This is a genomic window from Hymenobacter sp. (assembly GCF_036387835.1).
Taxonomy (GTDB): domain Bacteria; phylum Bacteroidota; class Bacteroidia; order Cytophagales; family Hymenobacteraceae; genus Hymenobacter.
In genome coordinates this window covers 1-57,671 of sequence record NZ_DASVSY010000111.1, presented here as the reverse complement: position 1 = coordinate 57,671, position 57,671 = coordinate 1, and the positions used below count along the sequence as shown (strand labels likewise).

The window sequence follows — 57,671 nt, the reverse complement described above, 5'->3', positions numbered from 1 at the left end:
TGTTTATCATACTTAAAACACTTAAATGAGTAAGCAGTAGAAAGTAGTAATCTTCATCCAGCAACCGGGTTATAAGCTTTGGCATTTGATAGAAGATTCGTATTGTTAATAATGTAGTATCTGCTTGTAAACACCATTGCAAGAAAGGCCCAACAAAGCGCTAATAAATTTATTTAGCTTATTCGGCCTCTCCTGCGCACTTGCTCTTCTCTCGGATTGCTTCTGCTGGTAATTGTTAACTGCAACCTACTTCACTTGATTGGGTAGAAGAATCGCTTGAAGTAAACTTGGTGAGTTGGTCTTCGTTTTAGTGGCTGGCCCTACCTTTGGCTCTCCAGTTGCTCGCTTCCTATCCATGCCCACTGCTTCTGCCGCTCCGCACCACGACCCCTACGCAGCTCTACGCATACCCGAGTTTCGGCGCTTTATTTCGGCCCGTGCGTGTATGACGCTAGCCACTCAAGTGCAAGGAGTGGCCGTGAGCTGGCAAATGTTCAAGCTTACTGGTGACCCCTTAGCACTAGGTTTGATTGGTTTGGCCGAAGCTATTCCTAGCATTGTAGTGTCGCTTTACGCAGGCCACTTAGCCGATTCGGTGCGTCGCAAGAACATTATTGTCTCAATGGTAGCCGTGTTGTTGCTCTGCTCGGTGGCTTTATGGCTGTTGGCGAGCCCGACGGGGCTGCCGCTATTAACGGCTGGAGTTGGCTTTCGGCTGCCGTTGGCCGGGCTGGTGGTGCTGAAAGCGCTACCGCTTTATGCTGTTATATTCGTTAGCGGCGTGGCCAGAGGCTTTTTGGGGCCAGCTACGTTCTCGTTTATGCCACAGCTCATGCCCGCCCGCGAACACTTGGCCAACGCCATCACCTGGAGCAGCACCACCTGGCAAACTGCGGCAGTAATAGGGCCAGCTATTGGGGGCTTGTTGTTTGCCCACCTAGGAATGGCAGTTGCTTACGGTGTTGATATTATTTTGATGGCTTTCGCGCTGCTGCTCTTTATCAGTATCGCTAGCCGGCCCCTACCCGCCACCGAGGGCGATAAGCTTGGTTTGAAAGAAAGCGTGCTAAGCGGAATGCAGTTCATTTTTCACAACCAGTTAGTGTTGGCTGCTCTTTCGCTTGACCTTTTTGCGGTGTTGTTTGGTGGCGCAGTTGCCCTGCTTCCTGTTTTTGCCGACAAAGTCTTGATGGTAGGCGCCGACGGGCTAGGCTACTTGCGGGCCGCTCCGGCGGTGGGCTCGGTACTGATGGCCGTATCGTTGACTTACTTCCCGCTGCGTCGGCACGCGGGGCTGAAGTTGCTGTGGGCGGTGGGCGGCTTTGGCTTGGCTACTATCTTGTTTGCCTTGTCAAGCAGTTTCTGGCTTTCACTGTTCCTGCTGTTTATGACCGGAGTCTTCGATTCGGTTTCGGTTATCGTACGCTCGACCCTCATTCACACGTACACGCCGGAGTATATGAAAGGCCGGGTGTCAGCGGTTAACAACATATTCATCGGTTCTTCCAATGAAATTGGCGCATTCGAGTCGGGCGTGGCCGCGCGGGTATTGGGAGTGGTGCAGTCGGTTGTATTTGGAGGCGCCATGACATTGCTGGTGGTAGGCATCACCGCTTGGCGGGCCGATAAGCTACGGCGTCTTGATTTGACACCAGAACCAGTGAAAGCGTAGGAGTACAGTTACTGATTGGGAAAATTTAGCGTCTACCACAAATAAGAAACCAGACCGCCTTGGTGCTTACTCAAGCATCAAGGCGGTCTGGTTATCTAGGCTTAGAAGGAAATATCTACCGACTTGCTTGAGGCGTCGTGGCGCGCGCCTCGCGGCTTGCCTTGCTGGCTTTGGTCGGCGAGGTCCGTTTGACAGTCACGGGTACTGCGCCGGGTTGCGTGGTGCGTGCTGCTATCCACTCGCGCATCACATCTAATGCTTTGGGCGAAAAAGTAGGTTGTTGCTCGCCGTTTACAATAGCCCATTCTTCCTGCGTGGGTTGTAACCAGTGGTTAACGCCCGTTATTTTTTGGGTTTTCACGTCCTTGCTATTGCGCAGGCCACGGCGCAACATCGACAAATTACCGCTAGCCTCTACCTGCAAGTCGTTGGTGCCATTAAGAGCCAGCACTGGACATTTGACGCTGGTTAGCTTGCGGGCGGGCTCGAAGTCGATGAAATAGCGGGACCAAGGTGAGGTGAGCTGAATGGCGCGGGCACGCGCCATGTGCGGATCGAGGTCGGTGTTGCTGTTGCGCAGGGTAGAGGCCACTTTGCTACGAGCTAGGGCATCGTTAGGGGTTTGCCGGATAATCTCAATCATTTCTACGTGCAGCGCCAGTGCCGCTTTCACTTGCGCGGGGTTGGCGCCAATGAGCCGCATGATTTCCAGTTGCTGCTGCACCAGCACGTGGCGCCCCGGTAGTCCGTAGCCCGCCAACGATACCACGAAAGCAGGTTTGGCTGCGTTGGCATCGGCGGCAGAGAGCAATGCCACGTTGGCTCCTTCGCCGTGCCCAATGAAACCAACCTGCTCTGGATTAATGAGGTTCTGGCTCCGCAAAAAGCTCATGGCGGCTTGAGCGTCGCCTACCATATCAATGGTAGTGGTGTTGAAGTAGCTGCCCTGCGACCTGCCTACGCCCCGGTCGTCGAAGCGTAGCACAGCTATGCCGCGGCGGGTTAGATAATCGGCCAATATGCTGAACATGCGATATTCTTGCTCACCGGCGTCGCGGTCTTGTGGGCCCGAGTCGGAGAGGAGGACAACGGCAGGAAAAGGTCCGGTGCCGGCGGGGACAGTCAGTGTACCGGCGAGGCGTAGCTTGGCTAGCTGGTTGGTGAAGTAGACCTCGTCTTCGCGGTAGGGTGGAGTCAGGCGAACCTTGCCGGAAGCCGCAGTGGCCGAACCAGCTCGTTGCATTTCTAAATTTCCTGAGAGGCCGGGCTGCTTCCAGGCGCCAACTAAAAGAGCACCGTCTTTGAGGACCTTACCTTTAAAGCTGCTACCCGCTTGCTCGATTTGGAGGCTCAGGTCATTGCCTTTCAACGTCACTTCTACTGGCATGCGATAAATGCGCTGCTGAGGCACGTCGAGAGCAGCATAATAGGTTCCGTTAGTGAGCGGAACTATAGTGACAATAAGCTCTAAAGTGCCTCCAGGTACCTTTAACGGTCCACGCCACTGGCCATTCAACACGATAGGAGTGCCTGCTATAGATGGCAGGCTTAACAGGATAAGGCAAAAAAGAAAAAAAGTGCTTAGATTTTTCTTCATAAAGTTTTATAAAATATTGCTTGGAATAGCAATAGAGGCGATATGGAAGCGAAAATTACCAAATTAATGCCACTATTCAGATAGTTGGCTAGCTTTTTATAGTCCAATTGTATGGAATAAGTGCACATACGTGTAGAAACACTGGTTCGGTTTAACCGTAGCGCTTATTTTAATTGGTGTCATTGTACGTTACAGATATACGCATGCTCAACCGACAACTTCAACGGTACAGCTTCCTCTGTTTGCTTTTGGTTTTGACGGTGCTGAAGAGCTTTAGCCAAGCGACTACTCCGCCACTCAACCCCGACCAATGGAAAACCGAAATAGAAGCCTTCAACCGGGAGGACAGTCTTCGGAAGCCACCAAAGACACCGCTGCTATTCTATGGCAGCTCTTCGGTCCGGATGTGGAAAACGCTGGCCACTGATTTCAAAGGACGTCCCGTATTGAACCGGGGATTTGGAGGCTCCCGTTTTCCCGACGCCAGTTATTTCTTCGATAAACTAGTGGTGCGCTATCGGCCCCGCCAAGTGATTTTGTACGAGGGTGACAACGACATTTCGGCTGGCGCTTCTCCGCAGCAGGTATATGAGTCGTTCATAGAGTTCGAGAAGCAGATGCGCCTTAAACTGCCTAAGGCAGAACTGATTTTTCTGTCTATCAAGCCGAGCCTGGCTCGTTGGGCACTGTATCCGAAGATGAAGGAAGCTAATTCCCTCATTAAGCAATATGTGGAGGCGCACCCCAAACGGCTGCGGTTTGTGGACGTGGGTACGCCTATGCTTGGAGCCGACGGCCAGCCACGCCCCGAGCTATACATAGAAGACGGCTTGCACATGACCCCGGCCGGCTATGCCATCTGGACGCGGGTGTTAGAGCCGTATTTGAAGAAGTGAGTGTAGCAGGCCAGGTTTTGACCTGTCAACTGTCGAAGGTTGCGTCGTGAAGAAAGACACAACATTTGTATTGTGGAAGGTTTATGCTTCATTGATCTGTTTCTCAACGGCAGCTAGCTACCATCCCAAGCGGCCCCGCCGTACCTTCGCGCATTCAAACCGCGCCGGCTGGAAACCAAACCCCTGGTTGCGGCTGTTACCCCGTCTATGGCCGAAAATTCTGCTTTGCAAATGGCTGCTCCGGCGGCCGACCCGATTGACCAGCTCGATCCGCGTGAGTTCATCCTGATAAAAAATGCCCGGGTTCATAATCTGAAAAACCTGAGCGTGGCGCTGCCCCGCAATAAATTCATTGTCGTGACGGGCCTCTCGGGCTCGGGCAAGTCGTCGTTGGCGTTCGACACGCTGTATGCCGAGGGGCAGCGGATGTACGTGGAAAGTTTGAGCAGCTACGCCCGCCAGTTTTTGGGCCGCATGGATAAGCCCGATGTCGATTATATCCGGGGCATCTCGCCGGCCATTGCCATCGAGCAGAAGGTGAGCATTAAGAACAACCGCTCGACGGTTGGTACCAGCACCGAAATCTATGATTACCTGAAGCTGCTGTTTGCGCGGGTGGGACGTACTTACTCGCCGGTTAGTGGGGAGCAGGTGCGCAAAGACAACGTAGCCGATGTGGTGGATTACCTTATGCAGCTGCCCGCCGACACGCGTGTGATGCTGCTGGCTCCCCTGCTGCGGGCCGAAGACAACCGGCCCATGAGCAAGGAGCTGGATTTGCTGCTGCAGAAAGGTTATTCTCGGGTAGTAGCCAACGGTACAACCGCCTTCATAGAAGAGCTCATTGCCGAGGGCCAGCCCGAGGTGGAAGGCGACGTATTCATCATGATAGACCGTGCGGTAATTCATCCGGGCGACGAGGACTTGATGTTCCGGTTGTCAGATTCGGTGCAAACGGCGTTTTTTGAGGGCCACGGCACTTGCATCGTGAAACTGGACGAGGAAACCCGCACCTTCTCCGATCGGTTTGAATTGGATGGCGTGGTGTTTGAGGAGCCTAGCGTCAACTTCTTCTCCTTCAATAATCCGTACGGCGCGTGCCAAACCTGCGAAGGGTTTGGTTCGGTGCTTGGTATTGACGAAGACCTCGTAATTCCTGACAAGAGCCTGACCGTGTACGAAGGCGCCATTGCTCCTTGGCGCACCGATAAGCAGAGCGAGTGGCTGAAGCCGCTGCTGAAGAATGGTATTCGCTTCGACTTCCCGATTCACCGGCCATACAACGAGCTAAGTGAGGCCGAGCGGACCTTGCTCTGGAAAGGCAACAAGTACTTCGACGGCCTCGACGACTACTTTAAGTGGGTGGCCACGCAGACGCATAAAATTCAGTATCGGGTGCTGCAAAGCCGCTACCGGGGGCGTACCACCTGCCCGGACTGTCGCGGTACCCGTCTGCGCAAAGACGCACAATACGTTAAGATTTCCAGCCAGAGCATCACCGACCTGGTACTACTGCCGGTGAGCCGGGCGCTGGAGTTTTTCCAGAACATGAATCTGGACGAGCACGACGCCAAAGTAGCCGAGCGCCTAGTCACGGAAATCACAAACCGGCTGGAGTACCTGAACCGCGTTGGGTTGGGCTACCTTACCCTGAACCGGCTCAGCAGCACCCTATCGGGCGGAGAAAGCCAGCGGATTTCGTTGGCTACTTCGCTCGGGTCGGCGTTGGTGGGCTCGATGTATATTCTGGATGAGCCGAGCATTGGTTTGCACCCCAAGGATGCCGAGCAGCTGATCGGCGTATTGCGCTCCTTGCAGAAACTAGGCAACACGGTGATTGTGGTGGAGCACGAGGAGAAGATGATGGAGGTAGCCGACCAGATTTTGGACATCGGTCCGGAGGCGGGTACCGGCGGCGGCAATCTGATGTTCCAGGGCACGTACGACGAGCTACTTAAGAGCACCGATACCTATACCGGCCAGTACTTGAGCGGCCGGCTAGAAGTGGCCGTACCCAAAACGCGGCGCCCTTGGCGTAATACGCTGGAGCTGACGGGGGCCCGCGAAAACAACCTAAAGAACGTATCGGTGAAGTTTCCGCTGAACGTGATGACGGTGGTAACGGGGGTATCGGGCTCGGGCAAATCCACGCTGATTCGGCGGATACTGGCGCCGGCGCTGCTCAAGCAGCTAGGCGGCGGGGCCGGCGAATCGACGGGTAAGTTCGATCGGCTGACCGGGGTGAATGGGCAGGTGACCCACGTGGAGTTCGTGGATCAAAACCCCATCGGCAAAAGCAGCCGCTCCAATCCCGTAACCTACGTGAAAGCCTACGACACGATCAGGGCGCTGTTTGCCGACCAGCCGTTGGCCAAAGCGCGTGGCTTTAAACCTTCGCACTTCAGCTTCAATATTGATGGGGGCCGTTGCGAGGTGTGCCAGGGCGAAGGCCAGGTGAAGATAGAAATGCAGTTTATGGCTGACATCTTCCTGACTTGCGAGAGTTGCGGGGGCCGTAAGTTCAAGCAGGACATCTTGGATATCAAGTACCAAGACAAAGGCATCGACGAGGTGCTGAACATGACCATTGCCGACAGCATCACCTTCTTTAAGGGCCAGCCCAAACTGGTGGAGCGCCTCAAGCCCCTCGATGATGTAGGCCTAGGTTACATCCGGCTAGGGCAGTCGGCCAGCACGCTTAGTGGCGGTGAGGCGCAGCGCGTGAAGTTGGCTTCGTTCCTAACCAAAGGCGCCACGCTGCAGCACGACAAGATCCTGTTCATCTTCGACGAACCAAGCACGGGCCTGCACTTCCACGACATCAACAAGCTGATGACGGCCATGAATGCGCTGGTGGAGCAAGGCAATTCGGTGCTCATTATCGAGCACAACATGGACATTATTAAATGTGCGGATTGGGTGATTGACCTTGGCCCCGAAGGTGGTATCAACGGCGGCCACCTACTGTTCGAGGGCACGCCCGAAGACATGGCGAAGCTCAAAGACACCAACCACACGGCGCGTTTTTTGGCTGATAAGCTGTAACGCGAAGCTTCTGCTTGGCGCCTCGTTGCTGCCGTTGCAAAACCAAAAGGCCCGGAAGAGGAATCTTCCGGGCCTTTTGCGTAGTTTAGAAAAGAAGAAATCAGCCATAACCATGAGTACAGAAGCCAAAAAACGGGAAGTCATTGCAGCCATCGAGCAGTTGGAAGATGAGTTTGCTTTAGATCAAATTCAGTGGCTACTAGCCCGCAATCCGTCGCCCAAGCCTGTAGCGCCGCCGGGCTTCTCGCAGGGTGGAGTTCTCTGGATGTCAGAGGATTTCGACGAGCCTCTTGAGGACTCTAAAGACTATATGTACTAATGCGGCTGCTTCTGGACACTCATACACTACTTTGGTACAGTCGCAATAGCGCGGAGCTACTGCCACGAGTGGCGGAGCTGATTCAAAGTCCTGGTTCAATTTGCTTCGTAATCCGGGCTACTTTCTGGGAGGTAAGCATCAAAGTAAGCCTCAATAAGCTGATCCTACCGGTTCCTTTCGCACAGTGGGTAAGGCAGGTGAGAGAGGCAAGGTTACATCCGCTCGAAATCACCGACGACCACCTCACTACGCTCCTGACCCTTCCGCACCACCACCGCGACCCGTTCGACCGGCTGCTCATTGCGCAGGCCATGACGGATAACCTAATATTGCTCAGTCGCGACGCGCACTTTGCCGCCTATCCGGTGCAGGTGCGCTGGTAACGGGGCGTTGTTTAAGCAGCAGTTGCGGGTATTGCTGCCTGCTTCTGCCGTTTCGTTTTGTTGCGCCGGCCCCACCAGACAACTGTTCCGGTAATGGGTAGGCTGGCGGAAATCAGGCTTCCCAAAAACGCCACTATCTTGCCGCCAAAGCCCAGAATCTGGCCGGTGTGTAGGTCGTAGTTCATGTCGGAGAGTTTGGTGCCGGTACTCTTGTTGGCGTGGAAACGGGACTCTAGTAGCTGGCCGGAAACGGGGTGAAAGGCGTATTCGTCGCGGTGGTAGTAGTGAAGCGCCTTCTGGTAGGTCCAGCAGTACACGGGGTCTTTGCCGGTGCCGTCTGGGGCAATGAGGATCATCTCGTTGGAGGGCGAAAGGCGGCGTACGTTGCGGTACACGATGTCGGAGAGCGGCTGGGTGGCGGCCGAAACGGTTTGCAGGGTGTCAATCTTGGTCGTCATTATCTCCGGGGGAGCCGCCTTGCCACCATCAACCACAAGTCTAACCGACTCCAGCATCCAGGGGAAAATCATGAACAAGCCCGATAAGGCTAGTACCAGCCCGATGCTGGCCGCGTAAAAGCCCAGCACATTGTGCAAGTCGTAGTTGACGCGGCGCCAGCGGGCTCCCCACTTAATAGTGAAGCGCTGTTTGCGCTCCTGCTTGCGCTTTGGCCACCACAGCACCAAGCCCGTGAGCAGCATCACCACGAAAATGGAGATGCTAATGCCCACCACCCATTTCGCCACGGCTTCGGGCAGCAGCAGGTGCATGTGTATCTCCTGAATGATGGTGAAGAAATGCGTGCGCAGGTTTTGCTCGTATAGTACTCGACCCGTGTAGGGATTCAGATAGATCTGAATGGGAAGGTTGGCTTTGTCAAAGAAAAACACGGTAGCCGAACGGTCGGGGGCGAAATAGGTGACCCAGGCATCGCGCATACTAGCGCCCGGATGATGAGCCAGCGCGGCGGCCTTCAGCTGCGAAGGCAGTACCGGCGCCGTTTGCTGCACCTCCACCTTGCGCCACGGCTCCGTCAGGTCTCGGATATCATCCTGGAAGGTGAAGATGGCTCCCGTGATGCTCACAATAAACACCACGAGCCCGGACGCTAGTCCGAGCCAGAGGTGCACTTTACCGACAGCTTGCTTGAAAGTCATAATTTTAAAGCTATTATCTGCTAGCTGTTGGCTGTTAGCTTTTTAGGACTACCAGCTAAAGAGGGAAAGGCTAACAGCCAGCAGCTAGCAGCTAGATTAAAATTTGTAGCTCAGGCTGCCCACAAAGCTGCGCAGCTTCTGCGGGTTCATGGTGGTGTAGCCGATCCAGTAGTGCTCGTTAGTGAGGTTGTCTACCTTGCCTGAGATGCGGAAGCGCTGCCAATCGTAGAACACCGAGGCGTTGAGCACCGTGTAAGCCGGCAACGTAAAAGTGCCCTGGCTGACGCTATTCACGATTTTGTTGTCGCTGGCGTAGTTGCCACCGAACCCGAGTCCTATACCACGTAGCACGCCTACGGGCAGGCGGTAGCTCAGCCACACATTAGCTAAGTAAGGCGAGGACGCCGTAGTCGGGCGGAGGCCATCGGTGTCGGACGAACTGCGGGTCAGCTTGGAATTGTTGTAGGCAAAGCCGCCCACAATGTTGAAGCCTTGCACCGGATTGGCCACCAGGCTTAGCTCTACGCCCTTGCTGAGCTGCGTGCCATCCTGCGTTTGCGTGAACTTCGCGGCCGCTTCCGGGCGCGGGTCGGTGCGCAGCAGATTTTTCACTTCAATGTTGTAGTAGCTCAGGGTGGCGGTGAGTTTGCCTTCCAGCACATCCACTTTTACGCCACCTTCCCACTGGTTGGCTTGCTCCAGCTCGGCAATGCGCTGCTCGGTGCTGTCGGGCAGCGCCAGGGTGTTGTAGGCCCGGTAAGTGCCGGGGCTCCGAAAGCTGTTCTGATAATTGGCAAACAGCGCTACTTTGTCTTTCACCGGCTGAAACACCAACCCAAACTTCGGCGACAGGGCGGTTTGCTTGAATGCCGTGGCTTCAGTGCCCACCAAGCCGCCCTGGTTGTCGTATCGATCCACGCGCAACGCGGCTAGCACACTCAACTTGTCGGTGAGGTCGAGCACGTCGGAAACGAAGGCGCTATACGTGTTGATTTTGGTGGTAAGCGGGTAAGTGAATTGCGGAGGCCCGGCCGCATACTGCGCCTGGAGGGCTGCGCCGTTGAAGTCGGTGTAGGCCTGGTCGCTCAAACCGAGGGCCACCGGGGTGCCAAACGTGCTGCCAAAGAAGTTCTGGTTGTTGCTGATGCGCAGGTAGTCGAAACCTAGCACGAAGCGGTTGCGCCGCGTGCCGAGCAGAAAGTCGCCGTTGAAGAGCTGCTGCACTTCGGTAGCGGTGGCGCGGCTGTCGCCGGTCGATTGGTCGGCCTGGGTTAGGAAGTTGGTGGAGCCCAGCCGCGTGTTATCGCCGGTGGTGATGCTGTCGGCAATGGGCGTCACGTAGAAGTAGGGGCCAAAGCCATCGGAGTAGCTCCGGCTGTGCGTAACGTTGGTCGAGGAGGTAAAGCCGGGCGCCAGCTGGTAGTTTATCTGTGCAAAGTAGTTGGAGCTGTGAGAGTTCTGCGTGAGGCCGCTACCCATATAAGACTGGCGGTAGTCCAGGTTAAGCTGATCGGGGCGGGTAGCACCCAAAGCGCTGGTAGGGAAGTAGAAGAAGATGATTTGCTTGCCCACGTTCTGCGTGCGGTATAGCTCGGCATCTACATTAATGGTAAGCCGGTCGGTGGGCTTGTAAGTGAGAGTAGGCGCAATAGCCAGGTTCTTGTCGAAGCCCTGGTAGCCGCGGTTCTGGAAGTTACGCTCGTAGCTGCCCGCCGTGTTCAAGCGGAACAGCACCTTCTTTTCCTTGTCGAGGGGCGTGTTGAGGTCGAGGCTGAGGCGGTTGAAGTTGAAGCTGCCCCCGGCGTAGGTAGCTTCTCCGCCGAAATGGTCGTACGCTTTTTTTGTTACGCGGTTAATCAGGCCGCCGTAGGAAGTGAGGGAGCTACCAAAGAGCGTGGCCGATGGGCCCTTAATTACTTCCAACTTCTCCAGGTTAACGGCGTCGGTGGTGCCACTAACAATGCCGGCAATGCCGTTGCGCAACTGACTCTGCACAATAAAGCCCCGGCTACTGTAGTAGCTGCCCCCGTCGCCGGAGCGGCCGGTGGCCTCCCACATCCGTTGCAGGCCAGGAGCGTTGCGTACGGCATCATCCACGGTATAAACCAGCTGCTCGGCCAGTAATTCCTTGCCCACGGTGGCATACACCTGCGGGTTTTCCAGGTTCTTAAGCGGCATCTTCGACACGTACTCCGACTCTTTGCGGGCGAACTTGTTGAAGGCACTGCCTTCTACTACCACCTCGTTTAGCTGCTCGGTGTTTTCAGTGAGTTGAAAATCTTGCGTGCTCGCTTGGCCTGCTGCCACTTCTACTTGCCGCTCCTGGGTGCCGTATCCTACCAGGCGTACCCCTAAGGTGTAAGTGCCCGGCTGCAGTCCGGCTATGCGGTAACTGCCATTGTTATCGGTATTAGCACCTTTGCCAGTGCCTTTGATGCCAATGGAAACGCCTATAATAGGTTGCCCGCCAATGGTAGTGATACGGCCCTGTACGCTGCCTCTCTGCGCTTGAACTGACAGAGAGAGAGTAGACAGAAGAAAAACAAGCAAAACAGTAAGTTGCTGGCTTGTCAGATGAGGAAGATAAGATTTCATGCGGTGTTGCAGTGGGATGTACAGCCGCAAAAATCGGTAGGAAAACTGATTATTTAGAAGCTTTATAAATAATATTTAGACATATTTTAAATAAAGGTTTAAAAACAAGCTGCTTTGTAACTTTGGCAGAAGTACTTGCACTATACACAACGGCCATCGTCTAGCGTACTGTTACCACAAACCTTTCTGCTTATGTCTAACTCTTTTACTACTAACTATTCTGCTGCGTACGAGTCCAGTCCGAGCCGCCTTTGGCGCTGGGCAGCTACTCTGGCCGTGTTAGGCAACATAGGGCTCAACTATTATTCCAATGCTTTTCCGTTTAATGGGCAAAGCATGGGCACCGTCTCCGGTAAGTACCCGACCTTGTTGACGCCCGCTGGCTATGCCTTTTCCATTTGGGGAATAATTTTTCTGGCGCTAACCGTCTATGTAATCTGGCAGCACTTGCCTGCGCAGCGAAACAACCTGCTGCCCGATGCCGTGGCGCAACCTCTCACAATGGCCAGCCTGGCCACTGCGTTGTGGGTGGTGCTGTTTGCCTACGAACGAATATTGCCGTGCTGGCTAGCTATGATGGTTATCCTCGGGGCACTTGTAATTGCTTATGGTCGGGCGCGGCGGCTGGTGCTGGCTGATGTTGCTCCTCGTTGGGTTAGTGCGCCGTTTGCTTTGTATCTGGGTTGGATTTCAGTGGCCTTCACCGTCAACAGCGTCATTGGGCTGCGGCAGCTAGGCTGGCAACCTGATCTGAACCTGGCCATGCTGCTGGGCCTGTTACTCCTGGCTATAGTTGTGGGGCTGGGGCTGCTTATAAGTCGTGAATTCAAGGAAAAGACTTTTCCGCTGGTGGTGGCCTGGGCGTTGGTGGCCATTTGGGTAGCACATCGCAATACCTACCCCGAACTAAGCTGGGCGGCCCTGATAGGAGCCGTCATTGTAGGGCTAGGCGGCTTGGTGCTGGCTTCGCGGCGCGGGCGGCGTATGCTAGAGGTGTAGCCTGGCCGGTCAGAAAAGACCGAATAGGTTGAACAGACCCACTAACTTGCGTCCATCTTCTACCTCAATTCGTCCTCCATGCGTAAGAATATTGTTGCCGGCAACTGGAAAATGAACACCACTTATCAGGACGGCCTCGCCCTGGTATCGGAAATCACCAATATGGTGCAGGACGAGGTTACGGGCTCCGACGGCGTAGTAGTGGTCATCTGCCCGCCATTCCCATTCCTGGCGGCTATTGGCAAGCAGCTACCCGCCAACAGCCGATTCCACCTGGGCGCGCAGAACTGCAGCCAAAAGGAAAGCGGCGCCTATACCGGCGAAGTATCCGCCAAAATGCTCCAGTCAGTGGGCTGTGAATATGTGATACTGGGCCACTCCGAGCGGCGGCAGTATTTTCGTGAAGACGACGAACTACTCAGCCAGAAGCTAAAAGCGGTGCTAGCCGTGGGCCTGAAGCCTATTTTCTGCGTAGGCGAATCGTTGGAAACGCGCGAAGCCGATGACACTTTCAACTTCATCAGCAAACAGTTGAAGGATGGTTTGTTTCATCTTTCCAATGAAGAGTTCGACCAGGTAGTTATTGCCTACGAGCCTATTTGGGCCATCGGGACGGGCAAAACGGCCACGAGCGCGCAGGCGCAGGAGGTGCACGCCTTCATCCGGGAGCAAATTGCCCGCGCCTACGACGCCGAAGCGGCCGTGAATACCACTATCCTGTACGGCGGCTCAGCCAACGCGCAAAACGCCCGCGAGCTGTTCAGCCAGCCCGACGTCGATGGCGGCTTAATCGGCGGCGCCTCCCTTAAGTCGCGCGACTTCACTGAAATCATTAAGTCGTTTTAACTTTCAGTGAGGAGGTAACGAGGTGCTATACGTGTTTGTGTTGTCTTGAAGCGAGTTGCTGGCAGGCTCTTTGTTCTAGTAGTTAATCTTACTGTCTTCTCATCACCTGCTCACCTTATCGCCTCCTATGCTCCACTCGCTCCTCCTGTCTGGCTTGCTGGCCCTGAATCCATTTGCGGCACCAGCGCCTCGCGTGCCGTTTGCGGCGCCGGTGTCAGTAGCTTCCTTGGAGCCCTGTCGTATCTACGGCACCATCTACCTGGAGCGTGACCCGCGCCGGCGAGGCATTTGCTTTGGGGTGGTGTACGAGGAGCCAGAAGAGGCCTTTGCTGATGTATTGGTGTATGCGGAAGACAACAAGCTGTTTGCCGACAAAGCCGGCCTCTGGTATTTCACCGAAGCCCGCGACTTCGCCGATTACGTGCTGTTCGTGTCCGACAAGCGCGCCCTCGCCGACTTCAGCATTCATTACACCAAAGTACGTTCCTTCGCGGGCTGCCGTCAGCAGTAGCATCCAGATAAGCATAGTGCATACTGAAAAGCCCTTCTGTTAATAGCGGAAGGGCTTTTTTGTGGATTGCAGTAAGAATTACAACTTCACCAGCTCTACCCGGCGGTTTTTGGCTTTGCCTTCCTCGGTAGCATTATCAGCCAACGGTTTGCTCTGACCAAAGCCGGCTGACTGCAAACGGCTGTCTTCAATCCCCGCCTGCGCAAGTGAGGCCACCACCGATTGCGCCCGACCTTCCGAAGGCTGCTGATTGTGAGCCAGCGTGCCAACATTATCGGTGTGGCCTTGTATGCCCAGGCGCAACTTCGGATTCTGGCGTAGCAGCGTCACCACCTCGGCCACCGTCGGCTCCGATTCGGGCCGGATAATGGTTTTGTCGGTGTCGAAATTGACGTAGAGCGCCACGTGGCCTTCAGCGTCTAGTTTTTTTTAACTGATCGGCTTTGATGATGGTTGCCTGCTCTGGGGCATAGCGGACCGCTCCATTACCGTGAGGTTGTAGTCGCCGTCGCCGCCCAAAGAAGTTACCTGTACCCACACTTCCTTGTCTTTCTGCCGAATGACGTAGGCGTCCGTGTCATGATCAGTGCTGACACTCCATTTGCCATACTTATAAGCATTGGCCTGGCCTACCTTTTCGATGGCTTCCCGTGAAACTGGCCCCGCGAAAACCTTGGTTGCGCCTAACCCCTTCAGCAAGTCTTCGTAGTTGCGATGTATCATCGTTTCGGACGCTTTCTTTTCCCCGTTGATGCTATCAAAAAAGTGTTGTGATACTTTGCCTTCTACTGACAGCAGTTTTTTACCGTCGTACACATACGCGCGCTCGAAGTCGTAGTCCTCGCTATTGCCGGAGCTCACTTCGTAGTTTTTCAGCGCGCTCAAGTAAGGAAACGTACCAAGGTCAGCAGTTGAAACGGGAACCTGACTGATGTCAAACGTGGCGGCTTCTGAGGCTGTCGTTGCTGTTCCGGGAGCAGCAGCGTCCGGCGTGGCGGCAGCTTCTGGGGCTGCGGTGGTTTCCGTTGGGGCTGGCGGGGTAGCAGTTGCTGTTTCTTCGGTTTTGGCTTTGGGGCTACCAGACCAAGTAAAACACAGCTTGCTACGAGGCGCGTCGTTTTGTTCATAAGTGAGAGGCGGTGTGGAAAGTGGAAGCCAAATGAAACGATATATAAATTAATATATAGTGAAAGAAGGGTTAGGCTTTCGCTACCATTATCAGTTTAGCTGGCTTTTTCCCACGAACTTTGCCGCCCGGCCCGGCCGGTTTCACTAAGTTTCCCTCCTGTTTTTGAACTATGGATTTTGTAGAAGTGCGGGTAGTGGCCCCGCGCGAACTGGCCGACATACTGGTCGCAGAATTAGCTGAAGTAGGCTATAATACCTTCGAGGACAACGACGAGGGCTTCTGCGCCTACATCGACGAAGACCAGTTTGCCGCCGATGCCGTGGCCGAAATCATGAGCCGCTACGAGGGCCAGGGAGAGCTTGGCTACGAGCACCGCGTTATTACGCGCCAAAACTGGAATGCCGAATGGGAAAAAAACTTTGAGCCTCTCGTCATTACCGATAAAGTGTCGGTGCGGGCACCTTTTCACGAAGCTCGCCCCGACTTGGCTTACGAAATTGTGATTATGCCGCGCATGTCGTTCGGCACCGGCCACCACGATACCACGGCCCTCATGATTACCAACCAGCTCGACCTCGACCACCAAAACAAGCGGGTGCTGGACATGGGCTGCGGCACGGGTATTCTGGCTGTTATGGCCGTTCATCTTGGTGCCAGCTACGTGCTAGCCGTGGACGTAGAGCCCTGGACCGCCGAAAATGCCGCCGACAATGCTCAGGAAAACAATGTGCAAGACAAAGTAGAAGCCCGCCTCGGCGACATCACGGCCTTGGAAGGGGAGGAGCCCTTCGATATTATTCTGGCCAACATCAACCGCAATGTGCTGCTGGAAGATATGGGGGCCTATGGGCAGTATTTAAAGCCCAACAGTCCTATTTTGTTCTCTGGCTTCTACGAGGAAGACTTGCCCCTCATCCGCCAAGCCGCCGAGCAGCACAACCTCCGCTACGAAAGCCACCGCACCCAGAATCATTGGGTGTCGGCGGTATTTCATAAATAAAGAATCCAAGAGACAGGAGCTAGAAGTTAGGAGCACATAGCAACCCATTTCGGGCATCTGCTAACTTCTCGCTCCTGTCTTCTCGCTTCCAATACTAAAGGCATAACGCCAGCCATTCCTCATCGGAAAGGCCGTAGTCAATTGGGTTTTCGTGAACCAGTGACCGATTATCGAGTTTGGGCAGAACATTTTGGGGAGGTACCAAGTAATGACTGGCTAGCCGATCGAGAGCGGCGCGGCCCCGGCGCACGATGACGGTGCCGCATTCTGGCCGCTCCTGCACCTCCGGATCGACCAGCAGCAGCAGGTCGCGCCATTCAGCTACGGTAGCCGACGACTTTCCCAAGCGTTGAGTAATGTCGTCACGTAGATTCTGTACTACGCGCAGCAGCGCGTTCGGGGCAAGGGCGGAAAGCCGGGAAGCAGCGTTATGCATAGCAGTTTAGAAAAGAATTACACTATAAAGTACGCAGATGGCGTTTGGAAAGATACCGTGAAGTAAGACAACAACCCAGAAGTAGTGAAGAAATAATGTAACTGTTGCTGAGCTTTTTTCAGATGGGTCTTGTTGCCGGTCTGCTACGCCTGTTGGCACCCAAATGTGCAGTGTTTGATAGTTTTGTAGGACCGTAGGCGGTAGGAATAGTGCAAAACCACAAAAATCATAGTCGCGTGCAATTCAACTCGAATAGTATGGCGACTATTACCGAAATTGTAGACGACTAATCAGGTCCCGACGGAATTTTCTATGAAGCAAGCTATTCTCAAATGGCTTTGCTTGGTGCTGTTAGGGGTGAGTGCCCCGGTCCTGGCCCAGCAAAATAAGCCGCAACCATCTAAAACGCAGCCAGCGGCTCCGGCTACCGGAGCCGCTACGGCCGTGCCTAAGTTTTCAGGTAAATTATCTTCCGATCCTGCCCAATTTATGCAGGATGTGCAGTTGATGATGGCCACCACCCGCAACGCTGCAGCCATCGGCGTAGGTGTTCGGTTGCAACAGCTTTGGGCTAGCAACAAGCTCACCGCCACGCAGCAAGGCAAAGTTGTAGCACTGTCGCAGCAGATGCTGGCTTTAGGCTTCCGGCCGAAGCCACACCTCGAGTCGATGTTTATGGGCTTGATTGCCGGCTCGACGGTGCAGAACATGTCCGACCAGCAGATGGACGGCTTGTTGGATGTGCTAACCAAAACCGTAGTAAATATTCCGGGACCCGAAGCGGCCAAGTTTATTGCCACTACCACGCAGTTTCTGCAAAACAAGGTATTGTACAGCTCGCGCTACAACAAGCTGCGCGTGTCGGGGGGCTCGTTCTCTTTTGCTTACAACGAGCAGGATATGCCGAGTATGGCGCCAAATCCCGCCCCTGTAGCGGCCCCAACTCCTGCACCCGTGCCCACAACGCCAGCCAAAGCGGGCGCCAAGCCCGCCGCCAAATCCAAAGCAGCCCCCAAGAAAAGAAGCAGCGACGGTTGGGACACCGCCGACCTGTGGAGCAGTGGCAGCGGCAGCGGCTGGGGCGACAGCAACGACGGCTGGAGTACGCCCGCCAAGAAGACACCAGCCAAAACGGCTGCCAAACCCGGCACCGCCGCCAAACCTGCTGCCGAGCCAGAACCAGTTTTCACTCCCGCTCCTTACTTCGACAATTACATGGCACCCTCTACTCGGGGACCGGTTTTAGTGCTTAAGGAGGTTGACTTGGTTCTTTCGGCCAACGGCGATTCAACTACGATTCGCAAAACCAGCGGAGCTGTTGTGCCCCTCTCCAGCCAATTTGTGGGCTATGGCGGGCAGTATGCCTGGCAAGTAAACGCTAACCCCGCTACGGCCGACCTCACCAGCTACAACTTCGATATAAGCCGGGCCGAGTTTACGGCCGAGCCCGTTAGCCTGACGTATCCTGCCGTGCTGGAGGCGCCCGTGAAAGGCGCATTATCCTATAAAAGTGTAAAGAAGAAGCCCGGCGCTACTGATTCGGGCTACCCCCGTTTTATCTCGCTCACCAACGACGCCCGCGTTAAGAACATCGGCGACAACATCCGCTATTACGGAGGCTTCTCTTTGGCCGGTAGTCGTACCCTGTCGGCTTCGCTCGACGGCTCGTTGTCACGCATCTTTGTGGATTTGGATGGTAAACCTAAATTTCGGGCTTCCAGCCGCGCCTACGTGCTCGGCGACTCCATTATTTCTGCTGAGCGAGCTTCCGTTACCATTTTCGAGGACAAGGTGGACTCGCTCACGCACCCTGGCGTGCGGCTCAAGTTTTCGAAGAAGCGCCAGGTGCTACAACTGGCCCGCGAAAACGGCCTCTACAAATCCACGCCTTATTTCGACTCTTACCACCAGATGGAAATCACGTCGGAGCTCCTGACGTGGCCCATCCGTACGCCCACCATCGACTTCTCGATTCTTACCGCCAAAAACCAGGTTACAGCTAGCTTCGAGAGCAAGGAATTCTACACTAACACACGCTATCAGCAAATCAAGGCCATCAATAAGCTGCACCCGCTGCAGATGATAGTGGGCTATAGCTTGGAAAACAACAACATACGGCGCTTCACGGTGCAGGAAGTTGCTACTTTCCGTAAGCTTCAGCCGGCCAACGTCCGCTCGGCGATAGCTGGCCTGGCCCGCGACGGCTACGTGGACTGGAACCCGCAAACGCAGCAGATAACCCTGCGCCCCAAAGCGCTGCACTACGTCAACTCGTCGCGGGGCAAGAAAGACTACGACCACATTGCCATCAAGAGCTTGTCGCCGTCTGGCAAAAACGCTACGCTTAACCTGGCTACCAACGACCTGTTGGTACGCGGCGTGGACCGCTTCAACTTCTCGGACGATTCGGTGACGGTGTTTGTGAAGCCGGATTCCAGCATCATTCACATTCAGAAAAACCGAGGCATTCTGTTCAATGGTACGGTAGTGGCGTCGGCCTTTGTGTTCAAGGGCAAGGAGTTCAAGTTCGACTACGACGGTTTCTTCATTGACTTGGCCAAGATTGACTCCATCATTGTGAAGGGCCGGAATTCGAAAGGCTCGGTGATGAAGGCACGCAAGGAGACGGATTTCACTTTGACCAACAAGAAAAAGGAATCGGCTGGCAAACTGTACATCAACCACCCCAACAACAAGTCGGGCCGCAAGAAGCTCGGGGCTTACCCATCGTTTGATGCCAGCACCGGGGCTTACGTGTTCTTCGACAAGCCCGAGGTGCTAGGCGGGGCGTACGATACCACCGTCTACTTCGACATTCCGCCTTTCAAACTCGACTCGCTTAACAACAAAAACCGCTCGGCAGTAGGCTTTAAAGGCACTTTCGTGTCGGGGGGGATCTTACCCGACTTGAAAACCAAGCTGACGCTGCAGGAAGATGGCTCGTTGGGCTTCAACTATGATCTGCCCAAGGAAGGCGTACCTGTTTACGGCGGCAAGGCCCGGCTCTTCAATAAAGTGAAGATGAGCAACCAGGGTATTCAAGGCATTGGTGACATAAAATACCTAACAAGTACGCTGCAAAGCGACCAGTTCGTATTCTATAGAGACTCGGTGGTGACAGTGGGTAAGTCGGGCGTTATCCAGCCGGGGCCGCTCAACGGCGTGGAGTTTGCGAAAGTGAATCTGCCGCTTGGCTACCAGATGAAGTGGGCCGTGAAGTCGGATTCGATGTATTTGAGCAGCCAGCCCAACGGCCAGCCGCTGAAGATGTACGGCGACCAATACGGCTTTAAGGGCACGGCTACTCTTAGTCCCGGCGGCCTCTACGGCAACGGCCGCATAGACGGCCCACAGTCGTTTATCCGCTCGCCCAAGATTGTGTTCAAGCCTACCAGTTACACGGGCAACAAGTCGACGCTGAGTATCAAATCGGCGGAAGCCAACAAGCCGGCGCTAACGGCGAACAACGTAGCATTTGCTTTCGATGTTAAGAACGCCAATGCGGTTTTCTCGCGTGAGGAAGGCGACACCAAGTCCAGCATCGACTTGCCGTACTCCGACTACAGAACCACGCTTTCGGGCGGTAAGTGGGACTTCAAGAAAAAGAACGTGCAGCTGAAAGTAGCCCCCGGCGCCGACTCTACCCGCTCGTACTTCTACTCCACCAAACCCGAGCAGAACGGCTTGAAATTCCGGGCAGCCACCGGCGAATACGACTTGGCGCGCTACCGCTTGGTGGCCGGCGGTGTACCGCGCATTGCCTCGGCTGATGCCTGGATCGAGCCGGATTCCAGCAAAGTGTACATCTTGGCCAATGCTCAAATGCGTGGCTTCAAGAATGCCAGCATTGTGATGGATACGCTGGCTAAATTTCACAGCCTGTATAAGGGCGAAGTGCAGGTGTTGTCGCGTAACGCCTTTAGTGGCAACGCGCTCTACAGCTACAAAAACGCCGCTGCTGATTCCTTTGCTATCAAGTTTGCCAACTTTCAGATCGACTCCACCGGCACGGGATTGGTAGCGGGCAAGGCTGCGAAAGGTGGCAAGAGCCTACTTAAGAAACGAGTTACCGACGAACCTCTGGCACCGGCCACCTTAGCCGTGGCTAATATTCAGGCCACCGAAAAATTTCATTTAGCTCCGCGCGTTGCCTACCGCGGCGGCGTCAATATGAATTCCAAGAAACGCGGCTTCACCTTCGACGGACAGGCCCGGTTGGAGTTCAGCAACAAGCCAAGCTCGGCCGAATGGTTTGCCGTGCAAGACAGCATCGACCCGAAGGGAGTGCGCATCAAGCTGCTGGATCCTAAAACAGAAGAAGGACTGCCCATGCTCACCGGCTTATTTATGTCGGATGAGAGTAGCAAAGTGTACCCACTGTTCGTGGCTGGTAAGCCTTCCGCCACCGATATGAACCTGTTTACCACCAAGGGCTACCTGACTTTCGACCAAAAGAAAAGGATATTCACGATTGCCAACCACGACCTCTCCGACCCCAACGTCTATGAGGGCTCCGTGCTGACTTTCAACGATTCGACGGCGGCCATGAAGTTCCGGGGTAAGTTCAACTTCATCAATTCCAACAAAGACTACGGCATCACGGCCTCGGGCGTGGGTACCGCCAAACCCGATAGCAACAAGTACGCGCTCGATGCCTTTATGGCCTTCGATATCAACCTGCCTGAAAAGGCCGTGGAGGCCATGGGTATTGATATAGCAACCAACACCAAAGGGGCACCGGAGGCACTCAATGGTTCGCAGGAAGAACTGTACAAGCTCGGCGAATTCATAGGCAGCAAGGCGGTACAGGGCTATGCTGAGCGGCGCGGCAAGTATGAGCCTTTGCAGAAAATCTCGCCTAAATTCTTGCACACTGTTGTGCTCAACAAGGTGGATTTGCGCTGGAATGATAAGCTGAACGCCTGGTATTCGGTTGGTAAAATTGGTTTGGTGAGCGTGGGTAAGAAAGACATCAACGCCCTCATCGACGGCCACATCGAGATTCGCAAGGAAGCCGGTGCCGATTTGGTAGAGCTATACTTGGAAGCCGAGCCGCAAACCTGGTATTACCTGAAATATTCGGGGTCGGCGCTGCTGGCAAAAGCGCAGCACGGTTCTTTCGACGAAATCATCGGCTACAAAGCCAAGGGTGACTACAACACCGCCACGCAATACGGTTTCTACCTTGGCGACGACCAGGAGGTGCAGCAGTTCTTGACCCACTTCCGCAAGGATTACTTGAAGGAAGATCCGAAGACGAAAAAAGCAGTGGTTTCTTCGGCCCCCGCTGGTGGTGGCTTCGAGGAAGATGTAGACGCTGGCAAAAAGAAAAAGAAGAAAGGCAACGAGCCTGTCTTCGACGCCGATGGTATGCCAATAGACGAGGCTCCGGTTGACACCAAGAAAAAGAAGAGCAAGAAAGAGGTAGCAGCTGATGCGGCTGATCCTTTCGGCAGTGGTGATGCCAACGCGGCGCCAGCGGCGGATACCAGTAAAAAGAAGAAAAAGGAAGAAGCCGCTGCCGCTGAGCCTGCTCCCGATAACGCCGCTCCGGCAGAAGAAACTAGCAAGAAGAAGAAAGACAAGAAAGCCGCTGCCGCTGAACCCGTCGCTGAGCCAGATGCTGATGCGCCTGTAGACAAGGACGCTGGCAAAAAGAAAAAAGACAAAAAGAAGAAGGATGGCGTTGACCCCAACGACCCCTTCGGTGGTTCGCGCTAGGCCGCAGCCCGTTTCGCTAAACGTTCTAGCACCTCAAAAAGCCCCGACCTTTGGTTGGGGCTTTTTGTATGCTTGTTTTTTGCGAGTTTCGCGCAGCTCCGCCGTGTTTTCTTAGCCATACCAACATGGCTGGTAGCCGAGCTCGTAGAACTACCAACCCACCACCAACTACCAATGAACATTCCCCTCGTCCTCGGCCTTTTGCTCGGCGCTTATCTGCTTGGTTCCATCCCAACTGCCTTGTGGGTAGGGCAGCGCTTTTTCGGCCTCGATATTCGGGAACATGGCTCTGGCAATGCGGGAGCTACCAACACCTTTCGGGTGCTAGGCAAGAAACCGGGTTCCTTCGTGATGGCCATTGATGTGCTGAAAGGCTGGGCCGCTACCTCCCTGGCTACTGTTATGCTACGGCAAGGGGCCATCCAGCCCGATCAGCTGCTGTACTTCCAGCTAGCGTGCGGTATTCTGGCCATTGTGGGGCACATTTACCCGGTTTTCGCCGGTTTTCGGGGTGGAAAGGGCGTGGCCACGGTGCTGGGCATGACGCTGGCCATTGCGCCGGCTACGGTCGGGGTGTGCATCCTGGTGTTTCTGGCGGTGCTAGCCGTTTCGCAGTACGTGTCTTTGTCGTCGATGACGGCGGGCGTCACATTTGCCTTGTTGCAGCTGCTACCTGCGTTCCGGCCGCAAAACCCGCTGCTGCTGTGGTTTGGCTTCATCCTAGCTGCGCTGCTTATTTATACCCACCGGGCCAATATTGGCCGCCTGCGCGCCGGCACCGAAAGCCGCGTGCCGCTGCCGTGGAAACAGAAGTAGTGTAATTGACTAATTGCTTATACGTATTCCTATGATCACTTACAGCAAGAAATTAGGTTTTGCAATAGGAGTGGCAGTGGTGCTAATTCTATTGCCTTTTGGTGCATATGCTCTTGGTGATATTTGGCCAGATCCTGTGGAGCTACTTGCCTTTATTGCAAAGGTATTGTTCCTGCCGCCGGTGCTGGTGGTATGCGTGATTATGCTTGTCAGGCTCATTGTCAAGCCGGAAATCCAATCAACCTCTAAATCAGAAGATGCGCTAGTCACTGCAGAGCCTGTACTGTTAAAGCAGCATATGTTACGCGCGGTAGCATTTAGTGCGCCCTTACATGCCGCTACGATGTACTTAGCCTCATTCTTTTTAGATGGTGTAGAAATAAGGCAAATACTCAAATTTTATGCGCTGTTCGGCCTACCTACTTTAGGCATAATGGTGCTGCTGTGGCTTAACCGGCGACCCAAAACCAGCTTAGGAATAGGTCTCAGCTGGGTGCTCGTATCTGTTATGTTGATGAATTCGACGTTAGACAAGGGTAAAGCCGTAGCTGACTACGTAACCCGAACGAAAGTAGCGGAGGAAGTTCCCTTTGAAGATAAACAGGCGGCTGTGGAACCAACAATAACGGATACTTATGCCATAGATACAGCAATACTAGCTATGCCAACTGATACATCCTCCCATTATACCTATACTTATGTAGAACAGATGCCTGGGTTTGTAGGCGGAACCTCAGCCTTGCGCCAAGCTATTGCAGAGTTGATGCATTATCCTTCGCAGGCTCTTTCCAATCAAGTACGAGGCCCGGTATACGTTAATTTTGTGGTGAAACCCGACGGTAGCTTAAGTGATGTACATGTACAGACAGGCCAAGGTTTTGGCTGCGACGAAGAAGCAGTACGTGTCGTGCAGAGTCTGCCACGATTTACACCCGGGCAGCAGAATAACCGGCGAGTAGCTGTTTCTATGACTATACCTATTCAGTTCCGACCTCCAGCAGAGGCGCAGTAAGGGGCGTTCAAAATGTAAAAGAAGCGTACGGCTCGTACTACCTTTACCTAGCATTCCCAACTAACCCCATTGCCCGCATGGCTTCCTACCTCGCAAGCAACCAAGACCGTTTTCTAACTGAGTTAATTGATTGGCTCCGTATTCCCTCCGTTTCTGCCGACCCTAAGTTTCAGGCCGACGTGCGCAAGGCCGCCGATTACTTGGCCGACCGCCTGCGGGAAGTGGGCCTGGAAAACGTGGAGTTCTGTGAAACGGCCGGCAACCCCATCGTGTACGCCGATAAAATCATCGACCCGAGTTTGCCCACGGTACTCGTATATGGCCACTACGACGTGCAGCCCGCCGATCCGTACGAGTTATGGGATTCGCCGCCCTTTGAACCTGTTATCAAAAACGGTAACATCTACGCCCGCGGCGCCTGCGACGACAAAGGCCAGGTATACATGCACGTCAAGGCCTTCGAGGTGATGATGCAGGAAGACGGCGGTGTACCCTGCAACGTGAAGGTGATGTTTGAGGGCGAAGAAGAAATTGGCTCTAATAACCTAGGCATCTTCGTGAAGGCCAACAAAGAGAAGCTGGCCGCCGACGTCATCCTGATTTCCGATACCGGCATTCTGGCCAACGACACGCCGAGCATCGAAGTAGGCTTGCGTGGCTTGAGTTACCATGAAGTGGAAGTAACCGGCCCGAACCGCGACTTGCACTCCGGCCTCTACGGTGGCGCAGTGCCCAACCCCATCAACGTGCTCTGCAAGATGATTGCCAGCCTGCACGACGAAAACAACTACATCACCATCCCGGGCTTCTACGATAACGTAGCCGAACTCAGCGCCGAAGAACGCGCCGAAATGGCCAAAGCACCGCATTCCGACGAGGAGTTTAAGCAAAGTATCGGCTTGAAAGACATCTACGGCGAGAAAGGCTACAGCACGATGGAGCGCACCAGCATCCGGCCTACCCTCGACGTGAACGGTATCTGGGGTGGCTACACCGGCGAGGGTGCCAAAACGGTTATTGCGTCCAAAGCCTACGCCAAGATTTCCATGCGCTTGGTACCGCACCAAACCTCCGACGAAATCACGGCCCTATTCCAAAAGCACTTCGCAAGCATAGCCCCAAGTGGCGTAACGGTAGCCGTAAAACCCCACCACGGTGGTGAACCCGTCGTGACGCCCACCGACTCTGTAGCCTATAAAGCAGCTGCCGATGCCATGGAAACCACCTTCGGCAAGCGCCCCATTCCAACGCGCGGCGGCGGTTCTATACCCATCGTGGCGATGTTCAAAACCGAACTAGGTCTCGACACTGTGCTGCTCGGCTTCGGGCTCGATTCCGATGCTATTCACTCTCCAAACGAACATTATGGGGTGTTCAACTTCCTGAAGGGCATTGAAACCATCCCGCACTTTTATCGGAATTACGCGGCGGCTACGCGGAAGTAGAAGTTGCTTCTCATCGTAAACGAAAGGTCCGGCTTCATCACAAGAAGCCGGACCTTTCGTTTACGATGAGAGTTTATTAGCGCCCGTTGAAGGAATACGTCAGGTAGAGCTGAAAGGCGCTGTTGCGAATGTTGTCTTGGTAGGTGATGGTGCCTGCTGTAGAGGGCTTATCCACTTTGGTGATGCCACCGTTGTAGCGTAGCCCAATGCCAAGGCCGCTTTTGCGTTGGTAGCCTAAGCCAAACAAGTAACCAAAATCGACGGTGTTATAGGAGTTCTTATCGTCGACGCTGGTGTTCGTAGTTTTATTTTTAGCAGCTAATAAGAACCCAACCTGCGGACCGGCTTCAAAAAACAAGCCATCAGCATTAACATGAAACGCCAAAGGCACATCCAGGTAGCTTAGCCGTTTGGTGAAAGCATCCTTAAGTTTTGCTCCTTTCTGCGAATAAATAATTTCTGGCTGAAACGCGAAAAGTCTGGTGAAGCCAATATTGGCGAAACCACCTCCATGAAAACCAAACGTATTTTCATAGCCACTAGACTCTTTGCCCGCAAAAGACGAAAGGGTGCCACCCACTTTTAAACCAAGTGAAACGTCGCTTTGTGCCTGTACTGCACCAACTGAGCCAACCAGCAATAAAAAGGAGAAAAGTAATTTCTTCATAAGAAGTACCAAGGAAAAGTAGTCCAACAAACGCACGAAGCTAGAACGAAAACGAGAGATGCTTCCATGCGAATAACCAAAAAGCCCCTTTCCGCGGTTGGAAAGGAACTTTTATTAGCGAACTAATTGGGGTGCTATTTGCTCGGAATCAAGTAGCCGAGCGAAAGTTGAAAGGCTGAATGGCGGGCATTTTTCAGGTCGCCGTTGAAATAGGTGCCGTTGTCGCTCTTCACAAAGTCGCTGAAGGCGCCGGTGTAACGCAGGTTTAGGCTTACACCGTTGTCGGCTTGGTAGCCGATGCCGGCCACATACCCTAGCTCGCTCCGATTGAAACCGCTCAGATCTTTCTTGTTCTCGGCTTCCGATACAGTAGGCGTACCGTTGGGCTGCCGGGTCCGGGTGACCTTGGTTTCGTCGTTGGCGCTGAGCAGGTATGAATACTGCGGGCCGGCTTCCACAATGAAACCACCCGCATTGATTTTGAGCAGCACGGGCACGTCCAAGTAATTGTAGTTGACATTGCCTTCGCGCTTTTCAGTATAGCCTACACCTAATAGAGTATTGGTGTACTCAGTAGGCTTGTTTTCGAAGCCCTTTTGCGAGTACAGTATCTCGGGTTGAATCGAGAAGAAACCGTCGCCGGTGATGTCGGCGTTTAGCATCACGCCACCTAAGAAACCTATTTTGTTGTTGTAAGTAGTTTCATGCTGAACGTTGCCGGCCAGGTTGGAGTAGTTGGCGCCGGCCCGCAAACCCAGGCGTACACCCTGCGCCCGTGCAACTGAAACAGAAGCTATAGTCAGCAAAGCGGCCAGTACAAAGGAGGTCTTTTTCATGAGTGCGAAAAGAAATAAGTGAGAAAAGGGATGCACATGCCTCACTGAAATCTAAAAGTGTGCCAAGGCGCTTGTCGAGCTTGGGTGCAGACACGAAAAAAGCCTCATCTGGTCTACAGATGAGGCTTTTAGAAATTTCAATCAGTTGTTACTTGCTTGGCAGCAGGAAGCCAACCGAAGCCTGAAATACCGAGTTGCGGGCATTACGGGTGTCGGCGTCCTGGTAGCCGTCTTTCCCGAAATCCGTGAAAGATCCATTATAACGCAAGCCTAGCAGCAAGCCCCCTTCCGACTGATAGCCCAACCCGGCCGCATATCCGATTTCGTTGCGGTTCACGTTGTCGAGGTTGCTCGTGTTAGAAGTTTGGGTTATCGGAGTGCCATTGACAGTGCCGGTAAAGTCGTTTTTGACCTTCAGCAAGTAGCTGTACTGCGGTCCGGCTTCGAAATACACACTACCTGCCTTGATCTTCAGCAGCACGGGTACATCGATGTAATTGTAGGTAACGTCGCCGTCGTATTTAAATCTGCTGCCAGCAACCGTAAACTCATCATTAGCATAAGTGAAGCCTTTCTGAGAAAACAGAACCTCTGGCTGAACCGACAGAAAACCGTCGTCCACCAAGCCAATATTGAGCATCACGCCCCCATGAAAGCCTAACTTATTTTCATATCGGTCTTCGTTGGTAAGGTCGCCGGAGAGGTTGGAAAGGTTGGCACCGCCTTTAATGCCGAAACGGATACCCTGCGCGTGGGCAGCAGGCGCCGCGGCCATAGCCGCTAAAAGGCTGGCGAATAATACAATTTTCGTGTTCATGAGAAGTGAGATAAGCGGGTGGGCAAAAATTGTTGCTCCAGAAAACAGGTAGCAATACGAGACTGGATATTTTATGGCTGATAAAACTCCATAAATAACCTCCACAACAAAAAAGCGGCCGTTCCAGAAGGAAACGGCCGCTTTCGATAAGGAAAAACAAGTTGCTACTTGGTAGGAATCAGGTAGCCTAACTGCAACGTGTAGGCATTGTTGAAAGCCTTTGGTTCGTTGTCGGTATCCTTGCTGTCGATCAGCGAGTTGAAGCCACGGGCATAACGTAAGCCGATGCTAAGACCCCCCTGCGACATATAACCCAGGCCAGCAACGCCGCTGAAGTCAACGTTTGACAAGTCGCCTTTGTACTTCTCCTTACGAATGCCGCCGAGGTAATCAACAAACTCCGACCGGTCTTCTACCTTGTCCTTCGTGCCGTCGGTATACTTCGTCGTCGTCTGGTTTTTCACGCGTGAGCCGAATAGGTAGCTTACTTGCGGACCTAGCTCAAAGAACAAGCCACCAGCGTTGATCTTAGCTAAGATAGGGAGGTCGATGTAGTGCAGAACGCGCTGCTGCTCACTTTCTATCTTAGAAACGTTAGCAGGTAGGCCAGACTTCTGATCTGACTTGATTTCGTATCCCTTGCGGTTATAAAGCAGTTCGGGAGATACCGAGAAGAAACCGTCGCTACTCAGTGGAATGGTGAGGGAGACGCCTGCGTTGTAGCCCAATTTATAATCACCGATAGAGGTGCTGTAGCCAGCGCCAGTGAATTGTGATACATCGTCGCCGGAAACGTTGGAATAAGTAGCACCGGCTTTAACGCCAATCCGAAAACCACCCGCATCTTGGGCTTGAACTAAAGAAGCAGAGGCAACCGCTACTGCGGTGAGTAAGAGAAACTTTTTCATAAAAAAATTAGGGTGAGGTGGCAAACACAATTCAGCAACACGAACCTGAGCCAGAAGGCCCCGATGGGCCGCTTACAGCCCTCATAGCGCAAAACCTCCTTGTTATGTTACAGATAATTGAAAAAATAATCTTATGCTGAGCTACACCGCACACTAGCAGAGCAATCCGTATTTTTGTGCTCTTGGCTATTTCATGATGCGGGCTTTCCATTTTTCCAGATTTATACTCGTTTGCATAGCTTTTCTGCTCATACTGCCGGCTTTGGCGCAGGTGCCGACAGCAAAAGTGCCTCCCGGGCCCCTTATCATCGGTGTTTATGGACAAGGCAGTTTTATTATCGCACACACGCCTGCCGTCAAGCATTTAGCTGTATCGCATCCCACCGGACTAGAGCTAAATCTGCAACGACAAACTAATGGCTCTGAGCCCTGGCACGCCTGGTATCGCTACCCTCGTATTGGGATGGCCTTAGTATATTATAACTACCACAATCCGGTGCTCGACCGTTCATATGCCGCTACCATCTACATCAGCAAAAGCCTGTTTCGGTTGCCTCGGCAAGAGTTGAACTTTCGATTAGGTACGGGTTTGGCCTATTTCACTAATCCCTTCAATCTCGAAACCAACCACAAGAATTCCATTGTCAGCTCCCGTTTGAATGCCACCATGCAAATGCGGTTCGAATACGACGTATCGGTAGCTAAAAATTTAGGGGTCTTGGTTGGCTTAGGGCTCAACCATTATTCCAACGGGGCCACTACTAAGCCCAACTTCGGCATCAATTTGCCTACCGTATACTTGGGCATGAACTATCATCAGCAACGGCCCTTTGCGCCGGCTGTAGCAGCCGCCACTGATATGCCCACCGATATCGGCCGCGACTTCTTCAACTTAAGTACCAGTGTTGGCTTCAAACAGCGTAGCCCAGTTGACCAGCATAAGTATTTAGTGCAATCGGCATCGGTGTTAGGAGGACGACGGGTAAGCCGTAAAAGCAGCCTGCTAGTAGGGTTGGAGGGCTTCTACGACCGAAGCCTGGTGCCGCAGCTTCGCGATACTGCCCGGATTACCGACAATTTGCCCGATGTAAAAAAAGCCAGCGTAGTGTTCGGCCACGAATTACTTTTTGGGCGGCTGTCCTTTGTTACGCACTTAGGTTTCTACTTCTATAATCCTTACAAATCCAATACCATCTATTATGAGCGGTTAGGGTTGAAATACCATTTCACCAACCAGCTCTTTGGCGCAGTTGATTTGAAAGTGCATCGTGGCGCTGCTGATGTGGTTGAACTAAAAGCAGGGCTGAAGCTCTATCGTTGAAGCAAGACAGCGTCAGCTCTACTTGACCAAGCTCTGATTGATGCGCTTTACCAGGCCTGGTCCCTCATAAATGAAGCCGCTATGTACTTGAATTAGCGCTGCTCCGGCTGCTAGCTTTTCGCGCGCATCGGCAATTAAGTGAATACCTCCCACGCCAATAATAGGCAAGGAGCCCTCAGAACGTTGATGCAGATAGCGGATGACTTCCGTTGCTCTATGGCGCAAGGGCTGGCTGCTCCTACTGCCGCTACTTAGTTTCAGAAAGTAAAAAATAGTGTGGTAGACAACTGATATAGAGTAGAATATATAGAATAAGCTACTGGCTATTAGTTAACATGTTCTTCAGATTTGGAATTCACAAACCATCCCCGTACTTTTGCCATCCCATCCAGAAAATAGCTTTCTGACTGAGGAAACTGATTCTGTAGCTCAGCTGGTAGAGCAATACACTTTTAATGTATGGGTCCTGGGTTCGAATCCCAGCGGGATCACCAAAACCCTTCTTGCAGTTCGCAGGAAGGGTTTTTTGTTGTTAACTCCGGTAGCAGGTACCAAAGTAAGGCAGCCTGAACAGCTAACCTAAGTCTTACATCAGCCAGCCCAGCCTTCTCTATCTAAGCTGCGGTATTGAATGGCTTCAGCTAGATGCTCGATGCGAATTTCCTCGGTGCCGGCCAAGTCGGCAATGGTGCGGGCTACTTTTAGGATTCGGTCGTAGGCACGAGCCGAGAGACCGAGGCGTTCCATGGCAGTTTTGAGCAATATGCGGCCGGCTTCGTTGATGGCACAGATGTCTTTCACCATCTGCGGAGGCATCATGGCGTTCGAAAAGATGTCGGGGAACTGCGCGAACCGTGCCGTTTGCACTGCCCGTGCTTTTTCTACGCGCAATTGTATGTCGTGGCTAGTCTCGGCCTTGCGCGTCTCCGTCATCTGGTCGAAGGTGACAGGCGTGACTTCTACGTGCAAGTCGATCCGGTCGAGTAAGGGGCCGCTTACTTTGTTGAGGTAGCGTTGCACCACGCCGGGGCCACACACGCACTCCTTTTCAGGGTGGTTGTAATAGCCGCAGGGGCAGGGATTCATGCTGGCTATGAGCATGAAGTTGGCCGGAAAGTCTATGCTAACTTTGGCGCGTGAAATAGTAACCCGACGCTCTTCCAGCGGCTGCCGCATTACCTCCAGTACGGTGCGCTTAAACTCGGGCAACTCATCTAGAAACAGCACGCCGTTGTGCGCCAGTGAGATTTCGCCAGGCTGCGGATTGCTACCGCCGCCTACCAGTGCCACATCGGATATCGTGTGATGGGGTGCTCGGAAAGGACGGGTGCCTAGCAAAGAGGCATTGGTTCCAAGCTTGCCTGCCACCGAATGAATTTTGGTGGTTTCCAACGCTTCCAGCATGTTCAGCGGCGGCAGAATAGTGGGCAGGCGCTTAGCCAACATGGTTTTACCTGCGCCAGGCGGCCCAATCATGATGACGTTGTGGCCGCCTGCTGCCGCTATTTCCAGGGCGCGCTTGATGTTTTCCTGCCCTTGTACGTCGGCAAAGTCGGCGGCATAGAGGTTGGCCTCTTGCTGAAAGATGTCGCGCGTGTCTAGCACCAGCGGCGTGATGTCAAGGCGGCCTTCAAAGAAGTCGATGGCCTCCTGCATGGTCTCGACCGGAATGATGTCGAGGTTGTTGACAATGGCCGCTTCCCGGGCGTTTTCCTTGGGCAGGATAAAGCCTTTGAAGCCTTCTTTGCGGGCCTGAATAGCAATTGGCAGCACGCCCCTGATCGGCCGCAAGGCGCCATCCAGCGCCAACTCGCCCATGATAATGTATTCTGGCAGTCGCTCGGTAGTAAGCTGCTGCGAACCGTGCAGGATGCCTAGCGCAATCGGCAGATCATAGCTGGAGCCTTCCTTGCGAATATCGGCCGGAGCCATGTTCACCACCACTTTGGTGCGCGGCATCCGGTAACCCCGAAATTTTAGCGCTGCCTCAATCCGCTGCTGGCTTTCTTTAATTGCATTATCAGGCAGCCCAACCACATAGAAATTAGTGCCCTGCGAAACGACTACTTCAATGGTAATAGTATAAGCATTAACGCCCTGTACGGCCGAGCCGAAGGTCTTCGTAAGCATATAAACCGATAAGAAGAATAGAATTGATTGACGAAGATAAAGGAAATGCTTCTCGTATGGAGGAGTAGTTTTTAAATAGAAACAAGCGGACGGTGCGGAATCGTATGGCCGCTTCGCGTCCGCCGGTCAAAGACCGAAGCGGTTGGGCGGCCCACGGTCTTGGCCGACTGCGTCGGCTTAGACCGTGGCCAGTATGGGCTAGGGTGTAGGAGTGCGGTGCCTGGCTATTTAGCGACTAACTGCTCGATGAGCATAATCAGGATATGAATAGCCTTGATATGAATTTCTTGTATGCGGTCGGCGTAGCCGGTATGGGGTGCTCGGATTTCTATATCGCAGAGGGTTGCTAACTGCCCACCGTCCTTGCCGGTCAGGCCTACTACTTGTATACCAGTGGTTTTAGCGGTTTCGGCGGCGCGGAGGATGTTAGCAGAGTTGCCGCTGGTGCTAATGGCTAGCAGCACATCGCCGGGGCGGCCGATGGCTTCGACGTAACGGCTGAACACGTGGTCGTAGCCGTAGTCGTTGGCGACGCAGCTCATGTGGGAAGCTTCGGTGAGGGCAATAGCGCCGAGAGCCGGCCGGTCGTGGCGGTAGCGGCCGCTGAGTTCCTCGGCAAAGTGTTGCGCGTCGCAGAGGCTGCCCCCATTGCCACAACTCAGCAACTTGCCTCCTCGCTGTAAACTGTCAGCCATAAGGCGAGCCGCCTGTTCTATAGCAACAAGATTGGCCGGCTCGTTCACGAAACGGTCAAGGACAGCTTGGGCTTCAATAAGCTCGGTCCGAATAAGGTCAGTTAAGGCAGTAGCATCAGTCACGACGCGAAGATACACGGGCTACGCTAGTGGCCCACTCTCACGATCGGAAGAGACGGGGCGGACGGGAGGTACAGGCGTGGGCGCTGTATAGCCTTCTGGGTGTACGGTGGTACCGGGGCGGGCTGCGCCTACGCTGGCGCTTGTGCTGCGTTGCTCGAGCTGGTGGTCATAGAGCCGAGCTTTGAGTTCATTGATTTTGCCCTCGCGCGAGGCTACATCCCGCCGCAACAGCACACTATCTAAGTTCTCAGTGATAAGCTGTAACGTCAAGAGCGCAGCGCCAATCAGGAACATGGTGTAATAAAACGCGGCAGCATCGTTGCCTGCCGTCACAGCCATTAAGCCGTCGCGCGAACCAGGACTCAACAGTAGCAGTAGTACCAGCAGTAGGTACACCATGACGAGAACAGTAACCAGACGTTTTAGAGCGAGCATAAGAAGACGATGCTAAAGTGAATAGGTAGTGCCCGTCGTACGCAAAAATGCAGCGGTCGGGTTAAATATAGGCTTTCGTAGGCTGAAATTCCGCACTAAGGACGAGCTTTCTGCAATCAACTCACAGTTGAGCCTGGTTGCTGAGTAGCTCTCTAAGCGCTACAGAGAATTTAGCCGCCGGCGAGCAGTTCTCAGCTTTTGTAGCTCGATTTGAAACAAGTTCTCGGTTGGTTGCTGCCCAAGCGAGTCGAGCAATCGACGGGCGGCGGTTGTGTCCTGTTGGTCAAGTAGGGCGTTTGCTCTCAATAGCGCATTGTCGTAAGCGTGGCTGGCTGCTATCTTCTTCTGCAGGATGGCTGCATCTTGTTGCTGGGGTACACTTTGGGCCCGACGGTAGCTGCGCCACCCCCAAGTAATAGCTTGCAAAACCAGCAGCAGCACAATGAGAGTTGCTACAAGGCGGCGCTTGGAGTCGGTGGAAGCTGCCATGAACTTCTTGGAAGACCGCCTAGCGTAAGGCAGTTGTCGTGTCGGCTAACAAGGCGGAGTCGGCCGTAATAACTGGCGCCGTGCTTGCGGCTTCCGAGGCTCGGAGTTGCTCCTTGAAACTTTCATTTCGCTCGTTCAGGCGTTCCATGGTTGCTTCGTAGCTGGGGCGCTGCTCTTGGCGCCAGGCCTTATAGCCGATACGCAAGCCCAATACCAGCAAGCCAATTATCCAAAACCAGCGCGACTGATACCAAGGTGTTTTAGGAGCAGGAGTTGTCATAATTCAGCAATGAAAGGCTTATTGGTCGTTAGGAAGAAATATAGAAATTGCTCAAGTTCCTGTACCGAGGCATCAGAAGCAATAGCGCTTCGCGCTATTGCTTCACCTGAAAACGCCTACGGAATAGAACTACTGTGCAGGAGGGGCTTGTCTACGGCGGGCCCGGAGGGTATCGTAGCGCTGCATCAAGGCTTCGGTAGCAATGAACATATTCGGATTAGCGTCAGCATCGCGCAGTGAGTCGAGCAGGAGGCGGGCGGGGTCGTAGCTGCCTTGCGCCATAAGGGCATCGGCGCGGGCGAGCAGGCGCTGGCCGTTGGCTTCGGCGGCCGGTGAATCGGCTTCGCGCAGTACATGGCCCTTGCCATCAGTTCGGAAGTAGAAGAAATACGCCATCCAAAGCACCATGCCCAAAAACATGACGAGGATGGAAATCAACGCAAACTTCAAAAAACGCATAGTGTATAGGCAGTTACTGATGTTTGCGCTAAACCTACGCAATCCTGCTCTATAAACTGTCGAGCTACACCAGGGCCGCGTTGGTAGCTTGTAGTTGGCTTAGGCGCTGGTAGAGCCCGCCGGGTTGGCGCAGAAGCTCGTCGTGAGTGCCGCGCTCGGCAATGCGGCCTTGGTGCAGCACAATGATTTCGTCGGCATGCTGTACCGTGCTTAGGCGATGGGCAATTACCAGCGAGGTGCGGTGCTGCATTAGGCGCGTCAGGGCTTCCTGCACCAGCTTTTCGCTTTCCGTATCGAGGGCGGAAGTGGCTTCGTCGAGGATAAGAATGGGCGGATTACGCAGAATGGCCCGGGCAATGCTTAGGCGCTGCCGCTGCCCACCCGAAAGCCGCCCGCCCCGGTCGCCGATGATGGTTTGGTAGCCGTCGGGGGTAGCCACGATGAAGTCGTGGGCGTTGGCAATGCGGGCGGCCTCTATAACTTCTGCTTCGGTGGCCTGCGTGTTGAAGCGGATGTTGTTGAAGATGGTATCATTGAAGAGGATGCTTTCCTGCGTTACAATACCCATCTGCTCGCGCACCGAGTGAATGGTACAGTCGCGCACGTCGTGGCCGTCGATGAGGATCTGGCCACCGGTAGCATCGTAGAACCGTGGCAACAGGTCGGCCAGAGTGCTTTTTCCTGAACCCGAGGGGCCTACCAGCGCCACCGTTTTACCTTTCTGAATAGTTAGGTTGATGTCTTGCAGAACGGGCGCATCGGCGTAGGCAAACTGCAGGTTGCGCAACTCAATCTGGTGCTCGAAGGGCGGCAGAACCTGCGCATTGGGCTTGTCGCGGATGGCGGGCTCGGTATCAATGATGCGCAATACCCGCTCGCCGGCTACCAGCCCACGCTGGATATTGCCGAACGACGAAGACAAGGCTTTGGCCGGGGTGAGGACCTGCGAAAACAGAATCACGTAGCCGATAAACGTTTCGCCCGTCAAACTCGATTGCCCACCCAAAATCAAGAGCCCCCCGAAGTAAAGCAGCCCCGCCACCACCGAAACGCCCGCAAACTCGGAAAATGGCGAAGCCAGGTCGCGGGTGTTGTCGATGGAGCGGGAAGTGTGGGCGTATAAGTCGTTTTGCTGCGCGAATTTCTCTTTGATGTAGTCCTGCGCGTTGAAGGCTTTAATAACCCGCACGCCGCCAAGGGTTTCATCTATCACTGAGAGCATGGTTCCGAGTGTACTTTGACTTTGCTGCGCTTGGCGGCGCAGGCGCTTGGCCACGCCGGCTATCAAGCCCCCCGAAATAGGTAGCAATATCAGCGTGAAAAGGGTGAGCGGCACCGAGATGTAAAAGAGCAGCGCGAAATACGCAATGATGTTCAGCGGCTCGCGGATAACAGCCGTCATAGTATTCACCACCGATGATTCCACTTCCTGCACATCCGACGTGAAGTGCGACATCAAATCACCCTTCCGCTCATTCCCAAAAAAACTTAAAGGCAGGCCAATAATGCGCTGATAGAGGTCGTAGCGGAGGTTATGAATAACCCGGGCCCGCACTTTGGCCAATAGTCGAAGACTTAGGTACCGAAACACGTTGCTCAGCAGCACCGACACCACCACCACGGCACACACAAAGGCCAGAGCGCCCATTTTGCCTTGTGAGGCCAGCACGTCGTCAAAGAAAAAGTAGAAGCTGTCGCGCACCCAATCGAAGCTAGGACGGAAAGCGGGCAGGTGGTCGGGGGCCTGCAACGGAATCTTGTCGGTCTTATCGAAGAGTACGCTCAACAGGGGGATGATGAGCGTGAAATTAGCCAGCCCAAAAAAAATGTTCAGCAGCGTGTACAGCAAGTATTGCGGCAGAAAATTGGCCAGCGGCCGGGCGTACTGCAGAATGCGGAGGTAGGTCTTCATTGGAAGCGGCAAAGGTAACGCATCTGCTAAGCTTAGTAACGGAGCTGCCCCAAGCAAACAGGTGGTCTATTCTTCCTTGAAGACGGCCACTACCTCAATTTGCCCCATAATATGGCGGTTGAACTCGGCAAGCTCTTCGGCTGGCACCCACAATTCCTCGTGCTCCCGGTTGCCTACGTTCTGTACCGGAAACGAGGCGGCGTAGTCGGCATCGACGGCAAAGCGTAGCACGTAGCCTACGCCGTAGTATGGCACGCTCCAGTCGCGTGCAATCTGAGCGGCGTATGCCTCATTCAGTACCGGATAGAAAATTGGCTGCTCCGGTAGTCGCGGCGGAAACTCCAGCCACCCCGAAGCAGCAATCAAATCCAGTTCCTGCTGATTAACCGGCCGATAAAGCAACAGATTAGCAGGCTCGTGACGCATGAGTTGGTTGTTGAGACTTGATTGTTGAATGACTGATTGCTGAGTGATTGTTCTGGTGACTTGTTGCACGATCAAACAATCAGCAATCAGCCATTCAACAATCAAAACTCATGTAGCCGCTGCGCGATGTTCCAGCGCAGGGCTACTGATGGGAACACCGTATTTTGGGTGGCTGCGTCGGTAAATGACTGGCGGCGCACAATCAGCTTAGCATCCAGCCAGAGGTTGTGCCGGGGCTGGTAGGTGGCCGTAAAATCGGTGTGCACCAAACGGGAGCGGTTACCTTGCCCTACGGTGTTGCCATAGTTCTGCTCTTCCGGCTTAGTGTCGTAGGAAATTAGCGGATTGCCACCGTAGTTATAGATAGAGCCGTCGTCGTTCGTGCGATCTAGGCCCTGCACAGTGTAGAACAACTTACCCACTAGCTGCAAACGCGGAATAGGCTGGTAGCTTACGATACCGAGCAGCTCATACAGGTTAGCACCCATAGGATGCGCGAGGGGCTGCTGATAGTTCTGGTAGTCGGTATAGCTGTCTTTGTGCTGATACGTGTACGGGCGGATATAATTGAACTCTGCCTGCACATCAAGCGTGCGAATACCAGCTACATCTACATATTTAGTGCCCAACTGGAATGCCTGCTTATTGGCCCACCAGCCGTTGCCCGCCCGTACTTCGCTCAGCTTGAACTCGTCCAGCATAAGCTGCCCGTAAAGCTGCGCCGTGTTTCTAATATTCCATTTGAAATCAAGGCCGAGGACTGTGTTATCGGCTGAACCAACTTGCTGCTCAACGGCGCGATAGAAAATGATGGGGTTCAGGTACTGCAACTCGAAGCCGCGACGCTGGCTACCCGGAATATTCTGACCTAAACTGTCGCGTCTAAAATTGCGGCCGCCCAAAATGGTGCTTTCGAATACACCCACATTGAAGGTTGGCGTCACATCAAAGCTAAGGTGGTGCAGCGCCATGTATTTCTTCGGATAGATGGCATCTACCGGGCTACCATTTCCATCGTAGGTGCGGTTGGCAATCATTTCGGTGAACAGGTTCTGGTAGTTGAGCTTCCAGATGCGCGTGTTCAGCTTCAGAAAGAAATACGGGGCGCTGTAATCGGAGAGGATGAGGGAGCGGTAACCGTTGCCGATGAAGTTTCGATCGTGGCCTAACTGAACGTTGATGTGCTTAGTGGCGGCGTACGTAACATAGCCGCGGGCCGTGAAGAAGTCGTACTGGTTGCCGCCTTCTCCTCTGAAGGATTTCCAATAGCCCTCGTGTGGTACCATCCGGTCGCGCCGGATGCGCTGCTGCACGTAGGCTGGCACGCCCTGCTGGTTGTCGGCCAGGAAGGTGTAAAAGCCTAGCCGCTCATCGATGGTGCCTTCCACCTGCACGCCCCGCGTGTTCACGTAGCGCAGCCCATCCGTTTCCGAATCCTTGCCGGCCGAAAGCCCGAGCACGGGATTCACGCGCAGCGTGAAATCGGGAACAGACACACTATACAGGTCAGACTGGCGCTGGTAGAATTGCTTAAGCAGTGGCCGGCGGCTTTGGTTGGGCGCAGCGGCCCGAGCGGAATAGCTCCAGTTGTCGCGCAGCAGGTACTCGGCATTAAAACGATCCTGCGCCGATAAGTTGGCGCTGTCGGCTAGCATCCGCTCGGCCAGGCGCGCCACCGCCGTGCGGGTGTACGGGCGCACCGATGTATGCAGATTGCTGCCTATTGAGTCGCCTCCATACTTAATGGCATATCGGTCAATGAGCCGATACACGTCCACGTCGAGCGGTACTGTATTAGGGGCCGTTGGAATGTCGGCAGTCGGAGTTTGAGGCGCGGGAATAGGGCCATCAAACTGATACGACATACTTTGGCCGGCAACCTGACTAGCGAGTAAGGTGTGAAACGTTAAAAAGAGAAGATATTTTTTCATAAAATGAAGTCTGCCTCCTAAAAACTAGCGAGCAGTTCAACAAACCTACGCACTTGCTGCAAGAGTTAAGATGCAGCAACGCAGACGGGGAGGTATTCCGTATAGTTTAAGGCGCTCAGCCTCGATTGCCATGATGTCCCGAGGAGCGCGGCTGGCTACCTTTGCCGCGTGCCACCTCGTCTGCTCCGCTACTCTGAACTCGACCTTGCTGCATGGGACGCTTGTGTAGCGGCAGCCCAAGAAGTGGTGCCGTACGCGCAAAGCTGGTGGCTGCGTGCAACGGCTGGCCGTTGGGAGGCTTCGGTGGAAATAGAACAGGGTACGGGCCAGTATTTATCGGTTTTGCCACTGCCCACTAAGTGGCGCCTTAGTGGAAGCGAAGTATATCAACCAGCCTTCACGCAACAGCTCGGCTTACTAACCTTGCCCGACAGTAAGTATTCAACGGTACAGCTGCACCTGCGCCATTTGCCGAATCGCTACGCCCGCTGCTACACGCAGCTCAACGACCAGATGCATCTGCCGTCCCTGGAGCTGCCCTTCACCTGCCAAACCCGTATTACCTACCACCTGTCGCTGCACCCCATCTATGCTGTAGTGCACGCTGGCTACGCGGCCGACTACCGCCGTCGTCTGCGCCTGAATCAGGAGCTGCCTGTTCCACTTACAGTTGCTAACGCCTTCGGCGTAGAAGAAATGCTTACGCTGTTCCGACAGCACAGCGGGGAAGCTGCCGGCTTAAAAAGTAGGCACTACCAGCAGCTGTTAGCCCTGTATGCGGCGCTGCAACAGCACGGCCAGGCGCTACCGCTGGAAGTGCGAGCCCCCGAAACGGGCGAGCTACTGGCAGCAGCATTATTCATAAGATTTCGCACACGGCTAGTTTATTTGTTTGCGGCAGCCTCGCCGGCCGGTAAGAAAGTTGGAGCGCCGCTGTTGGTGCTCGATTATATAATTCAACGCCACGCCGGTACGCCTGACTTGGTGCTGGATTTCGAGGGCGGCATGATAAAATCAATTGCCCGTTTTTTCGCCAACTTCGGGGCCACGCCCGTACCCTATGCGGCCCTTTCTTTCACCCAACGCCCCTGGTATCTGCAATGGATCCGCTAACCCCCGACACTTCCGGCCTGACTGCCGCTGAGTTAACTCCCCGCGTGCATGTGGTGTGCGCCGAGCCCTCAATCGCCAATCATTTTCTGGCCGAGCTGCGCGACGTAGAAGTGCAACGCGACTCGCTCCGCTTCCGCCGCAACCTGCAGCGTCTCGGCGAAATAATAGCCTACCGCATCAGCTCTCAGCTCAGCTACACCGACAAAACGGTGCAGACACCCCTCGGCGAGTCCAGCAGCAAACAGCTCCGCGACTTTCCGGTGCTGGCCACCGTGCTCCGTGCGGGGCTGCCGTTTCACCAAGGCTTCCTCAATTATTTCGACCAGTCGCCTAGTGCCTTTGTGGCTGCTTACCGCATCGAGGGCACGGCGCAGGTGCAGGTACAGGTCGATTATCTGTCGGCGCCGCGGCTCGACGAGCTGGTGCTGATTCTGGCCGATCCTATGCTGGCTTCCGGCAAGTCGTTGGTGCAGACCTACCGGGCTATGCTGCGCTTCGGCACGCCCCGGCAAGTACACATTGCCGCCGTTATTGCCAGCCCTGAAGGTGTGGCCTACGTCACCCGCGAAATCCCCGAAGCCACTTTGTGGGTAGCCGCCATCGACGAAAAGCTCAACGCTCAAGCCTACATCGTACCCGGCCTCGGCGATGCCGGCGACTTATCGTACGGCAGCAAGCTGTAGGCAACAGGCAAAGTATCCTAGCAGGAAGGCATCAGGAGTTGCTGGTTTTGCGTTACATCACCTTGCTGTTACTTTTTCCGTCGGAACCATTGTAGTGCCTTGGTTCTTTGTAATTTCGAGTTCGGCCACGGCGAGGCTTTCCTTTTATCTGCTGTTCATCTCGTGTTACCTCATCTCTTCAAATACGCGTCCGTTTTCTTGCTAGGGATGGTCAAGTTTGTGGCCGCCCCGGTAGCCGGTATTGCCGCCGGACTGTCGGTGCCTCTGATTTGGGGGCTGTCGGTAGCCGGTATGATGACGACGGTAGTGCTGGTGTCGGGGGTAGGAAAGGTATGGGCGCTGCACCTGCGGCGTAAGCGCCAGCAAAAAGGTAAGCCGCTGTTCAGCCGCAAAAGCCGCCGTATCGTGGGCATCTTCCGCCGCTTCGGTATGGGCGGCATTGCCTTCCTAACCCCTATTCTGTTTAGCCCCATCGGCGGCACCGTCATTGCCACGCAGCTGCACGTGCCTCGTTGGCGCATCCTGCTTCATATGCTCTGGAGCGCCGTGTTATGGGGAGGCGCTTTCACCATGCTAGCCGTCCACTTCAGCCACCTGGCCATCTTCCACCACTGATTTATTAGAATTATTCGGATTACACAGATTTTGTAGACAATTATTCTTCAACTCGGAGCACGACAAAAGAAAAGAGGCTTGCCGTTGGCAAGCCTCTTTTGGTGTCAACCCGGAGGAGTAAGGGCGTCCACAAAATCCGTGAAATCCGAGTAATCCAAACAAATCAGTGGTCTATTTACGCTTGCCTTTCGAGCGGGCAATGGCTGCTTTCACGGCTTTCACGGCGGGCTTGGAAGCGGTGCCTTTCGAGGGGTTGGCTTTGTTGCCTTTCTGGCTGCGGTTGGGACCTTCCACGTAGGTGCGACCGGTGCGCTTGTCGATGCTAACGCCGGGTTTCACGTACTCTTTCCGCTCGTGGAAGGCACCTTGGAAGTTCGGGTCTTCGCGGCGGCGGCGCTCATCCTGCTCGCGGTTCATGCTTTGCTGCTCTTCGAAGGGCGTTTCGGCTATTTCCACCTCGGGCGGGAGGGGGAGCAGAGGAATAGGCTGCTTGATAAGCTCTTCGATACGGGCTACGTGGTGCATCTCAGCTTCATTGGCAAACGTGATGGCTGCGCCTGTATGCTGCGCCCGCCCGGTGCGCCCAATGCGGTGCACATAGTCGTCGTAAATCAGAGGCACATCGAAGTTGATAACGTGGCTTACCTGCGGCACATCAATACCGCGGGCGGCCACATCGGTTGCCACCAAAAAGCGCACATCACCAGCCTTGAAAGCCTCCATGGCATTGATGCGCGAGTTCTGACCTTTGTTGCCGTGAATGGCCCGTACCTCGCCGGCCACCCTACGACCTAAGAAGTGGGCTACGTTTTCGGCGTGCACCTTACTTCGCGTGAAAATCATCACCCGGTTGAAGGTCGCTTGGTCGCGGAGCAGATAGCCGAGCAAGTTGATCTTGGTTACCAAGTTCGGCACTTCATACAAGCTCTGAACCACGTTCTGCGCCGAGGTGGCCGAAGGCGTTACTTCTATCCGCATCGGGAATTCCAAGAACTCCTCACTTAGTACCGTCACCTTCTCCGCCATGGTGGCCGAAAACAGGGCGTTCTGCCGCTTGCTCGGAATAACCTCCAGAATGCGGCGGATTTGAGGCATAAAGCCCATATCCATCATCTTGTCGGCTTCGTCGAGAACTAACGTTTTCAGCTCTTTCAGCACCAAGTCGCCGCGCGAATACAGTTCCAGCAAGCGGCCGGGGGTGGCAATCAAAATGTCGACGCCTTTGGCAATAGTTTCAATTTGCGTTTTCGGACCGAGCCCGCCATAAATGGCGAAGATGCGAAGGTCGGTGTAAGTGGAGAGGCGCTTCAAATGAGTTTCAATCTGCATGGCCAGCTCACGGGTAGGAGCCAAAACTAGCGCCCGGGGATTGTTGCCTTGGGCGTATTTCACCTTCATCAGAAGCGGCAAGCCGAAGGCGGCAGTCTTGCCGGTGCCAGTTTGGGCAATACCTAGCACATCGTGGCCTGCCAGCAGCAACGGAATAGTTTGCACCTGCACGGGTGTAGGCTCGCTGAAGCCCGCTTCAGCTATGGCCGTGAGTAATTGCTTGTTGAGCTTGAAATCGGCGAAAGAAACCGCCTGCGGCGTATCGGACATGATAAAGAAGGTGTTACGGGGCGCAAAGGTACGGAACCCACTGTCGGTACCATGATGCGGCGTTTCGTTCAGTCAACGTGCCGCATCGTAGCGTTGCAGGCTTATCGGTAGTCGAATGAAGGGCCGCTTGGCGGTACAGACAACAGCGGCCGGATAAAAAAGTGCGGGTTAAACTTGCGAATTCGTCTGTATGCGCTACTTTTGTTGCTCCAATACCAAACACGGTAGGTATAGCTCAGCCGGTTAGAGCGTCGGATTGTGATTCCGAAGGTCGTGGGTTCGAGCCCCATTACTTACCCACTACGAAAGCCTCAAGCCATATGCTTGAGGCTTTTTATTTTTCTGTCTAGCTGCTCTTTACCAGTTAGTTAAGTTTTGTTGCTGTTCGTTGTAAGGCGGCTGATTCAACAAAATCGGGTGTAGTGCGGAAGGATTTGGATATTTGTGGCGTTGCAAGACAAATTATCTGCTTGAATCACTTTACCCTTTCTTCATATGAGCTTGGTCGTAATCGGCTCCGTAGCCTTCGATGCCCTAGAAACGCCTTTCGGCAAAACCGACAAAATCATTGGTGGTGCTGCTACTTACATCTCCCTTTCGGCCAGCTATTCGCTGAAGCCCGTGAAGCTGGTAGCCGTAGTAGGCGACGATTTTCCGCAGTCCGATATTCTGCTGCTCGAAGAGCACGGCGTCAACACGGAGGGCCTGCAAATCAAAGAAGGCGAAAAGTCGTTTTTCTGGTCCGGCAAGTATTCCAACGACCTGAACTCGCGCGAAACCTTGGTTACCGAGCTCAACGTGCTGGCCAATTTCGACCCCGTTATCCCCGACAGCTACCAGGATTGCAAGTACCTGATGCTCGGCAACCTGGCACCGCAGGTACAGCGCCTTGTTATTCAGCGCCTAGTTAACCGTCCCAAGCTCATCGTCATGGACACGATGAACTTCTGGATGGATGTGGCGCTGGATGAGCTAAAGACGACCATCGAGATGGTGGACGTGCTGAGCATCAACGACGAAGAAGCCCGTCAGCTTTCGGGGCAGCACTCGTTGGTGAAGGCCGCCAAAATCATCATGGGTATGGGTCCCAAAACGGTTATCATCAAGAAAGGCGAACATGGCGCGCTGCTGTTCTGCAAAAACAAAGTGTTTTATGCACCAGCTCTGCCCCTGGAAGAAGTATTTGACCCAACCGGCGCTGGCGATACTTTCGCTGGTGGCTTTATCGGTTACCTGGCCGCCACCGACGATATCAGCTTCGAGAACATGAAGCGCGCCGTTATACACGGCTCGGCAATGGCTTCTTTCTGCGTTGAGAAGTTCGGCACGGAGCGCCTGCTAAACCTGACCCCCGAGGAAGTGGAAGCGCGGGAGCAAAGGTTTGCTGACCTGGTGGCCGTAGTGCCCGCTACGGCTGCTCAGAATGCCTAGCCCTTACATATAAGCTGAAGCAGACTTCATAAAGAAGCCGCCGGAAACTGAAGCCACTCGCGCTTTGGCTTCCGGCGGCTTCTTCCATAAACTGTGCTTTGTTTTGACAACCCTATGACCAGCAAGGTGGTAAAAGAAAGAATAATATTCCACCTTTAGCTTCTACGGCCATGTCTAAGCATAAAAAAGAGAATCCCACGTCGAATCAGAAAATCAATTCGCCCATGGGGCCCGATGCTCTGAATGGGATGCCCGCTTCCATTGATCCTAGCACGGAGGCTGATGCCAACGGCGTGCAAAACCTGAATCAGAACCACATCACCGAAACCGGCAACCAAATCAAGAACAACACGCCCGGCGGCAATTTCAACGAAGTGCGCCACTCCCGCATCAACAAGCCCCGCAACAGCCCGAACCCAAGCCAGCAAAACCAGAAGTAAATTGCTGGTAAGTATATAAAAGAGCCCTGTCAGCTAGCTGGCAGGGCTCTTTTGTGATTATTAGCTGTATAAATGAAGAGCTAAACCGCCTCTACGGCAACACCGTCAGGCGTACTACGCGGGTATCCACGTCACCGTTATCGAAGAAATCCTGCTCGAAAAGGATGGTTTTGTTGTCGAGCCAGCGGGGTTGGGTGCAGCCCCATTCCGTTTGTCGTTCCCACAGTAGCCGGAGGTTGCCGTTTTCTACTACCCATAGCTGCAAGCCGTTGGGTTCGTAGCGGGCTAGCACATCGGAGTTGCCGCATACGAAATGGCGGCCGTTGGGCGCTACCGCCGGAGGGCTCCACACGCGGGTGCGGCGCCCGTTATGCTGGTTTATCAAAAGATAGTACCCGCCTTCGTACAGCCGTACTGCTACCAGCCACTGTCGAATGGCCGGCATGGAAGCTATATACTCGTAAGCCACGCCGGTTTCGTCCTCAGCGGTAATATTTACAAGCCGGAGCGGCTTCGTGAGGGCTGGCTGCAGCCACAGAACGTGCTTGCGGCGCTGTACCATGGGGCCAGCGCCACGTAGCCGCAGCCGCTCTTCAGCTGCAAAATCGAAGGCATCTTCCTCTTCTGCAGAGGCTGGAACGGGCGGAAGCTTCAGGGGTTGAGGCAGCTTCTCGTATACGCCTCGCGATGCTTGATAAATAGTTAGCACCCGGCCGGGCAGTTGTACCAGCGTATCAAGGTGACTAAGGCGGTAGATGCGGGGCGGTTTGGGGCGTGGTAATGGCGTTACCGGGGGTGTGGTAGGCACACCCGGTTGGGCCCGCTCAGCGGGGCCTCGGAAAGAACATGATAATAGAAGTATCGCCAGGGGCAGCACCACTATCACTGCACGAAGCCGGAACATGGGATTAATTGGAAAAACTGAACGCCGCGCTTAAAACTCCTGCTTCAACCAATTCCGGAAGCTCGCTTGCTGCTCGGGCGTAGCGTCGGGCAACTTTTCAATGGTAATTTTTTGCCAAAAACGCTGGCCCTCCTGCCCAACTAAAGGCACCGTTAGCAACCGATTCTGGCGAAACACACTGACTTCGTAATGCTGGTCTTCTCGCGTTGAAAGAAGGCTGTGCAGGTTCATATCTACTCGCCGCCCGTTCACGGCCACTATCTCGTCGTCGATGGTAAGCGCGGCGGCAGCCGGTGAGCCCGGCAAGATATCGGTGACTTCGGTGCGCTCGTTCTTCACTACGGTGCGGAAGCCAAATACTCCTTCCGACGGAGCCGCATTCTCCTGGGTGCGGAGGGTACAGCCTACGAAGCTCAACGCCTTGTCAAGCGGTTCTTCCAGTGGCGCGGTGCCATAGATAAACTTATCGAAATAAGCCTGCATATCCCGTCCAGCCACTTCCTTCACAATACGCATATAGTCTTGCTCGGTATAGCCAATACCCGTCTGGCCAAATTCCTCCCACAGTCGGCGCATCACCTCATCGAGGCTGCGGGCATGGTTGGAAAGTCGGCGTAGCGTGATGTCGAGCAACAGCGCCACCAAAGCTCCCTTGTGGTACACCGATACTTTTCGGTCGGGTACACCTGCCTTGTAGCCGTCGAGCCAGAGGTCCATGCTGGCATCGGCCAGAGAAAGGTTGAAGCGGCCGTAGTCGTCGTAGTTCTTGCGCAGTACCGTGTTCAACTCCGCGAAGTACTGCGCGGCGGTACGCACGCCAGCACGGGCCAGCAGGTATTCGCCGTAGTAGGTGGTGATGCCTTCGGCGATAAAGCAAGTGCGGAAATAGTTTTCCTTGGAGTAGTCGTAGGGCTGCATTTCAGCCGGTCGAATACTCTTGATGTTCCAGGCGTGGAACAATTCGTGGCAGCTAACGCCCAATAACTCCTTGTATAGCCCTTCTGTCATTAGCAACTCGGCGGGCCCAAGCGTAATAACGGTGGAGTTGAGGTGTTCTACGCCGTGGTAGTGCTTGTACGGCAGTATCTGATTCAGGAAATGATAGTCCTGCGCCGGAAACGAGCCAAACAATGCCAGCTGCTCGGCACTGAAAGCCCGAAAATCAGCAACCAGCCGCATCCAGTCCACAGGGCACTCCCCCTGAATCCAGATATAGAACGGCAGACCCTGCACTTCATAGTTGCGGTATTGCAGCGTGGGGCTAGCAATCAGCGGCGAATCGGCTAGATGGTCGAAGTTCTGAGCTTGTAATGTATTGGGGCCAGTTTGGGGCAGTCCGCACGCCAGTTGCCAGCCTTCAGGGAGTTGCAGCTGGACTTGGCACGGCTCCTGCTGTCGCCCTTCGATGTACATGAAGCCCTGCACCGGATTCAGGTATAGTTGAGTTTCGTCCAGCCACGAACCACCGGCATCCATTTGGTGCGCGTAGAAGTTGTAATGTACCTGCACCGTTCGGCCCGGCGCACCACTTACTTCCCACCGGTCTTTAGTCAGCTTGCGAGTAGGCAGCACTTCTTGCGAAGAAGCATCAGTTACCTCGACACGTTGAATTTTTTGAGCGAAGTTCTGTAGCTCGTAGCGTCCGGGCCGCCAGGCTGGCAACTGCAATTCCAGCGTTTCGGGGCCTGTTTTAGGCACCTCGAAAGTCATTTGCAGCTGCACGTAGTAAGTAAGCGGGTTCTCGAACGAAACGTAATAGTGAATCATAGAAACGCAAAGCGGGTAGGCAAAAACCTGGTGTAAAGCTACGGCTATCCGGTTGAAAAATGCGGATAAAACGTGGTCTTTGATACGGGCAAAGCAGGAGTTCCGACTAGGCTAAGCAGCCGAAAATCTAGCAGTTGGTGGTAGCAGTTGCTATAAAAAAGGTGACAACACCTTTGTCTTTTCAAACTCAAGCTCGTACCTTTGCCGGCCTTACTTGTCACTGAGTCACTACCTATACCATGAAACGTACCTTCCAGCCTTCGCAGCGCAAACGCCGCAATAAGCATGGCTTCCGCTCCCGCATGGAAACCGCCAACGGCCGCAATGTGTTGGCCCGCCGCCGTGCCAAAGGCCGCAAGCGCCTGACTGTATCCGACGAAGGCCGTCACAAGCGCTAAGCGCCTGTGAGTAACCTGTTACCGTCTGGCGTTTCCCCTTCAGGGGAGGAGCCAGAGGATAAGGTTCGTTCCTACTCGTTTTCGAAAGAAGAACATCTGTGCCGCAAGAAGCTCATCGATGAGCTTTTCGGTCGGGGTTCTTCTTTTGGTTTATACCCCTTGCGGTTGGTCTGGCTGCCTAACGAAGCGCCTACGGCCGCACCCCCTCAAGTACTAGTTAGCGTTAGCAAGCGCAGTTTCAAGCGCGCCGTCGACCGCAACAATCTAAAGCGCCTTATACGTGAGGCCTACCGCCTCAACAAGCACCGCCTCACAGAGGCGGAGGGCGGCCATCCTATTGGGGTGCTCGCAATTATCTATACCGGCAAAGAAAAAAAGCCTTTCGCGCTGGTTGAAAAAAAATTAATTTCAGGGCTGGAGCGTTTATTAACTGAACCCTTTGTGGCACCCGCAACAAAGGCTCAAAAAAAGCGTCCTTGAACTAGTCGCGGCTTCAATGACTTCCGCGGTACCACTTCTCTTTACCATCAGCCTTCTCGCACCGAAGTGGCTAGTGGTAAGTTTTATACCAGCCTTCGTTTATGCGTAAAAAGTCTATTGTGGCCGGGTTGCTTCTTGGGGGAGCCACGCTGGTATCTGTTGCCGCCGCTTCGGCCGACAACGAGCGGTATTTCGAAATTGCCAAGAACCTCGACATCTTCGCCACTCTTTTCAAGGAGGTGAACACCTACTATGTAGACGAGGTGCCACCTGCCAAGCTAGTGAAGACGGGTATCGACGCCATGCTGAAGTCGCTCGACCCGTACACCAACTATATTCCTGAGGACGATATCGAGGATTTTCGCACCCTGACCACTGGCCAGTACGGCGGTATTGGGGCAGTGGTAATCAAGCGTGCCGGCAAAACCATAGTGCAGGCCGCTTACGAAGGCTACCCCGCACAAAAAGCTGGTTTGCTGCCCGGCGACGAAATTCTGACCATCAACGGCGTTAACGTTGATAAAAAGAACAACAGCGACATCAGCAAACTGCTCAAAGGGCAGGCTAATTCGCTGGTGAAGCTGATGGTAACGCGCTACGGCCAGGACGCACCGGTTGAAGTCAACATCACCCGCGACAAAATTCAGGTCGACAATGTGCCGTACTACGGCATGCTGACCAACGACATCGGTTATTTCCAACTTGCCGGCTTCACTGTTGATGCAGGCAAGGAAGTACGCATGGCTCTCACCAAACTTAAAGAGCAAGGCGCCAAGAAAATCGTATTCGATATTCGCGACAATCCGGGCGGCTTGCTCAACGAATCAGTCAATATCTCCAACCTGTTTGTAGATAAAGGCCTTGATATCGTGAGCACCAAAGGCAAGGTGACCGAGTGGAACAAAACTTATAAGGCACTCGACGTCCCTTTCGACACGCAGATTCCGGTTGCCATCATCACCTCCAACCGCTCGGCTTCGGCTTCTGAAATCGTATCCGGCGTATTGCAGGACTACGACCGGGCCGTGGTGATAGGGGAGAGGACCTTTGGTAAAGGTTTGGTGCAGGCTACCCGGCCTCTTAGCTACAACTCGCAATTGAAAGTAACGACCGCCAAGTACTACATTCCAAGCGGCCGGTGCATTCAAGAAATCGACTACGCCCACCGGGCCGACGATGGTACGCTTGGCAAGGTGCCCGACTCCTTGCGCACGGCCTTCAAAACCCAAGCCGGCCGCACGGTGTACGACGGTGGCGGTGTAGCACCCGACGTAGAAGTGATGGACCGCGAAATTGCCGACATCACTCGCGTGTTGTTGCAAAAGAGCTACCTCTTCGACTACGCCACCCGCTACCGTGCCGAGCATCCGACTATTGCGCCCGCTCGGCAGTTCAAGCTCGCTGATGCTGATTATCAGAAGTTTGTCGACTTCTTGAAAGGCAAAGACATCAGCTACAGCACCGACGCCGAAAAGTCTTTGGCCGACCTCACCAAAAAAGTGAAGGACGAAAAGCATTACGACGACGTAAAAACCGAACTGGAAGCCATGCGCCGCAAGGTGAGCACCAACAAAAGCAACGACTTGACCCGCTTCAAGCCAGAAATCAAGGATCTGCTGGAGCAGGAAATTGTGTCGCGCTACTACTTCCAGAAAGGTCAAATCGAAGCCACCTTCGACGACGACCCCAACATCCTGATGGCTATGAGCGTGCTCAATGACCCCAACCGCTACGCCGCCCTGCTACGTCCAAGTGGGCGGGCCGCCAGCAGCACCAAAGGTGCTGGCACATCGAAGTAGAAATTAATTTCATTAGTTAGTTAAAAAGCAGGTTCTTAGAGCCTGCTTTTTAATTTCTAGCGTAGCAATGGAAGACCGAGAACAGCATCTCACAACAGTACTGAATAGAAAGCCGGTTCTTGGGTGTGTTGTTCAGGATTATGAAGTCTTAACTACCCTAGCAGCTTCGCTAAACGGGCGTACGGAAATAGCAGCCCGGCTTGAAAAAATGGATTCTGAATTGGCAAAAAGCCGCGCTGAGTTCATTCGCCGACAAACTGCTGGCGAAGAAGCCAAAGAATTATTTGACACTTGGCAGGAGCAGTGGGGAATACCTTGTTTTCAGGAGGGTTTGATAAATGCTTCAGACTTTAAAGGAGGCTTTATGTGGCGGTTTCGCGACCACACTACCTCGTGGGCTGAAAATCAGCACGCGCAAGAGTGGTTTCTGACTTCAGTAGAAGCCCAAACAATTACTTGTTACGAGTTCTGGAGTTGTGATAATAGCCCTAAGAAGTGTGACGAAGTGATAACGGGTAGTTACAAGCAGATACTGGAAGAGTTGCTTGAAGCGGGTATCTATGAGGTATTGATTAGTCCTGTTTTTACCACTCGCGAGTTGACTGATTTTATGCACGCGTATGATGAAGACGAAAATGACTTTGCCCTGGAGGAAGTAGTCGAAAATTATATCAGTCATAACCCGAACTTTGTGGCTGTTTGATACCTGCCCCATGCCGAGCCTTATCCTCTCCCTTGAAACTTCGTCGGCCGTCTGCTCTGTAGCCTTGCACCAGCTAACCGATGGCAGCTTAATAAGCCAGACGGAGCTACGATTAGAGAAGTCGCACTCCTCTCACCTGAGTGTGCTGGTAAGTCAGCTGCTGGAAAACAGCCAGCATACCTTACAAGATGTAGCGGCCGTAGCTGTTTCCGACGGACCAGGTTCTTACACCGGATTGCGGATTGGGGCGGCGGCAGCCAAAGGTTTATGCTATGCGCTGGATATTCCGCTGGTAGCGGTAAGTACCTTGCGGGCCCTGGCCCGGCAGGTAGCAGCCGTGACTGCTTCCGCTGAAGATATGTTGTTCTGTCCCATGCTCGATGCGCGGCGGATGGAAGTGTACTCAGCCGTCTATACACACGATGGACAAGAAGTATTGGCTCCTACGCCGCTGCTGCTGGATTCCGATACACTGGCCGAACAATTAACCCACCATCGGGTGTTATGCTTTGGCAACGGTGCAGCAAAGTTTCAGCCGCTCGTTGCCGACAACTCCAACGCTAGTTTCTTAACTGGTATCGAACCTTCGGCTGTGGCTGTAGGAGCACTAGCGGTAGAAGCGTATCGGCGGGGCGAGTTTCGGGATGTGGTGTACTACGAGCCGTTTTACTTGAAAGAAGTGTACACCACCACACCTAAAAGCAGAGCTTAGATTTTGAGAAGATGCTAGACTTTCGGTCTAGGTCCTTGGTGGCCGCACGGTAGTCTTACTTCTCATATCTCACCATCTCACTTCTAATCATCATGGAAGATATCATCGTTAACCGCGTAACGCAAAGTGCCCTTACCTCTCTCAACCTGGAAGAGTTCATTCATCCCGGCGAGCGAGTTGTGTACGACATCAAGGACAATCTTTTTCACGGTTTGATGCTGCGCGAAAAGGACTTTCGGGAGTTCATCAAAACCTACGATTGGAGCCAATACGATGGGAAGAACGTCGCCATCATTTGCTCGGCCGATGCTATAGTACCCACCTGGGCCTATATGCTGCTAGCCAGCAAGCTCCAAGGCCATGCGCACCGCTACGTGTTCGGCAATCTGGAGGCCCTAGAGCAGGAGTTGTTCCAGGAGGCCATTGCTAGCATCAATGCCGAAGAGTACCGCGATGCGAAAGTTGTGGTGAAGGGTTGTGGCGAAAAGCCGGTGCCTACTTATGCTTACGTTGCCATTATGCAGAAACTGTTACCTGTAACATCAAGCATCATGTATGGCGAGCCCTGCAGTACAGTACCGCTGTATAAGCGCCCTAAGGTTGTCTAGGGTCACTGCTGAGGCGTTTCTATTTAAGCTTTCAACCCATAGCAAGCCCCTGCGCCCTCACAAGCGCCAGGGGCTTGTTGTTTTCGTACTATCAGATAAGGAGTAAGTGAGAGTGACCAGTGAGCACACTCACAGCAAGTTTGCATCTTTAGCTCCGCAATTACCTCTTCATGCCGCAGCCGTCTACTGAAACCTATAAAATCAGTCGCACAACTGGTGTTGCCATCGTCGTTGCCAATATGGTCGGCACGGGAGTATTCACGAGTCTTGGCTTTCAGGTTATCGATATTCAAAGCGGCTTTGCGCTGCTGATGCTTTGGGCGGTCGGGGGACTGATTGCCTTGTGCGGCGCCTTAAGCTACGGCGAACTTGCCGCGGCCATGCCCCGTTCGGGCGGCGAATACCACTTTCTATCCCGCATTTACCATCCAGCCGTAGGGTTCCTGTCAGGGTGGGTGTCGGCTACGGTGGGCTTTGCTGCTCCCACAGCATTGGCGGCTATGGCACTTGGTAAGTACGCCAAGAGCGTGTGGCCTGCCTTGCACCCCGAATGGCTGTCGGTGGGAGTGGTTTTAGCTTTCACGGCCGTTCATGCCATGAGCCGGCAAGTCGGGAGCCGACTACAAGTGGCAGTTACTGCCATAAAAGTACTGGTACTAGTAGCTTTCATCGGGGCCGGACTCTTGGCCGCTACTCCACAGCCCATACCGTTCATGCCGACCGCCGTTAGCTGGCGAGAGGTGCTAAGCCCAGCCTTTGCTATTTCGCTGGTATATGTATCCTATGCCTATTCTGGCTGGAATGCAGCTGTGTATCTCACTGGCGAAGTAGAAGAGCCACAACGTAACCTGCCACGCATCTTGCTTACTGGCACTGCCGCAGTACTCCTATTGTATATAGGATTGAATTTCGTGTTTCTGTATTCCACTCCCCTAGACAAGCTAAAGGGCCAAGTGGAAGTAGGCTTCGTGGCCGCTACGCAAATATTCGGTGCTATAGGCGGGCGGCTGATGGGCGGTATTATTGCCGTGTTGTTGCTGTCTACTATCAGCTCCATGATTTTTGCCGGACCTCGCGTTGTGCAGGTAATGGGCGAAGATCTTCCCACGCTTGGTGGACTTGCTAAACTCAGTGCTACCGGTATCCCGGTACGAGCGACCTTGTTTCAAACGGCACTCACGCTTCTCTTCATTATCACTTCTACCTTCGAGCAAGTGCTGCTCTACGCCGGGTTTGTGCTAAGCTTGTTCACGTTTCTGACGGTGCTCGGGTTGTTTGTCTTGCGGGTGCGCCAGCCAGAACTGCCGCGGCCTTACCGTGCGTGGGGTTACCCGCTTACGCCCTTGTTGTTCCTGTTACTTAATGCCTGGACGCTCTGGTTTATCGTCCACGACAAGCCCAAGGAATCACTGTATGGTTTGATGACCGTGTTCGTCGGCCTGCTCGTCTACTTTGTGAGCCTGCGCCGCCAGCCTACAGTGTAAGTTGTGCTTATTTCTTCATGCCAGCTAAAAGCAATGTATTGATGTAGCACTTCAAACAAAGCTACGAACGAGTACTACACCTCTGCAATCCATAGAAAGCTCACACAATGCAGCAGGGTATTGTGAGTTACCGTAAGGCATCACCTCAACTAGTATTCAGTAACTTTCGCCTTTCATCAACATCGTGCCTGATGCGCTTCCCGGTTAGCCGATTCACTTTATCGGTCGCTTTACTTCTTCTTGCGGCTTGTACCGAACAAAAGAACCCCCAAACCAAACAGTCGCAGTCCGCAAGGCCAGCACTAGCTGCCGACACAGTTGCTGCCGCTCTCTCACCCAAGCCAACACGCCCTGACACGGCCTACGTGCAAGACGTAGCGGCCTATCTGGCCGGGCAGCCCGTTAGCAGCCCAAGCGCGCTACGGGCCCTCACCATGCAACCCACCTGGCAAGCTTTTGCAGCCGATGCCGATAAAAGCTGGACGCAATACCACGCCACCCGCACCAATAAAGTTGAACAGTGGGCGGCCACTGAACTAGATTCTGTGCGCGCCAATAGTCCCACCATTTTCTATCCCTTCAGCGGCCCTGACTTGCTGAATGCTGTGACTATGTTTCCCGACAGCAAAACCTACGTGCTGCTTGGTCTGGAACCAGTAGGCTCGGTACCGCGTCGGAATACACTTGAAAATCCCAAGCTTTTTCCGGCTCTGAAAGCTTCTCTATGGTCGGTGCTGAATTTCAGTTTCTTCCGCACCAACGACATGGCCGTTGAGTTGAATTCAAAGAAGCTGAACAGTTCCAGCAAGCCAGAGCGAGGTGGTGCTATTCAGAAGGTCGTAGCAAATTCAAGTGCAGCAACTGATTCAACCTCCAAGGCGCGCAGCAAGATAAGTGCGATGCCCAAACCGGTTATGTTAGACGGCGTGTTGCCCGTGATGATGCTCTTTGCCACTCGCACCGGGCATCAAGTGCAGAACGTACGGTATGTGCAACTCAACACAGAAGGCCAACTCACCGATGCAGATAGCATCGTGATTCAGAAACCCGGCGCAAATGTTATTCCCGGAGTCGAGCTAACGATGCTCAACAAAGCAGGGATTGAGCAAAAGGTGTATTACTTCTCCGCTGATATCAGCGACTGGAAAATGGGGTCTAATAAGGATGCTGTCATTCAATTTGCCAAGAGTTTAGGTGAATTGACCACGTATGTAAAGTCAGCTACCTACCTCATGCATAAGCAGTATTTCAGCAAAGTCCGTAATCTTATTCTGGAGCGTAGCAACTACGTCCTGCAAGATGATTCTGGCATTGCCTTGAAATATTTTCGCCCCTCAGACTGGCAGCTAACCTACTACGGCACGTACAAACGGCCCATCAACCTTTTTGCCAAGCACTATCAGCCCGACATGACGATGGCCTACGCCGATACCATTAATCGTGCACGCCCTCTGCCTTTCGGTACCGGCTACAACTGGCGTCAAAACGATTCTAACTTGCTGCTAGCACGCCGGCAAAAGTCTCTATAGCGTTCCAGACGCATAAGTTTGCTTATCTAAAAAAGAGCCGTAGCTGATACCTGCGGCTCTTTTGCGCTACAGCACGTCCTGTGTTTTCAACGTAGTAAACCAAATTTACCTGCGTTGCTACGGCCCAATATCAACGGCAGCAACTCACACAAGTCGCATTCTTCATGAAGACGAGAAAAGCGTACTGATTTCACACATTGTCATCTTGCCACAGGATAACAGAATGCCATTCCGACTCTTATCTGGCTTATTCCTCTTAATTGGTATACCAGCACTTCAGTTTTTATTTCCACTAGATGGCTACGGACAGCCTCCTGCCTCAGCTATAGGTTCTAGCCAAACCATTCATATCCCCAATAGTCCACTACTCGACAGCCTCCTACGCTCCGACAGTCGCTTAACACCCGTCGTCAACCGCGCCGCAGACTATGAACTGCAAATAATTTACACGCAAATCAGCCGCGACGCACAAAACCAACCGCATTTCATTCAACATGATTTCAGGCTCGACGCCAAGCAGTATTTCAATCCCGCCAGCTTAGTGAAGCTACCAACGGCTGCCTTAGCTCTAGAGAAGTTGAATAAGCTGCACCAGCCTGGCCTTACCAGACACAGCCCTATGGTCACCCGCACGGCTTTCCGCTGCCAAACGGCTGCCCCATATAACCCTGCTGCCGATTCCGATAGAGTGAATACTGTAGGCAACTATATCAAGCGGATGCTCTTAGTTAGTGACAACAGCGCTTACAACCGCTTGTATGAATTTCTCGGTCAGCGTCCCCTCAACGAACGACTAGCTCAACTAGGTTATCCCAACATCCGCATCACCCGCCGCTTCGCCCCCTGCGATACCTTCTCCAATCGTCACACAAATCCAATTGATTTTTTAGGAGCTTCAGGCCAACCTATATATCAGCAGCTGGCTGTTTTCAATCCCACTTCCTTTAAGTCTGCTCTTGGCCGTATTACAAAAGGACGAGCTTATCAAGCTGGTGGCCATGTTGTTCCTCGGCCCTATGATTTCACCACGGCCAATTATGTCCCACTTCAAGACGTCACAGATATTCTAAAGTCCTTATTATTTCCGGAGGTTACGCCTGCCACTCAACGCTTCGACCTAACTCCCAACGATTATGCTTTCCTTCGGTACTATCTCCACCATACGCCCCATAGTTCCGGCTACCAGCCCTACATTGCCAAGCAGTTCTTCGATGCTTACAAAAAGTATCTCTACTATGGTCGCTCCCCTCGAATATCTCTAGATTCTACCTTTCGTATTTATAATGTAGTAGGTATGTCACACGGCTATCTTTCTGATGTCGCCTATTTTATCAGTCCCGATCAGCACTCCGAGTTCTTACTGAGTGCTGTCCTCTATGTGAACCAAGATGGCATCATTAACGATGGTGCTTATGAGTACAGTAGTATCGGTCTTCCATTTCTTGCGCAGCTAGGGCAACTCATTCAGCAATACGAGGCAAACCGTGGGCAGTCAAAGGCATCTTCTATAGTCGAGACTTTCCCGCTGGAAGTGAAGTAAAAAAGTTTGTTCACTTCATGAACTTATCTACTCACATAAGTAGTTTATCAGCAATGCACTAACAATTGAAGAGTAAAACTTATCTAAGTAGAGGCTGACTATTTAGCAGAAATTATTTTCAATCACTGTTGTGCAAGAAAATAAAGCCTAGTAATTTTGCACTCCCAATCTGAGAAGTGGATTGCAAAACAACCTAAGGATAAAGCTTAGCTGCTTTTTGTAGAAGAGCTCACTCCTAAAATATATTAATGTTCATTTACCAGGATGAACTAAACTATTTTCAAAAGTTGTTTGGCTAGAAATAATCATGGTACCTTTGCTTCCTCAAATCGAGCGGATTTGTTGATGAAGTGAAAAAAAAGTTGATTCAGAGCTTGCAGGTAAACTTAATGTCTTGTTATCTTTGCAGCCCGGTTTAGATGAAGAAGAGTTGAACCACTACAAAGTGAAAACCTTTTCTAGTTTAGGAGGGAAACTTTTTACTTCAAGCTTTTGTATTTGATCTACTACGCCGAATAAAAGCGGCAAGAAAAATTTCACACTTTTTCTTGTTTTGGTTGAAACGAGTAGTATCTTTGCACCCCGCTTCGAAACGAAGCCCCGCAAGTAGGCGACAAACGGTCGCCGCCGCGAACGCTCAGCAGGAGCGTTCACACGTTCTTTGAATGGATGGAAAGACAAAAGGAAGGACATTGTTTTCTGGCGGCTTCGGCAGCCAGCGCAATGGACTCCGCGTAGAAGACGAGACACAACAACTCGTTATACGAGTCGGATCAGCCCTCGACATCGTTTCTTCTTCGGGAGAGATAAGTAGTACATTATACAATGGAGAGTTTGATCCTGGCTCAGGATGAACGC

51 protein-coding genes and 2 tRNA genes are annotated in these 57,671 nt (G+C 53.5%); 30 read left to right on the top strand and 23 right to left on the bottom strand.

Annotated elements, in window-relative coordinates; genetic code table 11:
* Positions 1 to 355 precede the first annotated feature (355 nt).
* A complete protein-coding gene (locus VF639_RS21760) occupies positions 356 to 1,672 on the top strand; it encodes an MFS transporter (RefSeq protein ID WP_331148054.1) in 1,317 nt (438 codons plus the stop codon).
* 115 nt (positions 1,673 to 1,787) lie between these two features.
* Here VF639_RS21760 and VF639_RS21755 read toward each other — a convergent pair whose 3' ends face one another.
* Positions 1,788 to 3,059, bottom strand: coding sequence for an alpha/beta hydrolase family protein (locus VF639_RS21755; RefSeq protein ID WP_331148053.1), 1,272 nt, complete (start codon positions 3,057 to 3,059; stop codon positions 1,788 to 1,790).
* Between the two features lie 452 nt (positions 3,060 to 3,511).
* Here VF639_RS21755 and VF639_RS21750 point away from each other — a divergent pair, with 452 nt between their 5' ends.
* The 4 genes from VF639_RS21750 (at position 3,512) to VF639_RS21735 (ending at position 7,912) form a co-directional block, all read left to right on the top strand.
* Positions 3,512 to 4,165, top strand: a complete 654-nt coding sequence (locus tag VF639_RS21750) for an SGNH/GDSL hydrolase family protein (protein ID WP_331148052.1) — start codon at positions 3,512 to 3,514, stop codon at positions 4,163 to 4,165.
* 207 nt (positions 4,166 to 4,372) lie between these two features.
* Positions 4,373 to 7,210, top strand: coding sequence for an excinuclease ABC subunit UvrA (gene uvrA, locus VF639_RS21745; protein WP_331148051.1), 2,838 nt, complete (start codon positions 4,373 to 4,375; stop codon positions 7,208 to 7,210).
* 112 nt (positions 7,211 to 7,322) lie between these two features.
* Positions 7,323 to 7,529, top strand: a complete 207-nt coding sequence (locus VF639_RS21740; protein ID WP_331148050.1) for a DUF2281 domain-containing protein — start codon at positions 7,323 to 7,325, stop codon at positions 7,527 to 7,529.
* Positions 7,529 to 7,912 carry a type II toxin-antitoxin system VapC family toxin gene (locus VF639_RS21735; RefSeq protein WP_331148049.1) on the top strand — a complete coding sequence of 128 codons (384 nt, stop codon included), beginning with the start codon at positions 7,529 to 7,531 and terminating at the stop codon, positions 7,910 to 7,912. Before VF639_RS21740 ends, VF639_RS21735 begins: the two co-directional genes overlap by 1 nt.
* A gap of 11 nt (positions 7,913 to 7,923) precedes the next feature.
* Here the strand turns inward: VF639_RS21735 and VF639_RS21730 are convergent, their stop codons facing one another.
* Both VF639_RS21730 and VF639_RS21725 read right to left on the bottom strand, forming a co-directional pair.
* Positions 7,924 to 9,069 carry a PepSY-associated TM helix domain-containing protein gene (locus VF639_RS21730; RefSeq protein WP_331148048.1) on the bottom strand — a complete coding sequence of 382 codons (1,146 nt, stop codon included), beginning with the start codon at positions 9,067 to 9,069 and terminating at the stop codon, positions 7,924 to 7,926.
* Positions 9,070 to 9,165: 96 nt separating this feature from the next.
* Entirely contained in the window at positions 9,166 to 11,664 is a 2,499-nt protein-coding gene (locus VF639_RS21725) for a TonB-dependent receptor (protein ID WP_331148047.1), read from the bottom strand.
* A 192-nt stretch (positions 11,665 to 11,856) separates the two neighbouring features.
* Between VF639_RS21725 and VF639_RS21720 the strand changes: the two genes are divergently transcribed.
* From VF639_RS21720 to VF639_RS21710, 3 genes are all read left to right on the top strand, one after another.
* Complete coding sequence (locus VF639_RS21720) at positions 11,857 to 12,663, top strand: hypothetical protein (protein WP_331148046.1); 807 nt, start codon at positions 11,857 to 11,859, stop codon at positions 12,661 to 12,663.
* 78 nt (positions 12,664 to 12,741) lie between these two features.
* Positions 12,742 to 13,509 (top strand): triose-phosphate isomerase, encoded by a 768-nt coding sequence (gene tpiA / locus VF639_RS21715; RefSeq protein ID WP_331148045.1) that lies wholly within the window; start codon positions 12,742 to 12,744, stop codon positions 13,507 to 13,509.
* A gap of 127 nt (positions 13,510 to 13,636) precedes the next feature.
* The gene (locus VF639_RS21710) at positions 13,637 to 14,020 is read left to right on the top strand and encodes a 7(1) septoil knot domain-containing protein (RefSeq protein WP_331148044.1); all 384 of its coding nucleotides are present in this window, start codon (positions 13,637 to 13,639) and stop codon (positions 14,018 to 14,020) included.
* Between the two features lie 78 nt (positions 14,021 to 14,098).
* Here VF639_RS21710 and VF639_RS21705 read toward each other — a convergent pair whose 3' ends face one another.
* Positions 14,099 to 14,425 carry an OmpA family protein gene (locus VF639_RS21705; RefSeq protein WP_331148043.1) on the bottom strand — a complete coding sequence of 109 codons (327 nt, stop codon included), beginning with the start codon at positions 14,423 to 14,425 and terminating at the stop codon, positions 14,099 to 14,101.
* Between the two features lie 24 nt (positions 14,426 to 14,449).
* Entirely contained in the window at positions 14,450 to 14,905 is a 456-nt protein-coding gene (locus tag VF639_RS21700; RefSeq protein ID WP_331148042.1) for a hypothetical protein, read from the bottom strand.
* Positions 14,906 to 15,318: 413 nt separating this feature from the next.
* Between VF639_RS21700 and prmA the strand changes: the two genes are divergently transcribed.
* Positions 15,319 to 16,149, top strand: coding sequence for a 50S ribosomal protein L11 methyltransferase (gene prmA, locus VF639_RS21695; RefSeq protein WP_331148041.1), 831 nt, complete (start codon positions 15,319 to 15,321; stop codon positions 16,147 to 16,149).
* Positions 16,150 to 16,243: 94 nt separating this feature from the next.
* On the opposite strand, the gene VF639_RS21690 is transcribed toward prmA, so the two are convergent.
* Entirely contained in the window at positions 16,244 to 16,585 is a 342-nt protein-coding gene (locus VF639_RS21690; RefSeq protein WP_331148040.1) for a hypothetical protein, read from the bottom strand.
* A gap of 312 nt (positions 16,586 to 16,897) precedes the next feature.
* On the opposite strand from VF639_RS21690, the gene VF639_RS21685 reads away from it, so the two are divergent.
* From VF639_RS21685 to VF639_RS21670, 4 genes are all read left to right on the top strand, one after another.
* On the top strand, positions 16,898 to 22,306 hold the full coding sequence (locus VF639_RS21685; protein WP_331148039.1) for a hypothetical protein: 5,409 nt from the start codon (positions 16,898 to 16,900) through the stop codon (positions 22,304 to 22,306).
* Between the two features lie 174 nt (positions 22,307 to 22,480).
* Positions 22,481 to 23,122, top strand: a complete 642-nt coding sequence (gene plsY / locus VF639_RS21680) for a glycerol-3-phosphate 1-O-acyltransferase PlsY (RefSeq protein WP_331148038.1) — start codon at positions 22,481 to 22,483, stop codon at positions 23,120 to 23,122.
* Between the two features lie 31 nt (positions 23,123 to 23,153).
* Positions 23,154 to 24,134 (top strand): energy transducer TonB, encoded by a 981-nt coding sequence (locus VF639_RS21675; RefSeq protein WP_331148037.1) that lies wholly within the window; start codon positions 23,154 to 23,156, stop codon positions 24,132 to 24,134.
* A gap of 77 nt (positions 24,135 to 24,211) precedes the next feature.
* Complete coding sequence (locus VF639_RS21670; protein ID WP_331148036.1) at positions 24,212 to 25,579, top strand: dipeptidase; 1,368 nt, start codon at positions 24,212 to 24,214, stop codon at positions 25,577 to 25,579.
* A 76-nt stretch (positions 25,580 to 25,655) separates the two neighbouring features.
* Here the strand turns inward: VF639_RS21670 and VF639_RS21665 are convergent, their stop codons facing one another.
* The 4 genes from VF639_RS21665 to VF639_RS21650 form a co-directional block, all read right to left on the bottom strand.
* On the bottom strand, positions 25,656 to 26,246 hold the full coding sequence (locus VF639_RS21665; protein ID WP_331148035.1) for a porin family protein: 591 nt from the start codon (positions 26,244 to 26,246) through the stop codon (positions 25,656 to 25,658).
* A 134-nt stretch (positions 26,247 to 26,380) separates the two neighbouring features.
* Positions 26,381 to 27,082, bottom strand: coding sequence for a porin family protein (locus VF639_RS21660; protein ID WP_331148034.1), 702 nt, complete (start codon positions 27,080 to 27,082; stop codon positions 26,381 to 26,383).
* Positions 27,083 to 27,230: 148 nt separating this feature from the next.
* A complete protein-coding gene (locus tag VF639_RS21655) occupies positions 27,231 to 27,899 on the bottom strand; it encodes a porin family protein (RefSeq protein ID WP_331148033.1) in 669 nt (222 codons plus the stop codon).
* 164 nt (positions 27,900 to 28,063) lie between these two features.
* On the bottom strand, positions 28,064 to 28,807 hold the full coding sequence (locus VF639_RS21650) for a porin family protein (RefSeq protein WP_331148032.1): 744 nt from the start codon (positions 28,805 to 28,807) through the stop codon (positions 28,064 to 28,066).
* Between the two features lie 193 nt (positions 28,808 to 29,000).
* Here VF639_RS21650 and VF639_RS21645 point away from each other — a divergent pair, with 193 nt between their 5' ends.
* Positions 29,001 to 30,128, top strand: coding sequence for an acyloxyacyl hydrolase (locus VF639_RS21645; RefSeq protein WP_331148031.1), 1,128 nt, complete (start codon positions 29,001 to 29,003; stop codon positions 30,126 to 30,128).
* Between the two features lie 18 nt (positions 30,129 to 30,146).
* Here the strand turns inward: VF639_RS21645 and VF639_RS21640 are convergent, their stop codons facing one another.
* Positions 30,147 to 30,389, bottom strand: a complete 243-nt coding sequence (locus VF639_RS21640) for a dihydroorotate dehydrogenase (protein ID WP_331148152.1) — start codon at positions 30,387 to 30,389, stop codon at positions 30,147 to 30,149.
* A 157-nt stretch (positions 30,390 to 30,546) separates the two neighbouring features.
* On the opposite strand from VF639_RS21640, the gene VF639_RS21635 reads away from it, so the two are divergent.
* Positions 30,547 to 30,622: transfer RNA gene (locus tag VF639_RS21635), tRNA-Lys, on the top strand.
* Positions 30,623 to 30,719: 97 nt separating this feature from the next.
* On the opposite strand, the gene VF639_RS21630 is transcribed toward VF639_RS21635, so the two are convergent.
* The 9 genes from VF639_RS21630 to VF639_RS21590 all read right to left on the bottom strand — a co-directional run bounded on the left by VF639_RS21630 (position 30,720) and on the right by VF639_RS21590 (position 39,008).
* A complete protein-coding gene (locus tag VF639_RS21630; protein WP_331148030.1) occupies positions 30,720 to 32,258 on the bottom strand; it encodes a YifB family Mg chelatase-like AAA ATPase in 1,539 nt (512 codons plus the stop codon).
* A gap of 224 nt (positions 32,259 to 32,482) precedes the next feature.
* On the bottom strand, positions 32,483 to 33,076 hold the full coding sequence (gene lpcA, locus VF639_RS21625; RefSeq protein WP_331148029.1) for a D-sedoheptulose 7-phosphate isomerase: 594 nt from the start codon (positions 33,074 to 33,076) through the stop codon (positions 32,483 to 32,485).
* Between the two features lie 18 nt (positions 33,077 to 33,094).
* The gene (locus tag VF639_RS21620) at positions 33,095 to 33,511 is read right to left on the bottom strand and encodes a hypothetical protein (RefSeq protein WP_331148028.1); all 417 of its coding nucleotides are present in this window, start codon (positions 33,509 to 33,511) and stop codon (positions 33,095 to 33,097) included.
* Between the two features lie 159 nt (positions 33,512 to 33,670).
* Positions 33,671 to 34,000, bottom strand: a complete 330-nt coding sequence (locus tag VF639_RS21615) for a hypothetical protein (protein ID WP_331148027.1) — start codon at positions 33,998 to 34,000, stop codon at positions 33,671 to 33,673.
* Positions 34,001 to 34,019: 19 nt separating this feature from the next.
* Positions 34,020 to 34,280 (bottom strand): hypothetical protein, encoded by a 261-nt coding sequence (locus VF639_RS21610; RefSeq protein ID WP_331148026.1) that lies wholly within the window; start codon positions 34,278 to 34,280, stop codon positions 34,020 to 34,022.
* Positions 34,281 to 34,409: 129 nt separating this feature from the next.
* On the bottom strand, positions 34,410 to 34,739 hold the full coding sequence (locus VF639_RS21605; protein WP_331148025.1) for a hypothetical protein: 330 nt from the start codon (positions 34,737 to 34,739) through the stop codon (positions 34,410 to 34,412).
* 64 nt (positions 34,740 to 34,803) lie between these two features.
* Positions 34,804 to 36,651, bottom strand: coding sequence for an ABC transporter ATP-binding protein (locus VF639_RS21600; RefSeq protein WP_331148024.1), 1,848 nt, complete (start codon positions 36,649 to 36,651; stop codon positions 34,804 to 34,806).
* A gap of 66 nt (positions 36,652 to 36,717) precedes the next feature.
* A complete protein-coding gene (locus VF639_RS21595; protein ID WP_331148023.1) occupies positions 36,718 to 37,077 on the bottom strand; it encodes a hypothetical protein in 360 nt (119 codons plus the stop codon).
* 101 nt (positions 37,078 to 37,178) lie between these two features.
* Positions 37,179 to 39,008, bottom strand: coding sequence for a hypothetical protein (locus VF639_RS21590; RefSeq protein WP_331148022.1), 1,830 nt, complete (start codon positions 39,006 to 39,008; stop codon positions 37,179 to 37,181).
* Between the two features lie 168 nt (positions 39,009 to 39,176).
* Here VF639_RS21590 and VF639_RS21585 point away from each other — a divergent pair, with 168 nt between their 5' ends.
* From VF639_RS21585 to VF639_RS21575, 3 genes are all read left to right on the top strand, one after another.
* On the top strand, positions 39,177 to 40,121 hold the full coding sequence (locus tag VF639_RS21585; RefSeq protein ID WP_331148021.1) for a GNAT family N-acetyltransferase: 945 nt from the start codon (positions 39,177 to 39,179) through the stop codon (positions 40,119 to 40,121).
* Entirely contained in the window at positions 40,109 to 40,804 is a 696-nt protein-coding gene (gene upp, locus VF639_RS21580) for a uracil phosphoribosyltransferase (protein WP_331148020.1), read from the top strand. Before VF639_RS21585 ends, upp begins: the two co-directional genes overlap by 13 nt.
* Before the next feature lie 162 nt (positions 40,805 to 40,966).
* Positions 40,967 to 41,419, top strand: a complete 453-nt coding sequence (locus VF639_RS21575; protein ID WP_331148019.1) for a hypothetical protein — start codon at positions 40,967 to 40,969, stop codon at positions 41,417 to 41,419.
* 171 nt (positions 41,420 to 41,590) lie between these two features.
* On the opposite strand, the gene VF639_RS21570 is transcribed toward VF639_RS21575, so the two are convergent.
* Positions 41,591 to 43,018 (bottom strand): DEAD/DEAH box helicase, encoded by a 1,428-nt coding sequence (locus tag VF639_RS21570; protein WP_331148018.1) that lies wholly within the window; start codon positions 43,016 to 43,018, stop codon positions 41,591 to 41,593.
* Positions 43,019 to 43,242: 224 nt separating this feature from the next.
* Here VF639_RS21570 and VF639_RS21565 point away from each other — a divergent pair.
* The 3 genes from VF639_RS21565 to VF639_RS21555 all read left to right on the top strand — a co-directional run bounded on the left by VF639_RS21565 (position 43,243) and on the right by VF639_RS21555 (position 44,889).
* Positions 43,243 to 43,316 (top strand) — tRNA-His (locus VF639_RS21565).
* Between the two features lie 197 nt (positions 43,317 to 43,513).
* Positions 43,514 to 44,449, top strand: coding sequence for a PfkB family carbohydrate kinase (locus VF639_RS21560; RefSeq protein WP_331148017.1), 936 nt, complete (start codon positions 43,514 to 43,516; stop codon positions 44,447 to 44,449).
* 170 nt (positions 44,450 to 44,619) lie between these two features.
* Positions 44,620 to 44,889 (top strand): hypothetical protein, encoded by a 270-nt coding sequence (locus VF639_RS21555; RefSeq protein ID WP_331148016.1) that lies wholly within the window; start codon positions 44,620 to 44,622, stop codon positions 44,887 to 44,889.
* Between the two features lie 91 nt (positions 44,890 to 44,980).
* Here the strand turns inward: VF639_RS21555 and VF639_RS21550 are convergent, their stop codons facing one another.
* Both VF639_RS21550 and VF639_RS21545 read right to left on the bottom strand, forming a co-directional pair.
* Complete coding sequence (locus VF639_RS21550; protein ID WP_331148015.1) at positions 44,981 to 45,793, bottom strand: hypothetical protein; 813 nt, start codon at positions 45,791 to 45,793, stop codon at positions 44,981 to 44,983.
* Between the two features lie 30 nt (positions 45,794 to 45,823).
* Entirely contained in the window at positions 45,824 to 47,560 is a 1,737-nt protein-coding gene (locus tag VF639_RS21545; protein ID WP_331148014.1) for a M61 family metallopeptidase, read from the bottom strand.
* Positions 47,561 to 47,799: 239 nt separating this feature from the next.
* Here VF639_RS21545 and rpmH point away from each other — a divergent pair, with 239 nt between their 5' ends.
* From rpmH to VF639_RS21500, 9 genes are all read left to right on the top strand, one after another.
* Positions 47,800 to 47,958 (top strand): 50S ribosomal protein L34, encoded by a 159-nt coding sequence (gene rpmH, locus VF639_RS21540; RefSeq protein ID WP_086596110.1) that lies wholly within the window; start codon positions 47,800 to 47,802, stop codon positions 47,956 to 47,958.
* A 6-nt stretch (positions 47,959 to 47,964) separates the two neighbouring features.
* Complete coding sequence (rnpA, locus tag VF639_RS21535) at positions 47,965 to 48,438, top strand: ribonuclease P protein component (protein ID WP_331148013.1); 474 nt, start codon at positions 47,965 to 47,967, stop codon at positions 48,436 to 48,438.
* A 101-nt stretch (positions 48,439 to 48,539) separates the two neighbouring features.
* Positions 48,540 to 50,237 carry a S41 family peptidase gene (locus VF639_RS21530; protein ID WP_331148012.1) on the top strand — a complete coding sequence of 566 codons (1,698 nt, stop codon included), beginning with the start codon at positions 48,540 to 48,542 and terminating at the stop codon, positions 50,235 to 50,237.
* 67 nt (positions 50,238 to 50,304) lie between these two features.
* Positions 50,305 to 50,940 carry a hypothetical protein gene (locus VF639_RS21525; RefSeq protein ID WP_331148011.1) on the top strand — a complete coding sequence of 212 codons (636 nt, stop codon included), beginning with the start codon at positions 50,305 to 50,307 and terminating at the stop codon, positions 50,938 to 50,940.
* A gap of 10 nt (positions 50,941 to 50,950) precedes the next feature.
* Positions 50,951 to 51,652, top strand: coding sequence for a tRNA (adenosine(37)-N6)-threonylcarbamoyltransferase complex dimerization subunit type 1 TsaB (tsaB, locus tag VF639_RS21520; RefSeq protein WP_331148010.1), 702 nt, complete (start codon positions 50,951 to 50,953; stop codon positions 51,650 to 51,652).
* Positions 51,653 to 51,744: 92 nt separating this feature from the next.
* Positions 51,745 to 52,260, top strand: coding sequence for a DUF2480 family protein (locus tag VF639_RS21515; protein ID WP_331148009.1), 516 nt, complete (start codon positions 51,745 to 51,747; stop codon positions 52,258 to 52,260).
* A 170-nt stretch (positions 52,261 to 52,430) separates the two neighbouring features.
* Positions 52,431 to 53,744, top strand: coding sequence for an APC family permease (locus VF639_RS21510; protein ID WP_331148008.1), 1,314 nt, complete (start codon positions 52,431 to 52,433; stop codon positions 53,742 to 53,744).
* A 191-nt stretch (positions 53,745 to 53,935) separates the two neighbouring features.
* Entirely contained in the window at positions 53,936 to 55,273 is a 1,338-nt protein-coding gene (locus tag VF639_RS21505) for a hypothetical protein (RefSeq protein ID WP_331148007.1), read from the top strand.
* 223 nt (positions 55,274 to 55,496) lie between these two features.
* Complete coding sequence (locus VF639_RS21500; protein WP_331148006.1) at positions 55,497 to 56,813, top strand: serine hydrolase; 1,317 nt, start codon at positions 55,497 to 55,499, stop codon at positions 56,811 to 56,813.
* Positions 56,814 to 57,671 lie beyond the last annotated feature (858 nt).

Coding starts and splice junctions, on each gene's coding strand:
- VF639_RS21510 (WP_331148008.1), top strand. CDS start 52,431: ATGCCGCAGCCGTCTACTGAAACCTATAAAATCAGTCGCACAACTGGT.
- VF639_RS21675 (WP_331148037.1), top strand. CDS start 23,154: ATGATCACTTACAGCAAGAAATTAGGTTTTGCAATAGGAGTGGCAGTG.
- tpiA (WP_331148045.1), top strand. CDS start 12,742: ATGCGTAAGAATATTGTTGCCGGCAACTGGAAAATGAACACCACTTAT.
- VF639_RS21560 (WP_331148017.1), top strand. CDS start 43,514: ATGAGCTTGGTCGTAATCGGCTCCGTAGCCTTCGATGCCCTAGAAACG.
- VF639_RS21525 (WP_331148011.1), top strand. CDS start 50,305: ATGGAAGACCGAGAACAGCATCTCACAACAGTACTGAATAGAAAGCCG.
- VF639_RS21545 (WP_331148014.1), bottom strand. CDS start 47,560: ATGATTCACTATTACGTTTCGTTCGAGAACCCGCTTACTTACTACGTG.
- VF639_RS21760 (WP_331148054.1), top strand. CDS start 356: ATGCCCACTGCTTCTGCCGCTCCGCACCACGACCCCTACGCAGCTCTA.
- VF639_RS21730 (WP_331148048.1), bottom strand. CDS start 9,069: ATGACTTTCAAGCAAGCTGTCGGTAAAGTGCACCTCTGGCTCGGACTA.
- VF639_RS21645 (WP_331148031.1), top strand. CDS start 29,001: ATGATGCGGGCTTTCCATTTTTCCAGATTTATACTCGTTTGCATAGCT.
- VF639_RS21690 (WP_331148040.1), bottom strand. CDS start 16,585: ATGCATAACGCTGCTTCCCGGCTTTCCGCCCTTGCCCCGAACGCGCTG.
- VF639_RS21735 (WP_331148049.1), top strand. CDS start 7,529: ATGCGGCTGCTTCTGGACACTCATACACTACTTTGGTACAGTCGCAAT.
- VF639_RS21710 (WP_331148044.1), top strand. CDS start 13,637: ATGCTCCACTCGCTCCTCCTGTCTGGCTTGCTGGCCCTGAATCCATTT.
- VF639_RS21515 (WP_331148009.1), top strand. CDS start 51,745: ATGGAAGATATCATCGTTAACCGCGTAACGCAAAGTGCCCTTACCTCT.
- VF639_RS21685 (WP_331148039.1), top strand. CDS start 16,898: ATGAAGCAAGCTATTCTCAAATGGCTTTGCTTGGTGCTGTTAGGGGTG.
- VF639_RS21555 (WP_331148016.1), top strand. CDS start 44,620: ATGTCTAAGCATAAAAAAGAGAATCCCACGTCGAATCAGAAAATCAAT.
- VF639_RS21655 (WP_331148033.1), bottom strand. CDS start 27,899: ATGAACACGAAAATTGTATTATTCGCCAGCCTTTTAGCGGCTATGGCC.
- VF639_RS21505 (WP_331148007.1), top strand. CDS start 53,936: ATGCGCTTCCCGGTTAGCCGATTCACTTTATCGGTCGCTTTACTTCTT.
- VF639_RS21600 (WP_331148024.1), bottom strand. CDS start 36,651: ATGAAGACCTACCTCCGCATTCTGCAGTACGCCCGGCCGCTGGCCAAT.
- VF639_RS21650 (WP_331148032.1), bottom strand. CDS start 28,807: ATGAAAAAGTTTCTCTTACTCACCGCAGTAGCGGTTGCCTCTGCTTCT.
- uvrA (WP_331148051.1), top strand. CDS start 4,373: ATGGCCGAAAATTCTGCTTTGCAAATGGCTGCTCCGGCGGCCGACCCG.
- VF639_RS21595 (WP_331148023.1), bottom strand. CDS start 37,077: ATGCGTCACGAGCCTGCTAATCTGTTGCTTTATCGGCCGGTTAATCAG.
- plsY (WP_331148038.1), top strand. CDS start 22,481: ATGAACATTCCCCTCGTCCTCGGCCTTTTGCTCGGCGCTTATCTGCTT.
- VF639_RS21670 (WP_331148036.1), top strand. CDS start 24,212: ATGGCTTCCTACCTCGCAAGCAACCAAGACCGTTTTCTAACTGAGTTA.
- prmA (WP_331148041.1), top strand. CDS start 15,319: ATGGATTTTGTAGAAGTGCGGGTAGTGGCCCCGCGCGAACTGGCCGAC.
- VF639_RS21605 (WP_331148025.1), bottom strand. CDS start 34,739: ATGCGTTTTTTGAAGTTTGCGTTGATTTCCATCCTCGTCATGTTTTTG.
- VF639_RS21620 (WP_331148028.1), bottom strand. CDS start 33,511: ATGCTCGCTCTAAAACGTCTGGTTACTGTTCTCGTCATGGTGTACCTA.
- VF639_RS21550 (WP_331148015.1), bottom strand. CDS start 45,793: ATGTTCCGGCTTCGTGCAGTGATAGTGGTGCTGCCCCTGGCGATACTT.
- VF639_RS21530 (WP_331148012.1), top strand. CDS start 48,540: ATGCGTAAAAAGTCTATTGTGGCCGGGTTGCTTCTTGGGGGAGCCACG.
- VF639_RS21630 (WP_331148030.1), bottom strand. CDS start 32,258: ATGCTTACGAAGACCTTCGGCTCGGCCGTACAGGGCGTTAATGCTTAT.
- VF639_RS21720 (WP_331148046.1), top strand. CDS start 11,857: ATGTCTAACTCTTTTACTACTAACTATTCTGCTGCGTACGAGTCCAGT.
- upp (WP_331148020.1), top strand. CDS start 40,109: ATGGATCCGCTAACCCCCGACACTTCCGGCCTGACTGCCGCTGAGTTA.
- VF639_RS21500 (WP_331148006.1), top strand. CDS start 55,497: ATGCCATTCCGACTCTTATCTGGCTTATTCCTCTTAATTGGTATACCA.
- VF639_RS21725 (WP_331148047.1), bottom strand. CDS start 11,664: ATGAAATCTTATCTTCCTCATCTGACAAGCCAGCAACTTACTGTTTTG.
- rpmH (WP_086596110.1), top strand. CDS start 47,800: ATGAAACGTACCTTCCAGCCTTCGCAGCGCAAACGCCGCAATAAGCAT.
- VF639_RS21610 (WP_331148026.1), bottom strand. CDS start 34,280: ATGACAACTCCTGCTCCTAAAACACCTTGGTATCAGTCGCGCTGGTTT.
- VF639_RS21570 (WP_331148018.1), bottom strand. CDS start 43,018: ATGTCCGATACGCCGCAGGCGGTTTCTTTCGCCGATTTCAAGCTCAAC.
- VF639_RS21755 (WP_331148053.1), bottom strand. CDS start 3,059: ATGCCAGTAGAAGTGACGTTGAAAGGCAATGACCTGAGCCTCCAAATC.
- VF639_RS21660 (WP_331148034.1), bottom strand. CDS start 27,082: ATGAAAAAGACCTCCTTTGTACTGGCCGCTTTGCTGACTATAGCTTCT.
- VF639_RS21615 (WP_331148027.1), bottom strand. CDS start 34,000: ATGGCAGCTTCCACCGACTCCAAGCGCCGCCTTGTAGCAACTCTCATT.
- VF639_RS21665 (WP_331148035.1), bottom strand. CDS start 26,246: ATGAAGAAATTACTTTTCTCCTTTTTATTGCTGGTTGGCTCAGTTGGT.
- VF639_RS21590 (WP_331148022.1), bottom strand. CDS start 39,008: ATGAAAAAATATCTTCTCTTTTTAACGTTTCACACCTTACTCGCTAGT.
- tsaB (WP_331148010.1), top strand. CDS start 50,951: ATGCCGAGCCTTATCCTCTCCCTTGAAACTTCGTCGGCCGTCTGCTCT.
- VF639_RS21740 (WP_331148050.1), top strand. CDS start 7,323: ATGAGTACAGAAGCCAAAAAACGGGAAGTCATTGCAGCCATCGAGCAG.